Genomic DNA, 54,460 nt, shown 5'->3' with positions numbered 1-54,460 from the left:
GCACTCTGCTACCAGGTGGCACGGCTGCTGGACCAGGACCCGTTCGTCCTGCTGCTGATGCGCGGGCGCGCCGAGGCCACCGTGCTGGACGACCTCCAGACACGGGGCGGCTCCACGTCCGGTGCCGGGCTCGCGGGGCCTTCGGGGGTGGACGCGGCGGAGGCGTACGCGGCCGGTGACATCCTGCCCCCGCTGCCGCCCCTGCCCGAGCTGCCCGACGAGCCGGGGGCGCCACCGTCCCTGGACACCGAGACGCCGCCCGCTCCCGGCGTCGACCCGGACGCGCTGGAGTTCCTCGCGGCGCGGACCGCCGTACGGGCTCACACACTGCTCACGAGGGCGCTCAGGGGCGGCTTCGAGGCGGAGCTGACGCTGCCGCAGGACGCGGCGCGGCTGGCCGCGGGCTCTCCGGGACGGGAGATGCGGGACCGGCTCGCCGACGGATCGGGACGCGGCCGAGAGGGGCTCGCGGCGGCGGTCCGTGCTTGGCGGCACGGCGAGGCGGCCGCGCTGTCCGTCCTCGACGAGGAGTGGCGGGTGGAGGGCGACGCGCTCGCACGCGCGCGTGCCGCCCTGGACTCGGCCTGGGAGACGGACGACCGGCCGGAGCTGCGGGCGCGCGGCAACCGCTGGACGGTCGTCGGGGCACCGGCCCAGCTGCGTCTCGGCCGGGACGGCCGCTGGTGGCCCTACCGCAAGGAACGTGGACGCTGGCTGCCCGCCGGAGGCGCCGCACAGGACCCGGCGACGGCCCTGGCCGCAGCGGTGGCCCCGGCTTCGGCGGAACTCGCTCCTGGGAGCCACGCCCCAGGAGGTCCGGAGGAGGCCCCCTCCGGCGCCGGACGGTAGGAGCCCGGACCCTGCCGGAGGGCGGCAGGTGTCAGGGCAGTGGTTCGCCCCTGTCCAGGGAGGGCAGGAGCGATGCGACGCCGCTCGGCAGATCGCCGGGCAGATCGCTCGGCAGCCGGGTCGGGAAGCCCGACGGCAGCCGCGTGGGCAGCTCACTGGGCAGCCTGGTGGGCAGCTCGGTCGGGATACCGAAGGAGGGAGTGGGAGTGCGGCCGCTGCTCCCGCCCTCCGGCTCGCCGTCCGGGGAGTCGTCCCGCCCCGAGGCCATCAGCACCACGAGGGACACGGCCACGGCGGCCACGAGGACGGCGAGCAGGACGAGCAGCGGATTGCGGCGCCGGGGAGGCCCGGGCGGATGCGGCGGTACGGGAGGCATGGCCATACCGACCAGAGTCGCCGCGCACCGCTCACCCCGGGAGAGGCGTGCGGAAGCTGGTACGCACCCAGGGCGTGGACCGCACGATTCCGGAGCATGTCGGGCCCGTCGGCCGGACGGATGGACGGCAGGAACGGCCGCCGACGGGCCCGCACGCGCGCGTGGTCTCAGCCACGCGCCCCCAGCAGGTGGTCCATCGCCAGCTGGTCCAGGTGCTCGAAGGCCATGCCGCGCGCGGCAGCCGCCTCCACGTCGAACGACTCGAACGCCGACCGGTCGGCGAGCAGTGCCTGGAGGCCGTCCTCGGCGGTGGGCTGGGCCAGCTCGTCCAGGCGGGCCGCGCGCAGGGCCTCCTGGACCTCCGGGTCGGCGCGGAAGGCGGCCGCGCGCTCCTTGAGGATGAGGTAGTTGCGCATGCAGCCGGCCGCCGAGGCCCACACGCCGTCGAGGTCCTCGGTCCGCGGCGGCTTGAAGTCGAAGTGGCGCGGACCGGTGTAGCCCGCCGACTCCAGCAGGTCGACCAGCCAGAAGGCGGCGCGCAGGTCACCGGCGCCGAAACGCAGGTCCTGGTCGTACTTGATGCCGGACTGGCCGTTGAGGTCGATGTGGAACAGCTTGCCCGCCCACAGCGCCTGCGCGATGCCGTGCGGGAAGTTCAGACCGGCCATCTGCTCGTGCCCGACCTCGGGGTTCACGCCGTACAGCTCGGGGCGCTCCAGGCGCTCGATGAACGCCAGGGCGTGGCCGACGGTCGGCAGCAGGATGTCGCCGCGCGGCTCGTTCGGCTTGGGCTCGATGGCGAAGCGCAGGTCGTAGCCCTGGGAGGTGACGTACTCGCCGAGCAGGTCGAAGGCCTCCTTCATCCGGTCCAGGGCGACGCGCACGTCCTTGGCGGCGCCGGACTCGGCCCCCTCGCGCCCGCCCCACGCGACGTACACCTCGGCGCCGAGCTCGACGGCGAGGTCGATGTTGCGGATGGTCTTGCGCAGGGCGTAGCGGCGCACGTCGCGGTCGTTGGCGGTGAACGCGCCGTCCTTGAAGACGGGGTGTGTGAAGAGGTTGGTGGTGGCCATCGGGACCTTCATGCCCGTGGCGTCCAGTGCCTGCCGGAAGCGCTTGATGTGCGCCTCGCGCTCGGTGTCGCCCGACCCGAACGGGATCAGGTCGTCGTCGTGGAAGGTCACACCGTGGGCGCCCAGCTCGGCCAGGCGCTGCACCGTCTCGACCGGGTCGAGGGCACGCCGCGTGGCGTCGCCGAAGGGGTCCCGTCCCTGCCAGCCGACGGTCCACAGGCCGAACGTGAACCTGTCCTCGGGGGTGGGCTGGTAGCTCATGCCGCGGCTCCTTGCTCGCTGAGGGTATTTCGTCATGCCGATTTACAAATTAGTATGCGAGCACCTCTCTGGGAAGAGACAAGGTGCCTCCGAACGGAGACACGTGCCGCGCGCAGTAGGGAGAAGCCCGATGTCAGCAGCCGAGGGTCCGCTCGTCGTCGGTGTGGATTCGTCCACCCAGTCCACCAAGGCGCTGGTGGTCGACGCGTCCACCGGCCGGGTGGTCGCGAGCGGCCAGGCGCCGCACACGGTCTCCTCGGGGGCCGGGCGCGAGAGCGACCCGCGTCAGTGGTGGGACGCGCTGTGCGAGGCCTTGCACCAGTGCGGTGAGGCGGCGCACGAGGCGGCCGCCGTGTCGGTCGGGGGCCAGCAGCACGGCCTGGTCACCCTGGACGGCCGGGGTGAGCCGGTACGGCCCGCCCTGCTGTGGAACGACGTGCGTTCGGCGCCGCAGGCCCGCCGGCTGACGGAGGAACTGGGCGGCGCGAAGGTCTGGGCCGAGCGCACCGGGAGCGTGCCCGCCGCCTCGTTCACGGTCACCAAATGGGCCTGGCTGGCCGAGCACGAGCCGGAGGCGGTCCGCGCCACGAAGGCCGTGCGGCTCCCCCACGACTACCTCACCGAGCGGCTCACCGGGCAGGGCACGACCGACCGCGGCGACGTCTCCGGGACGGGCTGGTGGGCGTCCGGGACGGAGGCCTACGACGAGGAGATCCTGGCGCGCGTGGGGCTCGACCCGGCCCTGCTGCCGCGTGTGGTCCGGCCCGGCGAGATCGCGGGCACGGTGCGCGACCATCACGATCTGCCGTTCTCCAAGGGCACTCTGGTCGCGCCCGGCACCGGCGACAACGCCGCAGCCGCGCTGGGTCTGGGAGTGCGCCCCGGGGTTCCGGTGATGAGCCTCGGCACCTCGGGCACGGTGTACGCGGTGTCGCAGCGGCGGCCCGCCGACCCGAGCGGCACGGTGGCGGGCTTCGCCGACGCCCGCGGCGACTGGCTGCCGCTGGCCTGCACCCTGAACTGCACGCTCGCCGTCGACCGCGTCGCGGCGCTGCTGGGTCTCGACCGCGAGGCCGTGGAACCCGGCACGGCCGTGACGCTGCTGCCCTACCTGGACGGCGAACGCACCCCGAACCTGCCGAACGCCTCCGGCCTGCTGCACGGCCTGCGTCACGACACGACCGCCGGCCAGCTGCTCCAGGCCGCCTACGACGGCGCCGTGCACTCCCTGCTCGGGGCGCTCGACCTGGTCCTCGACCAGGACGCGGACCCCTCGGAGCCGCTGCTCCTCATCGGCGGCGGTGCCCGCGGCACCGCCTGGCAGCAGACCGTACGGCGGCTGTCGGGACGGCCCGTGCAGGTGCCGGAGGCCAAGGAGCTGGTCGCGCTGGGGGCTGCCGCGCAGGCGGCCGGGCTGCTGACCGGGGAGGACCCGGCGGCGGTCGCGCGACGCTGGGACACCGCGGCCGGGCCCGTGCTGGACGCCGTCGAGCGGGACCAGGAGACGCTGGCCAGGATCGCCGGGGTACTCTCCGACGCGGCTCCGCTGCTGGAGCGGCCCACCGACACCCACTGAGGACTGGCGTCAGGCATGACCGCACCGCTGCACGAGGCACGTCACGCCGGGCCGGGACGCGTCCTGCCCGACACCCAGCAGGGCATGCGCCGCCGCAACCTCGCCCGCGTCCTGCACACGGTCCGCGACGAGGGGCAGCTGTCCCGGGCCGCCGTCGCCTCGCGGATCGGTCTGACCCGCGCGGCGGTCTCAACCCTCGTCGACGAACTCGTCCGCTCGGGACTTCTCGAGGAACTGGGGCCCGAGCGCCCCGGCCGGGTGGGCCGCCCCGGCTCCGCGCTCGCCGTCAGCGCACGCGGCCCGGCCGGCATCGGAGCGGAGGTCGGCGTCGACCATCTCGCGGTCTGCGCCGTGGACCTGCGCGGCACGACCCGGTCACGGGCGATACGGCAGGGAGCGAACCGCGGCCGCTCCCCTCGACCCGTGCTCGCGGAACTCACCGAGCTGATCCGGCAGGTCGTCGCCGAGGCGGAGGGCGAGGGCCTGTGGCCGGCCGGACTCGCCGTGGCGGTGCCGGGCCTGGTCGCGCGTGACGCCCGGACCGTCGTGCGCGCCCCGAACCTCGGCTGGCACGACACGGACCTCGCCGAGCTGCTCCCGGCGGACCTCCCGCTGACCGTGGACAACGAGGCCAACTTCGGCGCTCTCGCCGAACTCTGGCTGGGCGACGGCACGCCCCAGGACTTCCTGCACGTCTCGGCGGAGATCGGCATCGGCGGGGCGGTCGTGGTGGACGGCGGGCTGCTGCGCGGAACCCGCGGTTTCGCGGGTGAACTGGGGCACGTCCCGGTCCGGCCGGACGGGCCGGAGTGCGCCTGCGGCGGGCGGGGCTGCCTGGAGCAGTACGCCGGCGAGGAGGCCGTGCTGCGCGCGGCCGGACTGCAACCCGACGAGGACCGGGTCGGGCTGCTCGCGGGGCGCGCCGCGGAGGGCGACGAGAACGTACGCCGTGCCCTGCGCGAGGCCGGTACGGCGCTCGGTGTGGCCCTGACCGGGGCGGTCAACCTGCTCGACCCGCGAAGCGTGGTCCTGGGCGGTGAACTCTCCGGGCTGGCGCCGTGGCTGCTGCCCTCGCTGCGGGACGAGCTGGCCCGTCGCACGGCGGGCCCGGTCTGCCCCGTGTCCGTGTCCGCGCTGGGTCCCCAGGGGCCGCTGCTGGGGGCCGCGCACTCGGTGGTGCGGGCGGTGCTCGACGACCCGGCGTCCGTCGCCGGGCAGGCCTGAAAAGAGTCACCGGACACAGTCACCAGATCGTCTCTCGCCTCGCCAATCACCCGGCCGGGTGAGGGAGTTGTCCACATCCGCAGGTCCGTCCACCGCGACGCACCGCCTCCCCGCACGCCGCCGGCAGGAGCCGTAACTTGATCACCGCGGGCCGCGACCACGACGCCGCCGCTCCGCTCAGTCGATCAGGACACACCCTCCCGTCGAGCCCGGAAGAGGCACACACCCATGGAACGCACCACCTCCTTCCCCAGTCGGCGCGGCATCCTCGCGGGCGCCGCCCTCACCGCCGTCCCCTCCGTCCTGCTCACCGGCGGCCGGGCCGGTGCCCGGCCCCAGGCCGTCGATCACCCCGGAGCGGCGTGGCACCCGGCGAGCCGCGGCAACTACACGCCGTCGAACCGCCCGCGCGCCCATCCGCTGCGCTACGTGGTCATCCACGTGGCGCAGACGACCTTCTCCGGCACCCTGTCCGTGTTCCGGGACCCCGGGAAGAAGGTGTCCGCGCACTACGTGGTGCGCTCCTCCGACGGGCGCGTGGCGCAGTGTGTGCGCGAGTCCGACATCGCGTGGCACGCGGGGAACTGGGACTACAACACCCGCAGCATCGGCATCGAGCACGAAGGCTGGGTGGACCGGCCCGGGTACTTCACCGACGCCATGTACGAGCGGTCCGCCCGGCTCACCGCGGCGATCTGCGCGCGGTACGGCATCCCGAGGAACCGCGCCCACATCATCGGCCACCACGAGGTGCCGGGCAGCGACCACACCGACCCCGGCCGGCACTGGGACTGGAAGCGCTACCTGAGACTCGTCACCTCCGCCTGAACGCCCGCTCGGCGCGGGGCGGTTCACCTCACGTCCCGGTTACGAATCGCTCAACTGCTGGTTGCGGACCGGTGAGCAGGCGACGATGGGGCCATGACTTGGGCCCAGCGCGCCATGGAGCGCCTGCAGGCCTGGCCCGACCTCATGGCGGGCCCGGCGAGTTGCGGTACCGGAAGGGCGCTCCGTTCCGCCCGTGACGAGATCGTCCACTTCCACTCCTCGCGGGACGTGGACCTCCACCTCACCCGCCGGGCCATCCAGCGCTTCCACTACGACCTCGCCGGTTCGAGCGCGATCCACCTGCTGCCCGGCTCGTGCTGGGTGACGGTCCACCTCGACTGCGAGGCGGACGTCGATCTGCTGCTGAGCCTGGTGAGCATCGCCCTCAAGGCCCACCAGAACCGGCCCGCGGACGCGGCGGAACCGGGGCGCACGGGGTGCAACTTCCACCGGGTCACGGTGCTGCCGAGGGACGCCGTCGCGGGCGGCTGAACCTCACCGCTCGTAGGCCGGGTCCGCCGATCGACCGTGCGCCCGCGCGCCCGCGCACGTCACGCCGTTCGACACCGGAACGGGTGACGGCTGAGCACCCAGAGGGGTGCGTTTTTTCAGCCGTTCCCGCGGAGACGGCGCTCAGCCACCCTGCCGGGCCCCGTGGTCTGGTGCACTGCCCCGAGGAGTCCGGACGGTTGACGAGGCATCAGGGGGCACGGTGACAGGTCGGCACAGGCGCGGCGGAGCGGGCAGAGCGGTACTGGCGTTCGTCACGGCCTTCGGCGCGCTGACCGGCGCGGCCCTGGCGGGGGCGGCTCCGGCCGGCGCCGTCCAGAAGGGCGGGCGGGTCGCGCCGGGCGTGACGTACGAGGAGTTCGACATCGAGGCGGCCAAGGGGGTGACGCACGCACATCTGCTGAAGGTCGACCTGAGCAATCCTCAGGTGCGGGTGGATCTGCTGTACCCGGGGGCGGTGGCCTCGCGCGCACAGGTCTCGGCGATGGCGGACACCCAGGGGGCCGTCGCCGGTGTCAACGGTGACTTCTTCAACATCACCGAGACCCAGCATCCGGGCGTCGAGGCGACCGGGGCGAGTGTGGGACCGGCGATCGCCGCCGGGCGGACGCTCAAGGCGGCCGTGCCGAACGGCCAGCGCTTCGGACCGGCCCTGCCACCCGGTACGACCACCGAGGACGTGTTCGGCGTGGACGGCGACGGGCGGGCACGACTGGACCGGCTGAAGCTCTCCGGGGTGGTCCGCACGGCCGAGGCGCAGCTGCCTCTGGGCGGGCTCAACCAGTACGCGCTGCCGGTGGGTTCGGTCGGCGCGTTCACCTCCGACTGGGGCAGCGTCTCCCGGGTCCGCGCCACGTGCGGCACGGACACCGACCGCGCCGCTCCGTGCAGCACGGACACCTACGAGGTGACGGTCCGCGACGGCAAGGTCGTCTCGGCCGCCGACACCCCGGGCAGCGGTGCCATCGCCGCGGGCACCACGGTGCTGGTCGGCCGGGAGGCGGGCGCCCAGCAGTTGCGCAAGTTCTCCACCGGGGAGCCGGTCGAGGTCGAACACGGTCTGGTGGCGGCCTCGGACGGCGCCGCGTACCGGGTCGCCCTCGGTGGCTACCCGGTCCTCACGGGCGGGCAGCCGCTGCCGGGGCTCGACACCACGACGTCGGCCGTCCGTACGGCCGTGGGGATCGCCGACGGGGGGCGGCGCGTGCTGCTGTTCGCGCTGGACGGTGCCGCCGCCTACCGCAGCGGGCTGACGATCGCCGAAGTCGCCGCCACGCTGCGGGACCTGGGAGCCGAGGACGCCTTCAGCCTGGACGGCGGCGGATCGTCGACCCTGGTCGCCCGGAAGCAGGGCGCGAGCACGGTCTCGGTGCGCAACCACCCCAGTGGCGGCGCCGAGCGCCTCGTCCCGAACGGCATCGGCGTGTTCTCGGGGTGAGCTCAGGGCCGCAGACCGCTGACGATGTCCGCCGTCGCCGTGAGGCCGCTGTGGATGGTGGGGGCGATGCTGGTGCTGGCCAGGTAGAAGCCGAGCAGCAGACAGACCAGCGCATGGGAGACCTTCAGCCCGCCGTTGCGGAGGAAGATCACCGCAAGGATCAGCAGCAACAGCACCACAGAGATGGAAATGGCCATCGTCAACTCCTCCGCCACGCCGCCATGTCCGGTTCACGGCGTTCGGCCGCAAGTGTGGCGTAGTGGAGGGTTCGTCCGGGCGGCTGACCTGTCCGCCGAACGTGTGGTGTTCGTGTGGTGTTCTTCCTGCCCTATGCCACCCGCCGGGCGTCGAGGAACGCCTCCAGTCCGGCGAGGTCGTCGGTGTTGAGGTGATCGACGCCGGCCGCGAGCAGTTCGCCCCACAGCGCGTCGCGGGCGGGTCCGGCCAGGTCCGGGGTGGCCCAGAACCGCACCCTGCGCCCACGCCGGTGGGCGGCCCTCACGATGCTCCGCAGCTTCTCCCGCTCGGCGTGCGGGAACGGTCCCACGCCCTGCCAGGTGAAGTTGAGCGACCAGTTGTCGCTGATCAGCGGGACGAAGGAGGCCGGGGCCTGGCTGCCGAGGTCGGCGAGGCGGCCGTCGTAGAAGGCGCGCCGGACGGTCTGGGCCTCCATGGGCGCGCGGGCCGCGCGGTCGCCGGAGATCACCACGGTGACCGGGCCGCGGTGGACGCGGCCGTGGGCGTACGTGGTGAACAGGTGCCGGTGGCGCCGGAGGTGGCGGTCGAGTTCGAGGTAGGTCGACGCGCCCTCGGTCTTGATGTCGACGAGCAGTTGGAGCGAGCCGCGGTACCCGCGGTACACCGAGCCGTGGTGGGACCGGACGCGGGCCCCGAGCGGGTCGAGGTAGAGGGACTCGAGGGTGCGGGAGGGGTCGAGGTCGTCCGGGTCGTGGCCGACGAGGAGCCGGTCGCCCACGAGGTGGATGTCGGCCTCGACACTGCCGAAGCGGTGGTCGAGGGCGTCGGACAGGGGGCGCTGGTGCTCGTAGTCGTTGTGGGCGTGGGCGCGCCACAACGGGCGTCGCCGGTCGTTGCGCTCACCGGCCGACGCGGGTGCGGCCGGGAGGGCGATCGAGCCCGTGAGGGCTGCGCCGAGGGCGGTGAGGGCTCGGCGACGGGTGGTGAGGGCCATGCTCTGCCTCCCTGGAGGTGCCGTACGGGAACCCTGCGAGTATGGGGTCCCGGTCGGACCAAGGAGCAGGCCTGTGCGGGGAGTTGGCCGGACTGCCGCCACGCGTTCACTTCGGTGGAGCGGGGTGCGCCAAGGCCCGCCCCTGGTGGGACGGGCCTCTTGGTTTCCCGGGTCTCGCGGGGGTGCCCCCGCGTCGGCCGGATGTGCGTCAGGGGGCCTGGAGGTCGACCAGTGCGGCCAGGGCCTCCCGGTGGGCGCCGGCGGTGCCGTAGGCGAGGGAGTCGGCCTTCGCGCGCTTGAGGTACAGGTGCGCGGGGTGCTCCCACGTCATGCCGATGCCGCCGTGCAGTTGCAGGGCCTCCTCGGCGGCGTGCACGGCCACGGGTGCCGCGTAGGCCTGGGCGACGGTGACGGCCACGTCGACGTCCTCGCCGGTGGTCAGGGCGTCGGCGGCGCTGCGGGCGGCCGCGCGGGTGTTGACGACCTCCAGCCACAGCTGGGCGAGCCGGTGCTTGAGCGCCTGGAAGCCGCCGACGGGCCGGTTGAACTGCTTGCGGTCCTTCAGGTAGCGGACGGTCTCCGTCAGCGTCCACTCGGCCAGCCCGTACTGCTCGGAGGCGAGCAGCCCGGCCCCGGCGCGCAGCGCACGGCGCACGGCCGGTTCGGCGTCGCCCAGCAGCCGGCCCGGTGCTCCGTCGAGGGTGACGGTCGCGAGCGGCCGGGTCAGGTCCAGGGAGGTCCGGGGTGTGACCGTCGCGGCCGAGGCGTCGACCGCGTAGAGGCCGCCGTCGTCGGCGGGCACGAGCAGGACGTCCGCGACGGCCGCGTCGGCGATGCCGGTCAACTCCCCGTGCAGGGCGCCGCCGTCGTGCCGGACGGTCCGGTAGGCGGTCCCCGGTGCGATGTGGAGGGCGACCGCGAGGATGCCGATCGTCGTCCCGGTCGCGAGGTCGCGGAGCAGGTCGTCGGTGCCGCAGGCCAGCAGGGCCTCGGTGGCGACGACCGCGCTGGTCAGGTACGGCACGGGCGCGACCGCGCGTCCCAGTTCCTCCAGCACCACGGCGGCTTCGCGGTGCGTGGCGCCCTGGCCGTCGAGTTCCTCGGGCACCAGCAGGCCGGCGAGGCCCATGCCGTCGGTCAGGGCCTTCCACAGCGCCCGGTGGTGCGGGGTGTCCGACTCGGTGCGGGCGATGACGCCGGGCGCGTCGCAGTGGTCGGTGAGCAGGTCGCGGACGGCGGCGCGCAGCGCCTCTTCCTCTTCCGAGTACAACAGGTCGCGCTCGTTCTTCACCGGGCCAGGTCCTTCCAGGCGACGTCCTTGTCGGTGCGCGGCTCGGCGGGCAGGCCGAGGACGCGCTCGGCGACGATGTTCAGCAGGACCTCGCTGGTCCCGCCCTCGATGCTGTTGCCCTTGGAGCGCAGATAGCGGTAGCCGGCGTCGCGGCCGGTGAAATCGACCAGCTCCGGGCGCCGCATGGTCCAGTCGTCGTACAGCAGTCCTTCCTCACCGAGGAGTTCCACCTCCAGGCCGCTGATCTCCTGGTTGAGGCGGGCGAAGGCCAGCTTCATGCCGGCGCCCTCGGGGCCGGGCTGGCCCACGACGAGCTGCTGGCGCAGCCGCTCCGCGGTGAGGCGGGAGACCTCGGCCTCCACCCACAGCTTCAGCAGCCGCTGGTGCAGATCGTGGGTGCGCAGTTCGGGCCGCTCACGCCAGGTCTTCGAGACCGGGCCGATCATGCCGCCCTCGCGGGGCAGCCGCATGCCGCCGATCGCCACGCGCTCGTTGTTCAGCGTGGTCTGGGCGACCTTCCAGCCGTCGCCGACCGCTCCGAGGCGCCGCGCGTCGGGGATGCGGACGTCGGTGAGGAACACCTCGTTGAACTCGGCCTCGCCGGTGATCTGCCGCAGCGGCCGCACCTCGACACCGGGGTCGGTCATGTCACAGACGAAGTAGGTGATGCCCCGGTGCTTGGGAACGTCCGGGTCGGTGCGGGCGATGAGGATCGCCCAGCGGGCCACATGGGCGCTGGACGTCCAGACCTTCTGCCCGTTGACGACCCAGTCTCCCCCGTCCTCACGCACGGCCCGGGTGCCCAGCGCGGCCAGGTCGGATCCGGCACCGGGCTCGCTGAACAGCTGGCACCAGACCTCCTCGCCGGTCCACAGCGGCCTGAGGAAACGCCGCTTCTGTTCCTCGGTCCCGAACTGGAGGATGGTCGGCGCGGCCATGCCCAGACCGATGCCGATGCGCCGCGGGTCGTTGTCGGGCGCCCCGGCGGCCTCCAGCTCGGCGTCCACGACGGCCTGGAGAGACCGGGGAGCACCGAGTCCGCCGAGGCCCTCCGGGTAGTGCACCCAGGCCAGTCCGGCGTCGAAGCGGGCCCGGAGGAAGTCGAGGCGGTCGGTGGAGGCCGGCGGGTGGGCGGCCAGGAACTCTTGGGTGCGGCGGCGCAGTTCCTCGGTGCCGGTCATGCTGCCTCCTCCATGACGATCGCGACCCGGCCGGTGGTCAGACCGTCCGCCACCTGCTGCACGGCGGTCGCCGCCGAGCCGAGCGGTACGCGTTCGCTGACCAGCGGCTTGATCGCGCCCCGGGCGGCCAGCTCGGTGAGCCGCTCGTGACAGTGCCGGACCAGCTTGGGGTTCTTGGTGTTGTACAGGCCCCAGTGCAGGCCGAGGATCGAGTAGTTCTTCACCAGGGCGTGGTTCAGGCCCGGGCTGGGAATCGTGCCGCTGGCGAAGCCGACGACGACGATCCGCCCCTCGAAGGCGACGGCCTTGGCGGACTGCGTGTAGGCCTCGCCGCCGACCGGGTCGTAGATCACGTCGGCGCCCCGGCCGCCGGTGGCCTCCTTGACGGCGGCGACGACGTCCTCGGAGTGCCGGTCGATCACGACGTCGCAGCCCAGCTCGCGGGCGACGGCCGCTTTCCCGGGGCCGCCGACGACACCGATGACGGTGGCGCCGGCGGCCTTCCCGAGCTGCACGGCCGCGCTGCCGACCCCTCCAGCGGCAGCGTGGACGAGCAGGGTCTCGCCGGCCTCCAGACCGGCCCGGCGGTGCAGACCGAACCACCCGGTCTGGTAGCCGATGTGCAGGGCCGCGGCCTCGGCGTCGTCCAGGGCGTCCGGCGCGGGCAGCAGGGCGGCGGCGTCCGCGACGGCGTACTCGGCGAAGCCGCCGTGGGGCAGCGCCGGGTTGGCGATCACCCGGCGGCCGTCCCCGGTCTCGCCGCAGATCTCCACGCCCGGGGTGAACGGCAGCGGCGGCCTGACCTGGTACTGGCCGCGGCACAGCAGGGCGTCCGGGAAGTTGACGTTGGCCGCCCGTACCTTCAGCAGGACCTGGCCGTCACCGGGCGTGGGCGGCTCCACGTCCTCGAGCTTCATCACCTCGCCCGGCTCGCCGTTCTCGTGCACTTGCCATGCCTGCATGCGGGGCCTCCACGGGGGACTGCTTCGTCTGACCGGGGTCGGTTCGCATACTAAGCGGTCGCTTGCTGATCAGGGAACAGTCTCCGGGAAAGTCCCGCGCGGAGGTCCGCCGTACGTCACGCGCCCTTCGGCCGTGCCCGCACGTGCATCCGCTCGCCCTGGGGTCCGAACAGGCTGAGGAACTCCACGGGCCCCTCCCCCGTCGACCCGAACCAGTGCGGCACCCGGGTGTCGAACTCGGCGGCCTCCCCCGCGGTGAGCACCACGTCGTGCTCGCCCAGCACCAGGCGCAGCTTCCCGGACAGCACGTACAGCCACTCGTAGCCCTCGTGCGTCCGCGGGTCCGGCTCCTGCCGGCGCCGGGGTTCCAGGACCTTGTAGGCCTGAAGGCCGCCGGGCTGGCGGGTGAGCGGCCAGTGGGTGCGGCCGCCCATCACGATCGGCTTGGCGCGCACGCGCGGATCACCGGCCGGCGGGGCGCCGACCAGCTCGTCCAGCGCCACCTGGTGGGCGCGCGCGATCGGCAGCAGCAGTTCCAGACTGGGTTTGCGCAGGCCGGACTCCAGCCGCGAGAGGGTGCTGACGGAGATGCCGGTGGTCTCGGACAGCGCCGCCAGGGTCACCTCCCGCTCCTTGCGCATCTGCCGCAGCCTGGGGCCCACGCCCGCGAGTACCTCGTCCGTCGTCATGGTGGTATTGCAGGTTCGGCAAAGTCGTTTGTCAATCCCGCAGGGCTCGGGCGACGCTCGGCAGCGGAGGTGGTCACATGACCGACACATACACGGTGGTCGTCGTCGGCGGGGGCGCGGCGGGTCTGTCCGCCGCGCTGGTGCTGGGGCGCGCCCGGCAGCGCACGCTGGTGGTCGACGCGGGCGAGCCGCGCAACGCGCCCGCCGCCCACATGCAGGGTTACCTGTCCCGGGACGGCATGCCGCCCGCCGAGTTCCTGACCCTCGGCCGGGAGGAGATCGCGCGCTACGGCGTGGACCTGGTGCGGGACCGGGTGGTGGACGTGGAGAAGGGTGAGGATTTCACCGTGGTGCTGGCCGGCGGCCGGACCGTACGTGCCCGGCGGCTGATCGTCGCCACGGGGCTGAAGGACGAGCTGCCCGAGGTCGACGGACTCGCGGAGCGGTTCGGGCGGGACGTGCTGCACTGCCCCTTCTGCCACGGCTGGGAGGTGCGCGACCAGCCGTTCGGCGTGCTGGCCACGACCGCGGCGAGTGTGCACCAGGCGCTGATGGTGTCCCAGTGGTCCAAGGACGTGCGGTTCTTCCTGCACACGGTCGCCGAGGAGGAGCTGTCCGACGTGGACCTGCGCCGGCTCGCCGCGGCCGGGGTGGAGGTGGTGCCCGGGGAGGTCGCGGGACTGGTGGTCGAGGACGACCGCCTCACCGGCGTGCGGCTCGCGGACGGCACGACCCACGCCCGGTCGGTGCTGTTCACCGCCCCGCGGGCGGTTCCGCAGACCGGCCTGCTCCAGCGGCTGGGTGCTCAGCTGCACGAGACGCCGTTCGGCGCGTACCCGGTGATCGACGCGACCGGCCTGACGACGGTGAAGGGCGTGTGGGCCGCGGGCAACGCGATCGGCTTCGCCGAGCAGGTCGTGCACGCGGCGAGCGGCGGATACCGGGCGGCGTCGGCGATCGTCGGGGACCTGCTGATGACCGACCTCGACGCGGCCGCGCAGGTGTAGAGGCACCGTCCGCGGTGCACCATGACTGCATGCTGCTGCACCGGCTGGCCCGAGTGTCCCAGGAGGTCGCCGCCACCTCGGCGCGGTCCCGCAAGACGGCCCTGCTCGCGGAGCTCTTCCGGGACGCCGAGCCCGAGGACGTGCCGATCGTCATCCCGTACCTGGCGGGACGGCTGCCGCAGGGGCGGATCGGCGTCGGCTGGAAGGTGCTGAGCCGCCCCGTCGGTCCGGCGACCGAGCCGGGCCTGACCGTGCGGGAGGTGGACGCCCGGCTGTCCGAGCTGGCCAAGGTGTCCGGGCCCGGCTCCCAGGCGGAACGGACCCGCCTGGTGGGCGAGTTGATGGGCGCGGCCACCGAGGACGAGCAGCGGTTCCTGCTCGGGCTGCTCACCGGAGAGGTCCGGCAGGGCGCGCTGGACGCGGTGGCGGTCGAGGGGCTGGCCCAGGCGACCGGGGCACCGTCGGCGGACGTACGCCGGGCCGTGATGCTCGCGGGTTCCCTCCAGGCGGTGGCGCAAGCGCTGCTCGCGGAGGGGCCGGGCTCCCTCGACCGCTTCCGCCTCACCGTCGGCCGCCCGGTGCTGCCGATGCTGGCGCACAGCGCCTCCTCGGTGGCCGAGGCGGTGGACAAGCTGGGCACCTGCGCGGTGGAGGAGAAGCTGGACGGCATCCGCGTCCAGGTGCACCGTGACGGCGACACCGTGCGGCTCTACACCCGCACCCTCGACGACATCACCGACCGCCTGCCCGAAGTCACGGCCGCGGCCCTTGCATTGCTGGGTGAGCGGTTCATCCTGGACGGCGAGGTGATCTCCTTCGACGAGGGCGGACGCCCCCGCTCGTTCCAGGAGACCGCCGGACGTGTCGGCTCCCGCACGGACGTGGCCACGGCCGCCCGCGCGGTGCCGGTCTCCCCCGTCTTCTTCGACGCGCTGTCCGTCGACGGCCACGACCTGCTCGACCTGCCCTTCGCCGAGCGGCACGCCGAGCTGGCCCGTCTGGTGCCCGAGCCGATGCGGGTGCGGCGCGCGCTGGTGTCCGGCCCGGACGACACGCCCGGCGCGGAGGAGTTCCTCGCCGCAACGCTGGAGCGCGGCCACGAGGGCGTCGTCCTCAAGGCGCTCGACGCCCCCTACAGCGCGGGCCGGCGCGGCGCGTCCTGGCTGAAGGTGAAGCCCGTCCACACCCTCGACCTGGTCGTCCTGGCCGCCGAGTGGGGCCACGGCCGCCGCGCCGGCAAGCTCTCCAACCTCCACCTGGGCGCCCGCACCGCCGACGGCGGCCTCGCCATGCTCGGCAAGACCTTCAAGGGCATGACCGACGCGATGCTCACCTGGCAGACCGAACGCCTCCAGCAGCTCGCCGTCGAGACCGACGACTACGTGGTGAGGGTCCGCCCCGAACTCGTCGTCGAGATCGCCTACGACGGACTCCAGCGCTCCACCCGCTACCCGGCCGGTGTCACCCTCCGCTTCGCCCGCGTGGTCCGCTACCGGGAGGACAAGCGGCCCGAGGACGCCGACACGGTCGAGACGCTGCTCGCGGCGCATCCGGAGGTGAAGCCGTGAAGCGCAGTGCCGGCCTGCTGCTCTTCCACCGCACCGACGAGCGCCTCGAGGTGCTGCTCGGCCACATGGGCGGGCCGTTCTTCGCCCGGCGCGACGCCGGGGCGTGGACCGTGATCAAGGGCGAGTACGACCCGGACGAGTCCGCCTGGGACGCCGCCCGCCGCGAGTTCCAGGAGGAACTGGGGCTGCCCCCGCCCGACGGTGAGGCCCTCGACCTGGGCGAGGTCCGGCAGACCAACGGCAAGATCGTCACGGCCTGGGCGGTCGAGGCGGACCTCGACCCGGCGACGATCACACCGGGCACCTTCAGCATGGAGTGGCCGCCGAGATCGGGACGGTTCCAGGAGTTCCCGGAGCTGGACCGGGTGGCCTGGTTCGGCCTCGACCGGGCCCGCGCGGTGATCGTCACGGCGCAGGCGGCGTTTCTCGACCGCCTGGCGGAGCACTCGCCCTGAGGAGACGCTCCCGCGTTGCGGTCCCCTCCGCCGCGCGGGAAGGTCGAGACACAGCCCGCTCCGAGGGAGGTCAGCCATGCCCATCGCAACGGTGAACCCGGCGAACGGCGAGACGCTCAAGACGTACGAGGCCATGGACGAGCAGGAGATCGAGCGCCGGCTCCAGCTCGCCGAGGCCACGTTCCGCACCTACCGGACGACGAGCTTCGACGAGCGGGCCCGGCTGCTGCACCGGGCCGCCGACCTCCTCGAAGAGGACCAGCAGGACATCGCCCGCGTGATGACCACCGAGATGGGCAAGCCGATCCAGCAGGCCCGGGCCGAGGCGGCGAAGTGCGCCAAGGCGATGCGCTGGTACGCCGACCACGCCGAGGAGCTGCTCGCCGACGAGGAACCCGCCGACGCCGACGTCAAGGACTCCGGCGCCTCCCGCGTGCGGGTCCGCTACCGGCCGCTCGGCCCGGTGCTGGCGGTGATGCCGTGGAACTTCCCGCTGTGGCAGGTGATCCGCTTCGCCGCGCCCGCGCTGATGGCGGGCAACGTGGGCCTGCTCAAGCACTCCTCGAACGTCCCGCAGACCGCCCTGTACATCGAGGACCTCTTCCACCGGGCGGGCTTCACCGAAGGCACCTTCCAGACCCTGCTGATCGGCTCCGCCGCGGTCGACGAGATCCTGCGCGACGAGCGGGTCAAGGCGGCCACGCTCACCGGCAGCGAACCCGCGGGCCGCGCGGTCGCCTCCACCGCCGGAGAGATGATCAAGAAGACGGTGCTGGAGCTGGGCGGCAGCGACCCGTTCGTCGTCATGCCGTCCGCCGACATCGACCGGGCCGCGAAGGTCGCGGTGACCGCCCGGGTGCAGAACACCGGGCAGTCCTGCATCGCCGCGAAGCGGTTCATCGTGCACACGGACGTCTACGACGCCTTCGCCGAGCGGTTCGCCGCGGGCATGAGGGCGCTGAAGGTCGGCGACCCCCTGTCCGACGACACCGAGGTCGGGCCGCTCTCCAGCGAGCAGGGACTGCGTGACCTGGAGGAACTGGTCGACGACGCGGTGCGCAGCGGGGCCGAGGTGCTGTGCGGTGGCGAACGGCCGGACGGCCCGGGCTGGTACTACACGCCGACGATCCTCGCCGGCATCACCCGCGAGATGCGCATCCACCGGGAGGAGGCGTTCGGTCCGGTCGCGACGCTGTACCGGGCGGCCGACCTGGACGAGGCGGTGCTGATCGCGAACGACTCGCCCTTCGGACTGAGTTCGAACGTGTGGACACGCGACGACGAAGAGGTCGACCGGTTCACACGCGATCTGGAGGCCGGCGGAGTGTTCTTCAACGGCATGACGGCGTCCCACCCGGCGTTCCCGTTCGGCGGTGTGAAGCGGTCCGGGTACGGGCGTGAGCTGTCCGGGCACGGAATCCGCGAGTTCTGCAACATCACCACTGTTTGGCATGGTGCGTGAGTGTTGCGGGGCTACGATCGCGTCTGTGAACCGCGAAGTGACTCTGCCTCTGATCGTCGACGACCGCGGGACCTTGCAGGTGGCCGCGGCGGATGTGAGCAAGCTCTTGCGGACGGTGGGGGGTCGGTGGGTGCGGCTCGTGGAAGGCGGGGAGTCGGGGCTGGACGAGGACACGGTCGCCGAGCTGGCCATCGAGCTGGCGAAGCTGGCCGATCGCATCGATGTGGCCTGCATCGCGCACAGCAGTGGGACGGCCACGTAGGTGCCGCGCGTGCGGCGCGCCGTGCTGTGCGGCGCGGTTCCCCGCGCCCCTAGGCGGTCGGCTCCCCCAGCGTCGACCAGAACCTCGCCTCGTACGTCTGCAGCAGGCGGCCGTATGCGTGGGCTCGTGTCTCGTCGAGGCGGCCGGCGTCCAGCCCCGCCCGCACCGCCTCCGTCGCCAGCCGGTCGAGGTCCGGCGACGGCTCGGCGAAGAAGTCGAAGAAGGCGCAGGCCTCGTCCGTGAAGCCGTACCGCTCGCGCAGCGCGGTCGCGATGGTCGCGCAATAGCCGCCCCACGCGGAGAAGTTGGCCGTGAGGGCCAGGACCACGTCCGCCGGTGAGGCGTTCAGGGCCAGCCAGGCCACGTAGGCCGGGTAGGTCTGACAGCCGGGCAGCGGAACGTAGGACGCCTCCCTTGCCTGGTCCACGCCGCATGCCCGGGCGAAGGCGGTCAGCCGCTCCCCCGCCAGGACTTCGCCCTGGGCGAGCGCCGTGAAGAACGCCGCGGCCTGCGGGTCCGTCATCGCGGAACGCTCCGCCAGGTGCTCGAACGCGCGGCGGTCCGCGGGAATCACCCGGGTCTGCTCCAGGGCGAGGGCGGCGAGGACCGAGCGGGGCGCCGTGCCGTCGGCGATCCGCGGCACGAGGGGGTTGGACCGCGGATCGGGGGCGAGGCGGGCGGTGGTCTTCGTCAGCAGGTCCCGGGCCGGGTGCGTCATCGCGTCCTCCGTCATCCAAGTGTCGCAACGAGCCTTGCACGTCCTCCCCGGTACGGAGTAGCCCGGCGCGAAGTCGCGGTGCCGACGGGTGATCGTGGGGTGACCACCCCTAGGGCCTGTGGTTTGGATCAGGTCGGCCGGGAGTGACTGCGCCTCTCGGCCGACCCGAGCGGGGTGTGGTGCGTGCAGATGCAAGGCGGAGGAGGGCGTCAACGCGGAGCGTTGACAACCGACGACAACGCGGCAGATGCGCGTGCCACGCCCCGCGACGCCGGCATGATCCAAACGACAGGCCCTAGTGGTGAACCACCTTCTGGCCGGGGGGCGAGCGCCTTCCGGAAGGCGAAAGCAGGCATGGTTCATGGCGACTTTGTGCAGACCCGCGGTGTCCGTCCCGGAGTACGTGATCACGATGGAGGAGACGCTGGAGCTGGCGCGCCGGCGCCACGCCGACCACCCGCAACTGCCGCTCGCCCTCCGGCTGATCGAGAACACCGGTGTGCGCACGCGACACATCGTGCAGCCCATCGAGGAAACGCTGAAGCACCCCGGGTTCGAGGACCGCAACAAGCTCTACGAGGCCGAGGCCAAGGCCCGCGTGCCCGCGGTCGTGCAGCGGGCACTCGACGACGCCGAGCTGCTCACCACCGAGGTGGACCTGATCATCTACGTGTCGTGCACGGGCTTCATGATGCCCTCGCTCACGGCCTGGCTGATCAACGAGATGGGTTTCGAACCGACCACCCGTCAGCTGCCGGTGGCCCAGCTGGGATGCGCGGCCGGCGGTGCGGCGATCAACCGGGCCCACGACTTCTGCACGGCGTATCCCGAGGCCAACGTGCTGATCGTGGCGTGCGAGTTCTGCTCGCTGTGCTACCAGCCCACCGACATCGGTGTCGGCTCGCTGCTGTCGAACGGGCTGTTCGGTGACGGCATCGCCGCAGCCGTGGTCCGCGGCCGGGGCGGTGAAGGAGTCCTCCTGGAGCGCAACGGCTCGTACCTGATCCCCAAGACCGAGGAGTGGATCATGTACGACGTGCGGGCGACCGGCTTCCACTTCCTGCTGGACAAGCGGGTGCCGGGCACGATGGAGCCGCTCGCCCCGGTGCTGAAGGACTTGGCCGGTGACCACGGCTGGGACGCCACCGACCTGGACTTCTACATCGTCCACGCGGGCGGGCCGCGCATCCTGGACGACCTCAGCACCTTCCTGCACGTCGACCCGCACGCCTTCCGCTTCAGCCGGGCCACGCTCACCGAGTACGGCAACATCGCCAGCGCCGTGGTCCTGGACGCCCTGCGCCGGCTGTTCGACGAGGGCCGCCCCGAGGACCGGGCGCGCGGACTGCTCGCCGGGTTCGGACCCGGCATCACCGCCGAGATGGCCCTGGGCCGCTGGCGCAGCGCGGACGAGACGATGTGACATGAGCGAAGAGACGATCAGCGGGAACCGTCCCCCGGCCCGGGAGCGGCCGGCGTCCGCCCCGCCCGGCGCGGACGTCGGCCCGCTGTGCGAGCCGGGGGACGCGGGCCCGCCCACTCGCGTTGGGCTGCCCGACGGCGACGGCTGGGCATGGCTGGTCACCCGGCACGACGATGTGCGGGCGGTGGCCGACGACCCGCGCTTCAGCCGCGTGGCCGTCACCGGCCGACGGGCCGGCCGGCCGGCCCCGCACCCTGTAGGGGCAGGTGGCGCGGCGGGCTTCCCGGACACGCCGGACCACATCCGTCTGCGGCGCGGGGTGGCCGCCGTGTTCAGTGCGAGCGGGGTGGAGCGCAGGCGTGAGCGGTGCGGCCGCATGCTGGGCGAGCTGGTGGAGGAGATGCTCCAGGACGGCCCGCCGGCCGATCTGACGGAGGCCGTGCTGGGCCCGTTCCCCGTCGCGGTGATCTGCGAGCTGATGGGTGTCCCGCCGGCCGACCGGCAGGGCATGCACGCCTGGACGCGGCAGATCCTGTCCTCCTCGCACGGCGCCGACGCGGGCGAGCGGGCCAGGAAGGAGATGGCCGCCTACTTCTCCGATCTGATCGGTCTGCGGGAGGGCAGCACCGGCGAGGACGTCGCCTCCCTGCTGGGCGCCGCCCTCGGCCGCGCGGAGCTCACCCTGGACGAGGCGACCGGATGCGCGGTGGGCCTCCAGGTCGGCGGCGAGGCGGTCACCCACATGAGCAGTCGGCTGTTCCGCCTGCTGCTGAGCCGCCCCGAGCTGGCCGAACGCCTGCGCGCCGAGCCGGGGATCCGTCCCCGGGCCGTCGACGAACTGCTGCGCCGGATCTGCCGGGACGACCCGAACGGGCCGAGACGGATCGCCCTGGAGGACGTGGAGATCGGCGGTGTCCGCGTCCGAGCCGGCGAGGTGGTCCAGGTGTCGTACGCGGCCGCGAACCACGACCCGGTCGTCTTCCCGGACCCGGAGGCGCTCGACGTCGATCGCGCCCCGAACCCGCACCTCACCTTCGGCTCCGGCCCGCACCACTGCCCCGGCGGCGCGTTGGCCCGGATGGAGCTGGAGCTCCTGGCCGACGCGCTCCTCGACGGGGTGCCGGGCCTGCGGCTCGCGGTCCCGGCCGAGGCGGTGTCCCCCGGGAGGAACACTCCGGTCGGCGGGCCCGAGGCCCTGCCCGTGACGTGGTGAGCGGGCGATGACGGCGACCGACGGGTTGTTCGTCCCGCCGGGCCACGGCCGGGTGATGGCGGCCCCCGCCCACCACGTCACCTTCAAGGTGACCGGCGCGCACTCCCGGACGGCGTCCACCTTCGAGGTGGTGGTGCCGCCGGGCTTCGACGTCGGCGCCCATGTGCACACCCGCAGCGAGGAGTTGTTCTACGTCCTCGAGGGCGAGCTGGACGTCCTCGCCTTCGAGCCGCGGGTGCGCACTCCCGACCACTGGCAGCGGTGGGAGTCCCGGTCGGGGGACCGCGTGGTGCGGGCGACACCGGGCACGGTGATCGCCGTGCCGCCGGGTTGTCCGCACGCGTTCGCCAACCCGACGGACGAGCCCGCGAAGATGTTCTTCCAGGCGAGCCCGCCGCCGGACCACGAGCGGTACTTCGAGGAGCTGCTGGAGATCCTCGGCGGCGGGGGCCCGCCGGACCACGCCGCGATCGAGGAACTGCGGGCGCGGTACGACATCGAGCAGCTGACGCCGCTCAGGCACCGTTAGCGGATCGGCACACCGGCCAGGGTGCGGGCGATGACCAGGCGCTGGATCTCGCTCGTGCCCTCGAAGATGGTGTAGATGGCCGCGTCCCTGTGCATCCGCTCGACCGGGTACTCGCGGGTGTAGCCGTTGCCGCCGAGGATCTGTATCGCCTGGGCCGTGACCTTCTTGGCCGTCTCGCTCGCGAACAGCTTGGACATCGAGCCCTCGGCCGCGGTGAACGGCTTGCCGTTGATGGCCATCCAGGAGGCGCGCCAGACCAGCAGCCGGGCCGCGTCGATCGAGGTGCGCATGTCCGCGAGCTGGAACGCCACGCCCTGGTTGTCGATGATCGGCCGTCCGAACTGCTGCCGGGTCGTGGCGTAGTCGAGGGCGACCTCGTAGGCGGCGCGGGCGGTGCCGACCGCCATGGCGCCGACGGCCGGGCGGGAGGCCTCGAAGGTGGCCATGGCGGCGTTCTTCACGCGCTCCCCGCCCTGCCTGGCCTTCTCCCGCGCGCGGGCCAGGCGTTCGTCCAGCTTCTCCTTGCCGCCGAGCAGGCAGGAGCCGGGGACGCGCACGTTGTCGAGGACGACCTCGGCGGTGTGGGAGGCGCGGATGCCGTGCTTCTTGAACTTCTGGCCCTGGGACAGTCCCTCGGTGCCCGGCGGCACGATGAAGGAGGCGTGGCCCTTGGAGCCCAGCTCGGGGTCGACGACCGCGACGACGACGTGGACGTTGGCGATGCCGCCGTTGGTCGCCCAGGTCTTGGTGCCGTTGAGCACCCATTCGTCCTTGGCCTCGTCGTAGACGGCCCGGGTGCGCATGGAGGCCACGTCGGAGCCGGCGTCGGGCTCGGAGGAGCAGAAGGCCGCGACCTTGACATCGTTGGCGTCGCCGTACATCTGCGGGATCCAGGTGCCGATCTGCTCCTCGGTGCCGTTGGCGAGGACGCCCACGGCGGCGAGGCCGGTGCCGACGATCGACAGGGCGATGCCCGCGTCGCCCCAGAAGAGCTCCTCCATCGCCATGGGGATGCCGAGGCCGGTGGAGTCGAAGTACTGCTGGGCGTAGAAGTCCAGAGAGTAGATGCCGACCTTGGCGGCCTCCTGGATGACCGGCCAGGGAGTCTCCTCACGCTCGTCCCATTCGGCGGCCGCGGGCCGGATCACGTCGGCGGCGAAGCCGTGGAGCCAGTCGCGGACCTCCTTCTGTTCGTCGTTGAGCTCCATGGTGAACTCGGCCATGTCGTCCCCTCCAGCGGCGCACGTGCATGTTACTTGCGGTAACACCAGTCTGTTACCGGCGGGTAGGAGAAGTCAACTCCTACCGACCGGTCGGCACCCGTTCGGTGTCCTGAGCATGCTTCAGTGTTAGTTTGCGCAGGCGTCAGCGAAACACCACGGGTGGGGAGAGCACATGGACACCACACAGCGGACCGATCAGCAAAGGTCCGCCGACCGCCGTCGGCGTGAGCTGCTGGAAGCCGCCGACCGAGTGGTGCTGCGTGACGGCCCGCAGGCCTCCATGAACGCGATCGCGGCGGAGGCCGGCATCACCAAGCCGATCCTCTACCGGCACTTCGGCGACAAGGGCGGACTTTACGCGGCCCTTGCCAAACGGCACACGGACGCGCTGCTGGATTCGCTGCGGGCGGCACTGGACGCACCGGCGGACCGGCGGGAACGGGTCGAGGCGACGCTGGGGACGTACCTCGCGGCGATCGAGGCGCGGCCCCAGGTGTACCGGTTCCTGATGCACCCGGCGGAGGGGAGCCAGCCGGGGGATCAGGGATTCGACGTCGGCAAGCACAGTGCGCCATTGCTGCGGCGGATGGGCGAGGAACTGGCGCAGGTCATCGAGGAGCGGCTGGACCTCGGTCCGGGCGGGCAGCAGCTGGCGCGGGTGTGGGGGCACGGGATCGTCGGCATGATGCATGCCGCCGGGGACTGGTGGTTGGGGGAACGGCCGTGTTCTCGGGTGGAGTTGGTGCGGAGTTTGGCCGACCTGTTGTGGGGGCGGCTTGCGGCTGCGGGGGATCGGGTGGGGGGCCCGGGGTTCTGACCGTTGCGGTCCGACTGACCGCCGGTGGGGGTTGTTCGCGCAGTTCCCCGCGCCCCTGAGGAGTCACCCCACCGGGCGCCATGAGGCCCTGGCCACTTGCCGCATCAGTCTGCGGTGGCGCCAGCCGCTCAGGTGGTCCGCGTAGATGCGGCCCTCCACGTGGTCGCATTCGTGTTGCAGGCAGCGGGCGAAGAAGCCCGTGCCGTGGACGGTGACGGGTTCTCCCGTCATCGTGAAACCCTCCACCACCGCGTGGTCGTACCGCTCCGTGCCCGCTTCCAGGCCCGGCAGGGACAGGCAGCCCTCCGGGCCCCGGATCACCACGCCGTCCTTTTCGGTCAGCCGGGGGTTGATCACATGCCCCACGTGGCGGACGTCCTCGTCGTCCGGGCAGTCGTAGACGAAGACCCGCAGCGGCTCGCCGACCTGGTTCGCGGCCAGCCCGACGCCCCGGGCGGCGTACATGGTGGCGAACAAGTCCTCGACGAGCCGGGCCAGTTCGGGGCCAAAGTCGGTGACCTCGGCACAGGGTGCGTGCAGGAGCGGGTCGCCGTGCAGAGTGAGGGGTCTCACGCGGCCGTGGGCGCCGGGGATGGAGCTGTGTCGCATGGCGGCAAGAGTAAGGTCCTGTCGGTCCGCGCCTTCCACACGAGTTCGCCACAGTGCCGCGGTTCGGGAGTGCGAATGGATCTCGATAGGCTGAGGTCCACACCACGTGGCCGTCAGGCTTCAAGGCGCGGCGCGTACGCAAGGAGGATCGAGAACTGATGGCAGGCAACTCGGACCCGCTCTCGCCGCGGGCCAAGCTGGCCGTGACCGCGGGCAAGGCGGTCGCGGCGGCATCGCGCGCCGCAGGGCGCGGCAGCGGATCGGTGATCGGCGGCCGGGTCGCGCTCAAACTCGACCCCGACCTCCTGGCCCGGCTCGCGCAGAACCTGGACGTGACCCTGGTCTCCGCGACGAACGGCAAGACCACCACCACCCGGCTCATCGCCGAGGCCCTGCGCGCGGCGGGGCCGGTCGTCTCCAACGCGCTCGGCGCCAACATGCCGGCCGGCATCACCTCGGCCCTCGCGGGCAGCTCGGACGCCCGCTACGGCGTCATCGAGGTCGACGAGAAGTACCTCGCGGGCGTGGCCCGGGACACCGCCCCGAAGTGCATCGCCCTGCTCAACCTCTCGCGCGACCAGCTCGACCGTGCCGCCGAGACCCGCATGCTCGCCGAGAACTGGCGGGAGGGGCTCGCGGGCTCCAAGGCCGTGGTCGTGGCCAACTGCGACGACCCGCTGGTGGTGTGGGCGGCGTCGTCCTCCCCCAATGTGATCTGGGTCGCGGCCGGGCAGATGTGGAAGGACGACGCCTGGTCCTGCCCGTCCTGCGGCGGCGTGATGCAGCGCCCCGGCGACGACTGGTTCTGCGGCGAGTGCGGCTTCCGCCGTCCCACGCCCAGTTGGGCCCTCTCGGGCGACCACGTCCTCGACCCGCACGGCTCGGCCTGGCCGATCCACCTCCAGCTGCCCGGCCGTGCCAACAAGGCCAACGCCGCCTCCTCGGCCGCCGTGGCCGCCGTGTTCGGGGTGCCGCCGCAGGTCGCGCTGGAGCGCATGTACCAGGTGCAGGCGGTGGCCGGACGCTACGACGTCGTCCAGTTCCAGGGCCGCGACCTCAGGCTGCTGCTCGCGAAGAACCCGGCCGGCTGGCTGGAGACGTTCTCGCTCATCGACCCGCCGCCCACCCCGGTCATCCTCTCCGTGAACGCCCGCGGAGCCGACGGCACCGACACCTCCTGGCTGTGGGACGTCGACTACACGCGCCTGACCGGCCACCCGATCTGCGTGGTGGGCGACCGCCGGCTGGACCTGGCGGTGCGCCTGGAGGTCGCCGACCAGCACTTCCAGGTCTACGAGAACCTCGACCAGGCCGTGGCCGCGTGCCCGCCCGGCCGCATCGAGGTCATCGCCAACTACACGGCGTTCCAGGACCTGCGCCGCCGCGTCGGCAACTGAGCACGAGACGTCAGGGGACTTTTGTGAGCGACAACCAACTGCGCATCGTCTGGATCTATCCCGACCTGCTCAGCACCTACGGCGACCAGGGCAACGTGCTCGTCGTGGAGCGCCGCGCCCGGCAGCGCCGCCTGGACGTGGCCCGGCTGGACGTGCGCAGCGACCAGCCGATCCCGACCTCCGGCGACATCTACCTGATCGGCGGCGGTGAGGACCGGCCGCAGCGGCTCGCCGCCGAGCGGCTGCGCCGGGACGGCGGACTGACCCGGGCCGTGGAGAACGGCGCGATCGTGTTCTCCGTGTGCGCCGGCTACCAGATCCTCGGCCACGAGTTCATCAACGACCTCGGCCAGCGCGAGCCCGGCCTCGGGCTGCTGGACGTGGTGTCGACGCGCGGCGAGGGTGCCCGCTGTGTCGGTGACGTGCTGGGCGACGTCGACGCGCGGCTCGGCCTGCCCCCGCTGACCGGCTTCGAGAACCACCAGGGCGTCACCCACCTCGGCCCCACCGCCCGCCCGCTCGCCCGGGTGCGCTTCGGCAACGGCAACGGCACGGGCGACGGCACGGAGGGCGCGTACAACGACACCGTCTTCGGCACGTACATGCACGGACCGGTGCTCGCCCGCAACCCGCTGATCGCGGACCTGATGCTGAAGCTGGCCCTCGACGTCAACGCGCTGCCGCCGACCGACGACCGCTGGTACGAGGCCCTGCGCAACGAACGCATCGCCGCTGCTCAGCAGCCTGCGTGAGCGCAGCGCCGCAGCATGTGCGCGGCACGCGTCAACCTGCTGGTCAACAGCCCGTCTGACGGCACATCCGCACAGGTGAGCGGGGTCGTCCAGCAGGCGGACGCGTGCTTCGGTCCGGCCCCTCGGTGCCGCTAGGGTGGCGGGGATTCCAGCCGGACAAGGTGGTCCGGCCCCCGGCCCACGTGGAGAAGGTATTCGGGCTATGCGCATTGGTGTCCTCACGTCCGGCGGCGACTGCCCCGGCCTGAACGCCGTCATCCGGTCCGTCGTGCACCGCGCCGTCGTCGACCACGGCGACGAGGTCATCGGCTTCCGGGACGGCTGGAAGGGCCTCCTGGAGTGCGACTACCTCAAGCTCGACCTCGACGCGGTGGGCGGCATCCTCGCCCGCGGCGGCACGATCCTCGGGTCCTCCCGGGTCCAGCCCTCCCATCTGCGGGACGGTGTGGAGCGGGCCAGGGGCCATGTCGAGGAGCTCGGCCTCGACGCGATCATCCCGATCGGCGGCGAGGGCACGCTCAAGGCGGCGCGGCTGATGTCGGACAGCGGCCTGCCCGTCGTGGGCGTGCCGAAGACCATCGACAACGACATCGCGGTCACGGACGTGACCTTCGGCTTCGACACGGCCGTCGGGGTGGCGACCGAGGCGCTGGACCGTCTGAAGACCACGGCCGAGTCCCACCAGCGGGTCCTGGTGGTCGAGGTCATGGGCCGGCACACCGGCTGGATCGCGCTGCACTCCGGGATGGCGGCCGGTGCGCACGCCATCGTCGTGCCCGAGCGGCCCTTCGACATAGAGGAGCTGACCCGCCGGGTCGGTGAGCGGTTCGCGGCGGGCAAGCGCTTCGCGATCGTCGTGGCGGCCGAGGGGGCGAAGCCCAAGGCCGGGACCATGGAGTTCGACGAGGGCGGCAAGGACATCTACGGGCACGAGCGGTTCGCCGGGATCGCCCGGCAGCTGTCCGTGGAGCTGGAGGGGCGGCTCGGGAAGGAAGCCCGGCCGGTGATCCTCGGACATGTGCAGCGGGGCGGGACGCCGACCGCCTACGACCGGGTGCTGGCGACGCGCTTCGGGTGGCACGCGGTGGAGGCGGTGCACCGGGGGGAGTTCGGGCAGATGACGGCACTGCGCGGCACGGACATCGTGATGGTGCCGTTGGCTGAGGCCGTGGAGACGCTGAAGACGGTGCCGGATGAGCGATACGCCGAGGCGGAGACCGTTCTCTGAGGTTGCGTCGCCGTAGTCGGCCGGGTGCGGGAGATGTGCGGCCGTTCACGCCCACGCGGCACAGCCGCAGATCAAACACAGCCCCGCGCCCCTGAAGTTCGCCCCCGGTCACTTGTGCGGCCGGGGGCGGTTCTACTCTTGTGGGCGGACAGATGGCTGCACACCCCCACGAAACAGGAGCCGGCGGAATGGATCACAGCGGGCACGGCATGACCATGGATCTGCCGGCGTTCACGCTGGGACGAGGTCTTCAGTGGTCGGCGGACCCGTTCTTCCTCGTCGCCTGCCTGGTGGGGCTGGCCCTGTACGGGTGGGGTGTCGTGCGGCTCGTCCGGCGCGGGGACAAGTGGCCCGTGGGGCGGACGGTCGCCTACGTCCTGGGTGTGCTGAGCGTCATGCTCATGATGTGCACCCAGCTGAACGACTACGGCATGGTCATGTTCAGTGTGCACATGGTGCAGCACATGGTCATCAGCATGGTGTCGCCCATCCTCGTCCTGCTCGGGGCGCCGATCACGCTGGCGCTCCGGGCGCTGCCGACCGCCGGGCGGGGCCGCAAGGGTCCCCGGGAGCTGCTGCTGATGTTCCTGCACAGCCGCTACATGCGGGTCATCACGCACCCGGCGTTCACGATCCCGCTGTTCATCGCGAGCCTGTACGGGCTGTACTTCACCCCGATCTTCGACACCCTGATGGGGTCCAAGGCGGGCCACATCGCGATGATGGTGCACTTCCTCGCCGTCGGCCTGGTGTTCTTCTGGCCGATCATGGGCGTGGACCCGGGGCCGCACCGCCCGGGCTATCTGATGCGGATGCTGGAGCTGTTCGCGGGCATGCCGTTCCACGCGTTCTTCGGGATCGCCTTGATGATGGCGTCCGAGCCGATGGTCGAGACGTTCAAGAACCCGCCCGGCTCGCTCGGCATCGAGGCGCTGTCGGATCAGAACGCGGCGGGCGGCATCGCCTGGGCGTTCAGCGAGATCCCCTCCGTGCTGGTGCTGGTCGCCCTGCTGTTCCAGTGGTACGCCTCCGACCAGCGCCAGGCCAGGCGTGAGGACCGGGCCGCCGACCGCGACGGGGACAAGGAACTCGAGGCGTACAACGCCTATCTGGCCTCACTGAACACGCAGGGGCGCTGAACACCGCCCGGGTACGGGCCGTGCGCGCCGGGCGTCCGCCGGGCACCATGGAGGGACCGAACCATGAGGAGGGTGTTGCGATGCCCGGTTCCACGAACGGTTCCAACTCGACGAAGACCATGGGAGTGCTCACCGTGGGCGGGCTGGTCGCGGTGACGGCCTACACGGTGGCGCTCGGCAGCAACGGCTGGCTGTGGTTCGGCTGGGTCGTGCTGGGTCTGATCACGCTGGGACTGGTGGTCACCACGCGCAGCACCTGAGGGCTCACTCCCGGGGCAGCCGGCCCGCCGAGTGCACACCCGGCTGGTACTTCGGGAGCCTCACGGTGATCTTCATGCCCGCGCCCGCGGCCGTCTCGATGACGAGGCCGTGGTCGTCGCCGTAGACCTGGCGCAGCCGGTCGTCGACGTTGGACAGGCCGATGCCGCCCGAGGGGCTGACCTCGCGGGCGAGGATGCGGCGCAGCAGTCCGGGGTCCATGCCGGCGCCGTCGTCCTCGATGACGACGAGCGCCTCGGCGCCCGTGTCCTGGGCGGTGATCTGGATGTGGCACTTGCCGGAGGGCACGGCCTTGCCCTCCAGGCCGTGCTTGACGGCGTTCTCGACGAGCGGCTGAAGGCACAGGAAGGGCAGGGTCACCGGCAGCACCTCCGGCGCTATCTGGAGGGTCACGGACAGGCGGTCGCCGAAGCGTGCCCGCACCAGGGCCAGGTAGTGGTCGATGGCGTGCAGTTCCTCGGCGAGCGTGGTGAAGTCGCCGTGCCGGCGGAACGAGTAGCGGGTGAAGTCGGCGAACTCCAGCAGCAGCTCGCGGGCGCGCTCGGGGTCGGTGCGGACGAACGAGGCGATCACCGCGAGCGAGTTGAAGATGAAGTGCGGGGAGATCTGCGCACGCAGGGCCTTGATCTCGGCCTCGATCAGCCGGGTGCGGGACTGGTCGAGATCGGCCAGTTCCAGCTGGACGGAGACCCAGCGGGCGACCTCGCCGGCGGCCCGGACGAGGACGGCCGACTCGCGGGGCGCGCAGGCGACGAGGGCGCCGTGCACCCGGTCGTCGACGGTGAGCGGTGCGACGACCGCCCAGCGCACGGAGCAGTCGAGGCTGTCGCAGGTGAGCCGGAAGGCCTCGCCGCGGCCGGTCTCCAGGGAGCCGGCGAGGCGCTCCATGATCTCGGTGCGGTGGTGGGCGCCGTCGCCGTCCCAGACGAGCACCTGCTCGCGGTCGGTGAGGCAGAGGGCGTCCGTGCCGAGCAGCGAGCGCAGCTTGCGGGCCGATTTGCGGGCGGTCTCCTCGGTCAGGCCGGCCCGCAGCGGGGGCGCGGCCAGGGAGGCGGTGTGCAGGGTCTCGAAGGTGGCGTGCTCGACGGGGGTGCCCAGTCCGGCGAGGCTCTTGGCGCGGGCGGTGCGGCGGCCGATCCAGACCCCCAGGGCCAGCACCGGGAGCACGGCGACGCACAGGCCCGCCAGGAAGCCGCTCATGCCGTCACCTCCGTGCGCAGTTCCTCGGGCAGGTGGAAGCGGGCCAGGACGGCGGCGGTGCCGGGCGGGACCCGGCCCGGGGTGGCCAGGGAGACCAGGATCATGGTCAGGAAGCCCAGCGGCACCGACCACAGGGCGGGCCAGGCGAGCAGGGCGTGCGCGGCGGCGCCTTCGCCGGGGTAGCCCGCCATGGTGGCGGCCACGGCGAGCAGGGCCGAGCCGCCGCCGACCAGCATCCCGGCGGCGGCTCCGGGTGGGGTGAGGCGGCGCCACCAGATGCCGAGGACGAGCAGCGGGCAGAACGAGGACGCCGAGACGGCGAAGGCGAGCCCGACGGCGTCGGCGACCGGGAGCCCGCCGACCAGGACGCTCGCCGCGAGTGGCACGGCCATGGCGAGAACCGTCCCGAGCCGGAAGTGCCGTACGCCCCGGGAGGGCAGGACGTCCTGGGTGAGGACGCCCGCGACCGCCATGGTCAGGCCCGAGGCCGTGGACAGGAACGCGGCGAAGGCGCCCCCGGCGACCAGGGCGCCCAGCAGGTCGCCGCCCACTCCCCCGATCATCCGGTCGGGCAGCAGCAGCACGGCGGCGTCCGGGTCGCCGGTGAGGGTGAGCTCGGGGGCGTAGAGGCGGCCGAGCGCGCCGTAGAGGGGCGGCAGGAGGTAGAAGGCGCCGATCAGGCCGAGGACCGCGACGGTGGTGCGGCGGGCGGCCACGCCGTGCGGGCTGGTGTAGAAGCGGACCACGACGTGCGGCAGGCCCATGGTGCCGAGGAACGTGGCGAGGATCAGCCCGTACGTGGCGTACAGCGGGCGCTCCTCACGGCTCTCGGCCTGGGACGGGGACAGGTCGCCGCCGCCGCTGCGCTCGGCCCCGGGGACGGGGGCGCCCGCGGCGAAGGTGAGACGGGTGCCGCCTTCGATGTGGTGGGTGCCGGCCGGGAGGTGGAGACGGGTGCCGGTGTGCGTCCGGCCGTCGACGGTGCCGGTCACGGTGACCGTCAGGGGCCGGTCCAGCTTCAGGTCGATGCCGTCGTCCACGTGGACGGCGCGCTGCTCGCGGAAGGTGGCCGGTTCGTCGAAGGCGTGCCGCGGGGCGCCGTCGCCCTGCCAGGTGAGGACCAGGAAGAGGGCGGGGACGAGCAGGGCGGTGAGCTTGAGCCAGTACTGGAAGGCCTGCACGAAGGTGATGCTGCGCATGCCTCCGGCGGCGACGATGGCGGTGACGACGACGGCGACGATCACCCCGCCGAGCCAGTCGGGTGCCCCGGTCAGCACGGTCAGGGTCAGTCCGGCGCCCTGGAGCTGGGGCAGCAGGTACAGCCAGCCGACCCCGACGACGAAGGCGCCGGCCAGTCGCCGCACGGCCGCGGAGGCGAGGCGGGCCTCGGCGAAGTCGGGGAGGGTGTAGGCGCCGGAGCGGCGCAGCGGGGCGGCGACGAACAGCAGCAGGACCAGGTAGCCGGCGGTGTAACCGACCGGGTACCAGAGCATGTCGGGGCCCTGGACCAGGACGAGGCCCGCTATGCCGAGGAAGGAGGCGGCGGAGAGGTACTCCCCGCTGATGGCGGCGGCGTTCAGGCGCGGGCCGACGGTGCGGGAGGCGACGTAGAAGTCGGAGGTGGTGCGGGAGATGCGCAGGCCGAAGGCGCCGACGAGGATCGTCGCGACGACGACCAGGGCGACGGCGGGGATGGCGTAGCCGGAGTTCATGGGCGCGGTTTCAGCGGTCTTCCACGAGGCGTACGAAGTCGCGTTCGTTGCGCTCGGCGCGGCGGACGTACCAGCGGGCGAGCAGGACCAGGGGGGCGTAGAGGCCGAAGCCGAGGACGGCCCACTCCAGGCGGCGGGCGTCGGGCATCGCCGCGAACAGCAGCGGGAGCGGGCCGACCAGCAGGCCGAGGACGGCGAACACGGTGAGGGCGGCGCGCAGTTGGGTGCGCATCAGGGAGCGGACATAGGTGTGGCCGAGGGTGGTCTGCTCGTCGATCTCGGTGCGCGGACGGTAGTGGCCGGAGGCCTGGGGGTACCTCCCGCGCGAGCGGAGCCGAGTGTGGGGGACGGTGCGGCGGGGCGGGCCGGTGACGACGACGCGGCGTTCGGTGTGGTCCTGGGGCACCGTCAGGGCCTCCTCATGAGCAGGTCGCGCAGTTCGCGCGTGTGGCGCCGGCTGACCTGGAGTTCCTCGGAGCCGACGAGGACGCTGACGGTGCCCGCGTCGAGGCGGAGTTCGCCGATGTGGCGCAGGGCGACGAGGTGGCGGCGGTGGATGCGGACGAAGCCGCGGATGCGCCAGCGCTCCTCCAGGGTGGACAGCGGGATGCGCACCAGGTGGCTGCCCTTGTCGGTGTGCAGGCGGGCGTAGTCGCCCTGGGCCTCGACGTGGGTGATGTCGTCGACGGCGACGAAACGGGTCACGCCGCCGAGCTCGACGGGTATGTGGTCCGGGTCCGGTTCGTGCACGGGGATGCGCGGGGCGGCGCCGCGCAGTTCGGCGGCCCGGCGTACGGCCTCGGCCAGGCGCTCCTTGCGGACGGGCTTGAGGACGTAGTCGACGGCCTTGAGGTCGAAGGCCTGCACGGCGAAGTCCTCGTGGGCGGTGACGAACACGATGAGCGGCGGCCGGGCGAAGCCGGTGAGCAGCCGGGCGAGGTCGAGGCCGTCGAGGCCGGGCATCTGGATGTCGAGGAAGACGACGTCGATGGTCTCGGGCCCGTCCGGGCCGGACTCCAGGGCGCGGTTCATGCGGCGCAGCGCCTCGGTGGCGTCGCCGGCGCCCTCGGCGCTGGCGATGCGGGGGTCGGCGTGCAGGAGGTAGAGCAGCTCCTCCAGGGAGGGGCGTTCGTCGTCGACAGCCAGGGCGCGCAGCATGAACGTGGAGTGTAGGGGCGATCCCCGCCGTGCGGACACGTGGATACAGTGCCCGCATGAACAGCAGGTCGTCCACGCCGTCCGACGAACTCGACCGGAAGATCATCACCGCGCTGATGGCGAACGCGAGGACGTCGTTCGCGGAGATCGGCACGGCGATCGGGCTGTCGGCCACGGCGGTCAAGCGGCGGGTCGACCGGCTGCGTGAGACGGGTGTGATCACCGGGTTCTCCGCGACGGTGAAGCCGTCGGCGCTGGGCTGGCGCACGGAGGCCTATGTCGAGGTGTACTGCGAGGGCGCCGCCCCGCCGCGGCGGCTGGCTGAGGTCGTGCGCGACTACCCGGAGATCACCGCCGGGATGACGGTGACCGGTGGCGCGGACGCGCTGCTGCATGTGCGGGCCCGGGACGTGGAGCACTTCGAGGAGGTGCTGGAGCGGATCCGGCAGGAGCCGTTCATCCGGAAGACGATCAGCGTGATGGTGCTGTCGCATCTGCTTCCGGAGAGTCCGGAGGCCGGGGCGAGCCATCCGGCTCCCGAGGGCGCGCCGAGCGGCGCAGCACACGTGCGCTGAGCGGCCGCAAGACGCAGCGTTCCTGCGCGGACGCGCAATCTTTGTTCCTTGTCGGGCACCACCGTTAGTTCCTACCGTTGTGTCAACATCCCGTCACACACCGTGAGGAAGCGGAGGGACCCCTCTGTGCCCGACTCCCGTGTGCCGCGCCGGCGGCGCTACCTCGTCTGCGAACCCAGACACTTCGCCGTGCAGTACGCGATCAACCCGTGGATGCGTCCCGGCGAGCCCGTCGACGTGATCCGCGCCCTGGACCAGTGGCAGGCGCTGGTCGACGCCTACCGTGTCCACGGCCATACCGTGGACAGTGTGAAACCCGTTCCCGGTCTGCCCGACATGGTCTTCGCCGCGAACGCGGCGGTCGTCGTCGACGGCCGCGTCTTCGGCTCCCTCTTCCACGCGCCCGAGCGCCGTCCCGAGTCCGTGCCGTACGAGGCGTGGTTCAAGACGGAGGGCTACGAGGTGTACCACCCCGAGTCGGTGTGCGAGGGCGAGGGCGATCTCGTGCCGGCCGGGCGCTGGATCCTGGCCGGGACGGGCTTTCGTACGACCCGGGCGGCCCACAGCGAGGCGCAGGAGTACTTCGGGACGCCGGTGATCGGCCTGACGCTGGTGGATCCGTACTTCTACCACCTGGACACGGCGTTGTTCGTCCTCGACGACGAGCGCGACGGGAACATCGCCTACTACCCCGAGGCGTTCTCGCCGGGCAGCCGCGAGGTGCTGGCCCGGCTGTACCCGGACGCGGTGCTCGCCACCCGCGAGGACGCGATGGCGTTCGGGCTCAACTCCGTCTCCGACGGGCGTCATGTCTTCATCTCGCCGGGGGCGACGGGCCTGGCCGGGCAACTGGCCGGCCGGGGGTACGTCCCCGTCCCCGTCGACCTGTCCGAGTTCCACAAGGCCGGTGGCGGCATCAAGTGCTGCACCCAGGAGATCCGGGAGATCCGCTCATGACCGCACCCGTCCGCACCGACGACTCGCCAAGCGCCCGTGAGGGGCGGGAGAGCCGTGGCTCGCAGGAGCTGATCCGCGCGGAGGAGCCGGTCCTCGCGCACAACTACCACCCGCTGCCGGTGGTCGTGGCCCGGGCCGAGGGCACCTGGGTGGAGGACGTGGAGGGGCGGCGCTACCTCGACATGCTGGCCGGCTACTCGGCCCTCAACTTCGGCCACCGGCATCCCGCGCTGATCGAGGCGGCCCATCGTCAGCTGGACCGGCTGACCCTGACCTCGCGCGCGTTCCACAACGACCGGCTCGCCGGGTTCGCGGAGCGGCTGGCCGCGCTCACCGGCATGGACATGGTGCTGCCCATGAACACCGGCGCGGAGGCGGTGGAGAGCGGGGTGAAGGTGGCCCGCAAGTGGGCCTACGACGTCAAGGGCGTACCGGAGGGCCGGGCGACGATCGTGGTCGCGGCGGACAACTTCCACGGCCGTACGACGACGATCGTGAGTTTCTCCACGGACGAGACGGCACGGGCGGGCTTCGGGCCCTTCACCCCGGGATTCCGGGTGGTGCCCTACAACGACCTGGCCGCGCTGGAGGCGGCGGTCGACGAGACGACGGCGGCGGTGCTGATCGAGCCGATCCAGGGCGAGGCGGGGGTGATCATCCCCGACGACGGCTATCTGGCCGGTGTGCGGGAGCTGACCCGCCGCGAGGGCTGTCTGTTCATCGCCGACGAGATCCAGTCCGGGCTCGGCCGCACGGGCCGCACCCTGGCGGTGGAGCACGAGCCGGTGGTGCCGGACGTGCTGCTGCTGGGCAAGGCGCTGGGCGGGGGCATCGTGCCGGTGTCGGCGGTGGTCGGGCGGCGGGAGGTGCTCGGGGTGCTGCACCCCGGCGAGCACGGCTCCACGTTCGGCGGCAATCCGCTGGCGGCCGCGGTCGGCACGGCGGTGGTGGAGCTGCTGGAGACGGGCGAGTTCCAGCGTCGGGCGGCCGAGCTGGGCGTGATCCTGCGTGACGGTCTGACCGGCCTGGTCGGCAAGGGCGTCGTCGGCTTCCGCTCACGCGGCCTGTGGGCGGGCGTGGACGTCGACCCGGCGCTCGGCACGGGCCGTGAGATCAGCGAGCGGCTCATGCGGGAGGGCGTCCTGGCGAAGGACACCCACGGCTCGACGATCCGCCTGGCCCCGCCGCTGACCATCACGGGCGAAGAGCTGCGGGAGGCGCTCGCGGCGCTGGAGAAGGCGCTGGGGTAGGCACTCCGCCGGCCCACCGGGCTGGCGATCGGTGCCCCTCGGCACCCGGGCGGGTCCGGCCGGGCGGAACCGGCGCCGGCGACGCCGGTTCCGCGGCCGGGGCCGCGGGCGGAGTGCCGGTCGCCACCACGCGCGGCCCCGCCCGGGCCGCCTCCCGGCGCCGGAAGGGTGAAGATTGGGGCAAGAGGTGGTAGACCACTCTCAGCGACAGAGAGGTCGGCCGTGGGCGCAGACGAGGAGTACGGCGTTGCCCGGCAGCGGTTCGATGTGGCCGACGCGGCGCCCCTGTTGCTCGATCCACAGGGCGTGGTGACGGGCTGGACCAGCGCTGCCCGGCGGCTGCTGGCGTACCCGGCCGCCGAGGCGGTCGGCAGGAAGCTGGCCGACCTGCTGGCCGCCGAGGACGCGCAGAGGGTACCCGACCTGGTCGAGCGGTGCCGCAGGGACGGCGGCTGGACGGGGCTGCTGACGGCCCGCCGCAGGGACGGGCAGCCGGTGAGGGTCGCGGCCCGGATCGCCTCGGCCGAGGAGGCGCACGGCGGGTCGCGCTGGCTGATGCTGCTGTCGGAGCTGGCCGACGCGCCCGGCTGGGACATGAGCCGTACGGTCCTGGAACAGATGGCGGCGGCCGCCCCGGTCGGCATCGCGATCGTGGACACGGACCTGCGCTTCGTGTGGTCGAACGCCGCCCTGGAACAGTTCGGCGGCGGTCCGGCGGCGCGACGGCTCGGGCTGCGCTTCGCGGACGTCCAGCCGGGCATGGACGCCCAGGCGGTCGAGGCGCAGATGCGGCACGTGCTGGAGACCGGCGAACCGGTGGTCGGCTACGAGCACGTGGGCCATGTGCGCTCGGCCCCGCTGCGCGAGACGGCCCACATGCTGTCGTTCACCCGGCTGGAGGACGACCGGGGCCATCCGATCGGCGTGTACTACACGGTCGTGGACATGACCGAGCGGCACCGGGCGCGGCAGCGGCTGGCGCTGCTGGACCGGGCCGGTCAGAGCATCGGCCGCAGTCTGGACCTCACCCGCACGGCGCAGGAGCTGGCGGACGTGGTCGCGCCGGGCCTGGCCGATTTCGTCACGGTGGACCTGCTGGAGTCGGTGCTGCGGGGCGGCGAACCGGCTCCCGGGCCGCTGGAGGACTCCGAGGAGCCGGTGGAACTGCGCCGGGCCGGTTACCGGTCCGCGCAGGACGACCTGACGGAAGCCGTCATCGCGATCGGTGAGGCGGTCGCCTTCCGCCCCGGGACGCCCCCCTTCCGCTGTCTGGCCACCGGGCGGTCCTGGCGCCGGGAGCGGCTCGACCCGCTGACCCGGGACTGGACGACGGACACCCCGAGCGGCCGCCGGGCCACGTTCCGGGAGCTGGGCCTGCACAGCGTGATGGCCGTGCCGATCCGCTCGCGCGGCACCACGCTGGGCATCACGACCTTCTACCGCCGCGACGGCCGGGAGCCGTTCGACGAGGAGGACCTGCGGCTGGCCGAGGACGTCGTCGCCCGCGCGGCCGTCTGCGTGGACAACGCCCGCCGCTACACCCGGGAACGGGACGCCGCGCTCGTCCTCCAGCGCAGTCTGCTCCCCCACCGGCTGCCCGAGCAGGACGCCGTCGAGGTCGCCGCGTGCTACCGGCCGGCCGACGAGCTGACCGGCCTGGGCGGCGACTGGTACGACCTCATCCCGCTGTCCGGGGCGCGGGTCGCGCTGGTCGTGGGCGAGGTGCCCGGGCACGGCATCGACGCCGCGGCGGCCATGGGGCAGCTGCGGACGGCCGTACGGACGCTGGCGGCTCTGGATCTGCCGCCCGAGGAGGTGCTGGCGCATCTGGACGACCTCGTGGCGCGCTCGGCACGGGAGGAGGGCGCCGAGCCCGGCACCGTGGGGTCCGCGGGCACGCAGGGGGTGGGCTCCGGGTGCCTGTACGTCGTCTACGACCCGGTCGACGGTGGCTGTGCGATGGCCGCGGCGGGGCATCCCGCCCCGGCGGTGGTGCTGCCCGACCGTTCTGTCGTCTTCGTCGATCTGCCGCAGGGCCCGCCGCTCGGCGTGGGCGGCCCGCCCTTCGAGGCGGTCGAACTGACCCTGGCGGAGGGCAGCACGCTCGCGCTGCACACCGACGGACTGCTGGCCCGCGGCGAGACCTGGGCCGTCGACGCGAGCCGGGAGCGGCTGCGCCGGGTGCTGGAGCGGACTGGTCCGCTCGACTCCTACTGCCGGGCCGTGGTCGACGCGCTGGTCCCGGCCCGCCCGTACGACGACGTGGCCCTGCTGCTGGCCCGGACGAAACGTCTCGGCACCGAGCAGGTCGCGGCCTGGGACCTGCCCTCGGATCCGGTGGTGGTCGCCGACGCCCGGCGCACCGCCACCGCGCAGCTGGCGCACTGGGGCCTGGAGGAGCTCGCCTTCACCACGGAGCTGGTGGTGAGCGAGCTGGTCACCAACGCCATCCGGTACGCCACCGGGTCCATCCGGCTCCGGCTGATCCGGGAGCGCGCCCTGGTCTGCGAGGTCCTCGACGGCGGCGCCACCGCGCCCCACCTGCGCCATCCCCGTACGACGGACGAGGGCGGACGCGGGCTGCTGCTGGTCTCCCAGCTCACGCAGCGCTGGGGCACGCGGTTCGTCCCCGAGGGGAAGATCATCTGGGCCGAGCAGTCGCTGACCGACCTCTCGGAATGAGGCCGGTCGAGGTTCGCCCGTACCGTGCGAAACTGGTGTGATCCCGGCAGCGGTGAGGCGGCAGCCATGGCGGATTCGGCGATCGACTACAGGGCGGTCTTCCAGGCCCTGCCCGGCATGGTGGCCCTCCTGACACCCGAGCTGGTCTACGCCGACGTGAACGAGGAGTTCGTCCGCGTCTCGGGCCGCACGCGCGAGCAGCTGGTGGGCAAGTACCTCTTCGACGTCTTCCCGGACAACCCGCACGACCCGGCCGCCTCGGGCATGCGCAATCTGGAGGCCTCGCTGTACCGCGTCCTGGCCACCGGGGAGCGCGACACCATGGCCCTGCAACGCTACGACGTCGAGGACCCCGAGCGGCCTGGCGAATGGCACAAGCGCTACTGGAGCCCGGTGAACGCCCCGCTGCTCGGCCCGGACGGCAAGGTCGTGCTGGTCGTGCACCGCGTGGAGGAGGTCACGGAGCTGATCAGGGCCCGGGGCGGCTCCGAGGGGAACCGGGGCGGCCGGGCCCGGGTGCTGGAGGCGGAGCTGTACACCCGCGCCCGTGAGCTTCAGGAGCTCAACGAGCGGCTGCGCCAGGCGCACTCCCGGGAGCGGGAGGTGGCGCTGGCGTTGCAGGAGGCGATGCTGCCCGCGCCCCGGCAGGTCGGTCTCCACCGGGCCGCCGTGCGGTACCGGCCCGCCGTGGGCGCGCTCAACGTGTGCGGGGACTGGTACGACCTGGTCGATCTGGTGGGCGGTGACCGCATCGGCGTGTCGGTGGGCGACGTGGTCGGGCACGGGCTGGAGGCCGCCGGCGTGATGGGGCAGCTGCGCAGCGCGCTCAGCGCGGCCTCCCGGGTCGCCGCGGGCCCGGCCCAGGCGCTGGACGTGCTGGGGCGGTACGCCCACGTGATCGACGGGGCCGAGTCGGCGACCGCGGTGACGACCTTCATCGACTGCGACCGCCACGTCATCACCTACAGCAGCGCCGGCCATCTCCCGCCCGTGCTGGTGCACGCCGACGGCCGCACGGAGTTCCTCGACCAGGCCACGGACACACCGCTCGACGCCCGCCCGGACCCGATCCGCAGGCCCCAGGCCGCGACCACGTTCTCGCCCGGGGCCACGCTCGTGCTCTACACCGACGGCCTGATCGAACGGCGGCGCGAGGACATCGACACGGGTCTGGACCGGCTCGCCGCCGCCCTGCGCGACCATCGGGACCAGGACCCCGAGGATCTGGCCGACACGGTTCTGGCGCAGTTGCTGCCGCCCGGCGGCGCCACCGACGACACGGCGCTGATCATCGTGCGTCTGTGAATGCGGTGCCCGGCAGCGTGTGTCCGTGATCTACAGACGGGTCTTGCCGTGGTCGAGCAGCCGGACCCGGTCGACGTTCTGCCGGTCCTCGGTGTCCGTGCTGGGCTCGCCGGCGAACCACGCGTCCAGGATCTCCGTCAGCAGCGGCTCCGACGTCAGCCGCAGGCTGAGCGCGAGCACGTTGGCGTCGTTCCAGCGGCGCGCCCCGTCGGCCGTATAGGCGTCCGTGCACAGGGCGGCGCGCACGCCGGGCACCTTGTTCGCCGCGATCGAGGCGCCCGTGCCGGTCCAGCAGCACACCACCGCCTGGTCGGCCGTACCGTCGGCGACCTCGCGGGCCGCCGCCTCGGAGCACACCGCCCACTGCGGGTCGTCCCCCGGGCGCAGTGCGCCGTGCGGGCGCACCTCGTGCCCCCGCTCGCGCAGGGCGGCCACGAGGGACCGGGCCACGGGTTCGTCCATGTCCGAGGAAACAGAGATCCGCATGTCCGGCAGATTACTCGCCCCCGCGGCACCCGCCACCGGCCCACGACCGCCGCCGGCCGTCAAGGACCACCGGCCCGCCACGCACCCTCACCATCGCGCCGGACCACCCGTTCGGCCTGGCGGTCACCCGGGCGGCGCAGCACACTGGTCCCGCGGTTCTCCCCGGCCGCATGAGCACCATCGGACACCCACCGCCTGACTGACCATCAGTCAATTGGCGGAGGAACTGTGCGGTCCGCCCGCACGAGGTGCCCGGTGCCCGCCCCTGCACCTACACTGGCACCCCACGACATGCCGGTTGACCTGCTGGAACGCGGCGGTTGAGTACACCGCGAGAGTCGAGGAGCGCCCGCTTTGTTCTACTACCTGCTGAAATACGTCCTGCTGGGTCCGCTGCTGCGACTGGTCTTCCGGCCCCGAATAGAAGGCCTGGAGCACGTTCCCGCGGAGGGCGCCGCCATCATCGCCGGCAACCACCTGTCGTTCTCGGACCACTTCCTGATGCCGGCGATCCTCAAGCGGCGCATCACCTTCCTCGCGAAGGCCGAGTACTTCACCGGCCCGGACCTCAAGGGCCGCCTGACCGCCTTCTTCTTCCGCAGCGCGGGCCAGATCCCGGTCGACCGCTCCGGCAAGGACGCGGGACAGGCCGCGATCCGCGAGGGCCTCGGCGTGCTGAGCAAGGACGAGCTGCTCGGCATCTACCCCGAGGGCACCCGCTCCCACGACGGCCGCCTCTACAAGGGCAAGGTCGGGGTCGCGGTGATGGCCCTGAAGGCCGGCGTCCCGGTGATCCCCTGCGCGATGATCGGCACCTTCGAGGCGCAGCCCCCCGGCAAGGTCATCCCGAACCTCCACCCCGTCGTGATCCGCTTCGGCGAGCCCCTCGACTTCTCCCGCTACGAGGGCATGGAGAACGAGAAGGCGATCCTGCGCGCCATCACCGACGAGATCATGTACGCGATCCTCTCCCTGTCCGAGCAGGAGTACGTCGACCGCTACGCGGCCGTGGTGAAGGCCGAGGAAGCCGCCACCAAGGAGCGCAAGTTCCGGCGGATGCCGCTCGGTTGAGCTCTGCTGTCGGCAGAGGCCCGTTCCCCCCGCGCTCCGGGCGATCTACGGTCGCGGCATGAGACGAGCTGTGGTGATCGGGGCGGGCGGGCAGATCGGGAAGCCCGCGGTGGAGGCCCTGGCCAGGGACGGCTGGGAGGTGACGGCCCTCTCGCGCGGCGGCGGCCGGCACCCGGACTGGCCCGGTGAGGTGCGCACGCGGCGGCTGGACCGCGAGGACGACGCGGCGCTGGGCGCGCTGATCGGCGACGGCTGCGACCTCGTGGTCGACCTCGTCGCCTACGGGGCCCGCCACGCGCGGCAGTTGACCGGCCTGGCCGACCGGATCGGCTCGGCCGTGGTGGTGTCGAGCGTGTCGGTGTACGAGGACGGCCAAGGCCGCGGCTTCGACACCATGGCCGCTCCGGACGGTCTGCCGCGCTACCCCGTGCCGATCCGGGAGGACCAGGCCACCGTCCCGCCCGGAGAGGCCACGTACAGCACGCGCAAGGCGGCCCTGGAACACGAACTCCTGGCGGCGGGCGACCGGTTGCCGACCACCGTGCTGCGTCCCGGGGCGATCCACGGACCGGGCAGCCCACTCCCCCGGGAGCTGTACTTCGTCAAGCGGAACCTCGACGGCCGGCGCAGGCGGGTGCTCGCCTTCCGGGGCGAGAGCGTCTTCCACGCCTCGGCCGCGCGCAACATCGCCGAACTCGTCCGACTGGCGGCGGCACGGCCGGGCTCCCGGGTGCTCAACGCCTGCGATCCGCTGCCACCGACCGTGTCGGAGATCGGCTCCGCCGTGGACGCGGTCATGGGGGTGGAGACGGAGACCGTCCTGCTGGACGGGCCGGCGCATGGGTCCGTGGGCAGCTCCCCCTGGTCGGTGGAACTGCCGCTGGTGTGCGACATGTCCGCCGCTGAGCGGGAGCTCGGGTACCGGCCGGTGGTGTCCTGTCCACAAGCCCTCCCGGAGACGGTCGAATGGCTCGTGCGCCGGCTGTCCGAGGAGGACTGGCGGGAGGCGTTCCCCACCCTCGCCCGCGCCTACCCGGACCTCTTCGACTACGCGGCGGAGGACGCCTGGTTCGGGGCCCGGCCGGCATGAGGAAGGGGCGGCCGGTGTCCCGGCCGCCCCTCACCGCCGTACGGACGACGGTTACGGCTTCGGCGTGGCGTGCGGCGCGCAGGTTACGTCGGCGCCGTCCAGCTTGCCGGTGAGCAGGTAGCTGTCGACCCGGGGGTTGATGCACGGGTTGACCAGGCCGGTGACTCCGTGGGAGCCCGCGTCCTTCTCCGTGATCAGACGGGAGCCCTTGAACCGCTTGTGCAGCTCCACGGCGCCCTCGTACGGGGTGGCGGCGTCCCGCTCGGACTGGACGATGAGCACGCCGGGCAGGCCCTTGCCGGTCTTGACGTTCACCGGCGTCTGCTGCTTGGCCGGCCAGGTGGCGCACGGCAGGTTCATCCAGGCGTTGGCCCAGGTCATGAACGGGTGGTCCTTGTGGAGCCGCGTGTTGTCGCGGTCCCACCGCTGCCAGCTGGTGGGCCACTTGGCGTCGGCGCACTCCACGGCCGTGTAGACGGCGTTGCCGTTCTCGGAGGACGCGTTGCCGGCCGTGTCGGACAGGTCCGGGGCGGCGGCGTCGACGAGCGCCTGGGTGTCCCCGGCGACGTACTTGCCGAAGACCGAGGCGGTCGGCGCCCAGGCGGAGTCGTAGTACGGGGCGCTCTGGAAGAAGGAGATCAGCTCGGCCGGGCCGACGACCCCGCCGATCGGGTTCTTCTTCGCGGTGGCGCGCAGCTTCAGCCACTGCTCCTGGACCTCGGCGCGGGTGTCACCGAGGTGGTAGGTCGCGTCGTTCTTCGCGACCCAGTCCTGCCAGTCCTTCCAGCGGCCCTCGAACGCGACGTCCTGGTCCAGGTTGGCCTGGTACCAGACCTTCTCGCGGGACGGGTTGACGACGCTGTCGACGACCATCCGGCGCACGTGGCCCGGGAAGAGGGTGCCGTAGACGGCGCCCAGGTAGGTGCCGTAGGAGACGCCGAGGAAGTTGAGCTTCTTCTCGCCGAGGGCGGCGCGGATGACGTCGAGGTCGCGCGCGGTGTTCGGCGTGGTCATGTGCGGCAGCATCCAGCCGCTGCGCTCCTGGCAGCCTTCGGCGTACTCGCGGGCCAGCTTGCGCTGGGCGCGCTTGTCGGCCTCGGAGTCGGGCACCGGGTCGGCCTTGGGCGCCTTGACGAACTCCTGCGGGTCGACACAGGAGATGGGCGTGGACCTGCCGACACCGCGCGGGTCGAAGCCCACGAAGTCATAGGCCTTGGCCGCGTTGGCCCAGACGGGGTTCTTGTTGGTGACCCGGGTCGGGAAGCGCAGTCCGGAGCCTCCGGGGCCGCCGGGGTTGTACAGGAGCGCGCCCTGCCGCTCGGCCTTGGTGCCGGTGTTGCCGATGCGGTCGACGGCGAGCTTGATCTGCTTGCCGTGGGGCTTGGCGTAGTCGAGCGGCACGGTGACGTACCCGCACTGGATCGGCTTGGCCAGGTTCCAGTCGGCGGGGCAGTCCTGCCAGTCGATGCCGGTCTTCGCGGCCCGGGCGGCGGCGATCGCGGTGCCGCGGGCCTCCCGGTCCTGTCCGTGGCCGCCGCCCGCGCTCGCGCTCGCGGTGGGCGCCACGACGGCGCCGGCCATCAGCGTGGCCGTGACGAGCGCGCCGGCCGAACCGAGCACCGTCACCCGGCTCTTCGGTATCGAACCCCTCAAGGGGGACCTCCCCGTACCTCGTTGCGATCAGTACGGGGATCCTCCCGGTTGTGAGGTCCCTGACAACAGGGGCGGGCGCCCTTCTTTGCCAATCCGATAAACGGAGAGCCGATTCTGTTCTACGGACGGCTACGGTCGTGGCGTCAGGGACGACAGGCTCGCGTCGAGCACTCGCCGCAGCCGCAGGCCGTCCGGCGCCACGGCGGTCACCAGCGCGGCGGGCCCGGCGAGCGGCACCACCGACGCCCCCTCCCCCAGCACTGCGGCGGTCACCGGCTCGGCCGCGAACTCGGGGCGCACGACGACCAGTTGTCCGACCGCCCGGTGTCCCGCCAGCACCGCGGGCCCGTCCCAGCCGCCCGGCGCGCCCGGTCCGCAGGACAGTTCCTGGTCGAGCACGGCCTGTCCGGCGACCCGCACGGTCAGACGGCTCGTGAGCCGCCCGGGTTGCTCACCGGCCCGCCCGAGCACCTGCTCCTCGCGCAGCACGAGCCGGGCCGTGCCGGCGAGTTCGACGCGGGTGGTGACGTACAGGTCGCTGCCCTGGGCGCAGATCAACTGCTCGGGCAGCCATCGCAGTTCCGCCTGCTCGGCGACCTCGATCCGGACGTCGTAGCGGGCCTCGCCCTTGGCCTGTCCGGGCAGCGCGATGGTGGCGGCGGCGGAACCGACGGACAGCCGCGCCCCCTCCTCCACCCGGGCCCGCACCGTGAAGTGGTCCCCGCCGAGCGGTCCGCTCATCGCACCGACCAGCATGACCCGCGCCTCGGCACCGGCGGCACGGGTGCGCCGCAGTGCCAGGGGGCCGTCGCTCTCCAGCACGGGCAGCGAGGTCCCGCCCCGTCCGTCGTCACGGGCGACGATCCGGGCGAGGGACCGCACCCCGGCGCCGGGGCCGCTCACGCCGTCCACGCGGCGAGCTGGGCACGCACCCACGCGGCGACGTCCGCCACTGCGGCCTCGCTGCGCAGCGACTGGAAGACCACCGGCAGTTCGGCGCGCTGCGCCTTGGCGTCGGCGGCCATCCGGGCCAGGTCGGAGCCGACGTACGGGGCGAGGTCGGTCTTGTTGACGACGAGCAGGTCGGCGGTGGTCACGCCCGGGCCGCCCTTGCGCGGGATGTCGTCGCCCCCGGCCACGTCGATCACGAAGATCTGCGCGTCGACGAGCCCCTTGGAGAAGGTCGCGGTGAGGTTGTCCCCGCCGGACTCCACGAGCACCAGGTCCAGCGGCCCGACCGCGTCCTCCAGGTCCTCCACCGCCTCCAGGTTCGCGGAGATGTCGTCCCGGATCGCGGTGTGCGGGCAGGCCCCCGTCTCCACGGCGGTGATCCGCTCGGGCGGCAGCACCGCCTCACGCAGCAGGAACTCGGCGTCCTCACGCGTGTAGATGTCGTTGGTGACGACGGCGAGCGACAGTTCGTCCCTGAGCGCCCGGCAGAGCGCGGCGACGGTGGCGGTCTTCCCGGATCCCACGGGGCCGCCGAGCCCGATGCGGAGTGCTCTGCGGGTGCCGTCGGGGCGGTGGGCGTCCGCACCGAGGGCGGTGGGGGTGTCGTGGTGGTGGTCGAGGTGCATGTACGGCTCCTGAGGCTCGTGGTCGGATGCGGTGGATGACGGCCGGGGGCGTTCAGACGGCCAGGCCGCACGACGGGCACAGCCCCGGGCCCCCGGGTGGGCTGCTGAGCGCCCTTAAGAGGCGAACAGGCGTACCGGCCACGCGGCATGCACCTCCGCCCCGATCTCCAGCAGCGGCGCCGACCCCGCCGGCAGGGCGTCGACCCCCTCGTCGACCACCTTCCGGGCCGCCTCCACGGCCCGGTCCACGACCCGGTCGACCTCCGGCGCCAGCCGGGCCAGCACCCGCGTCGCGTCGAACGGGTCCAGGCTCAGCAGCCGTACCGTCGCCGACGCGGGCCCGCTCACACTCTCGTACGCCGCGCAGTAGGCCGCGTCCACCGGGCCCAGCCCGGCCGCCCGGGCCGCCAGCCCGAGCACCACCGGCTGGTGCGCACCCCTGGGGAACTCCCTCCCGAGCGCGTCCAGCTCGGCGGAGGGCCAGGTCGCCCGAGCGGCCCTCATCAGTTGCCGCCCCAGTTTGCGCCCGGCCGCCCGCAGGGCGGGCGACGGTGTGCGCGCGTCGGCGGCGCGGTCCAGCGCCACGGGATCGATCCCGAGGGCCGCGGCCGCGCACAGCCCCGCCGCCGTCAGCCCCGCGGTGTGCAGCCGGCCCCGGCAGAACTCGCCCAGGCTCGCCGCCCCGCTGATCCGGCCGGCCTTGACCGCCGCCTCGGCTCCGCCGGAGTGCGCGTGTCCCCCGGCCGGGAACCGTCCGTCGGCCAGGACGAGAAGCGCCGCACGCGACATCAGACCACCCTCAGAACAGGAAGTACCGCTGGGCCATGGGGAGTTCGGCCGCGGGCGTCGCCTCGACCAGTTCCCCGTCGATGTGCACGGCGAAGCTGTCGGGATCGACCCGGACCTCGGGCCGTGCGTCGTTCTCACGCATGTCGGCCTTGGTGACGGCGCGTGTCGACTCGATCGCCACGAACCGCTTCCCGAGCCCCAGCCGCTCCGGCAGCCCGGCCTCGACGGCCAGGGGCGCCACGAAGTTGAGGGAGTTGGCGGCCGGCGCCCGCCCGATCGCCCCGTACATCGGGCGCGGCAGGATCGGCTGCGGTGTGGGGATGGAGGCGTTCGCGTCGCCCATCTGCGCGTACGCGATCTGGCCGCCCTTGATGACGAGTTGCGGCTTCACGCCGAAGAACGCCGGCTCCCACAGCACCAGGTCGGCCAGCTTGCCGCTCTCCACCGAGCCGATCTCCCGGGCCAGGCCCTGGGCGAGCGCGGGGTTGATCGTGTACTTGGCGACATAGCGACGTACCCGGTGGTTGTCGGCCCGGCCGTCACCGGGCAGGGCGCCCCGCCGCCGCTTCATCACGTGGGCGGTCTGCCAGGTGCGCATGACGACCTCGCCGACACGTCCCATGGCCTGGGAGTCGGAGGAGATGATCGAGATGGCGCCGAGGTCGTGCAGTACGTCCTCCGCCCCGATCGTGGACGGCCGGATCCGGGACTCGGCGAAGGCCAGGTCCTCCGGCACGGCCGGGTTGAGGTGGTGGCACACCATCAGCATGTCGAGGTGTTCCTCGGCGGTGTTGACGGTGAACGGCCGGGTGGGGTTCGTGGAGCTGGGCAGCACGTACGACTCGGAGACCACGGTCATGATGTCCGGCGCGTGCCCGCCGCCCGCGCCCTCGGTGTGGTAGGCGTGGATGCCCCGTCCGGCGATGGCGGCGAGGGTGTCACCGACGAACCCGGCCTCGTTGAGGGTGTCGGTGTGGATGGCGACCTGGATGCCGGTGCGGTCGGCGACGCTCAGCGCGGCGTCGATGACGGCGGGGGTCGAGCCCCAGTCCTCGTGCAGTTTCAGGCCGAGCGCGCCGCCGCGGATCTGCGACAGCATCGCCTCGTGGGAGACGGTGTTGCCCTTGCCGAGCAGCCCGATGTTGAGGGGGTGGGCCTCCATCGCCTCCAGCATCCGCGCGAGGTGCCAGGGTCCGGGGGTCACGGTGGTGGCCTTGGAGCCCTCGGCCGGTCCCGTGCCGCCGCCGACGAGGGTCGTGATGCCCGAGGAGAGCGCCTCGTCGGCGATCTGGGGGCAGATGAAGTGCACGTGGGCGTCGATCGCGCCCGCCGTGAGGATCCGCCCGTTGCCGGCGATGATCTCGGTCTCCGGGCCGATCACCAGGTCCGGGTGGACGCCGTCCATGGTGTCGGGGTTGCCGGCCTTGCCGATGCCGGTGATCCGGCCGTCGCGGATGCCGACGTCGGCCTTGACGACGCCCCAGTGGTCGATGATCACCGCGCCGGTGATGACGGTGTCGGGGGTTCCTTCCGCGCGTGTGGCGCGTGACTGGCCCATGGACTCGCGGATGACCTTGCCGCCGCCGAACACCGCCTCGTCACCGGCGAGCCCGGGGCCGCCGGAGCGGTCCTCCTCGATCTCGACCAGCAGGTCGGTGTCGGCGAGGCGGATCCGGTCGCCGGTCGTGGGGCCGAACAGGTCGGCGTACGCGGCTCGTGAGATCTCAGGCATCGAGGGCACCTCCGGTCTCCCCGCGCAGACCGGGCACCACCCGGGCCCCGGACAGCGCGACGAGTTCGACGTCGACGGGGATCCCGGGCTCGAAGCGCACGGCCGTGCCGGCGGCGACGTTCAGCCGCTTGCCGCGCGCGGCGGAGCGGTCGAACTCCAGGCCGGGGTTGGCCTCGGCGAAGTGGTAGTGGGAGCCGACCTGCACGGGCCGGTCGGCGGCGTTGAGGACGGTGAGGCGGGTGACCTCGCGTCCCTGGTTGTAGACGATCGGGTCCTCGGCGAACAGGATCTCTCCGGGAATCACGGCGCCTCCCCCTCAGACGATCGGCTCATGGACGGTGACGAGCTTGGTGCCGTCCGGGAAGGTCGCCTCGACCTGCACGTCGTGGATCATCTCCGGGATGCCCTCCATGACGTCGTCCCTGGTCAGGAGGGTGCGTCCGGAGGCCATGAGTTCCGCGACGGTCCGGCCGTCGCGTGCGCCCTCGAGGATGTGCGAGGTGATGAGCGCGACCGCCTCGGGGTGATTGAGCTTCAGCCCGCGGGCCCGGCGCCTCTCGGCCACGTCGGCCGCCACGTGGATCAGCAGTCGTTCTTGCTCGTGCGGGGTCAGTTGCACGTCCCACCTCACAGTCCTCGCTCCGGGCCGTGCGGGGCCCGGCTGCCGCGGCCACCGGGCAAAGTGCCAGGTGGCGTGGATCGGCAGGCTAGTTGGACCGCGTTTCGGGCACGTTAACCGAGCTGTGATCTCTCAGGCCGGAGCGGGCGCCTCACCCGGCATGCTCATCAGCGCCCGCAGTCCGTCGCGGAGCACCTCGACCGGGGCGGGCCCGAAGAGGGACTGCTGTGCGATGAACCCGAGCACGGCCGCGATCATCGTGCGGGCGACATGGTCCGGCGCCACGTCCGTCCGCATCATCCCGGCCTCCTGGTAGCTCTCGACGATCGTCGCCCAGGCCGCGCGCACCGAACCGTAGCCCTCTCGCAGGAGGGCCGCCAGCTCCTCGTTGCGCAGCGTCTCCGTCCACACCTGGATCACGAGCCGCGGGAAGGCCGGCCGTCCGTCGACGACCAGGGACTCGCGAGCGCTGTGCGTCCTGCCGAGGACGGAGGTGACGAGTTCGTCCGGCGGCGGGGGCGGAGTCTGCCGCGCCGCCTCCTCGAAGGCATTGCGCACCGAGCCGAGCACCTCGGCCACGATCGCGCCGATCAGCTCCTCCTTGCCGCTGAAGTAGCGGTACACGGCGCCCGCCGAGAGGTCCACCTCCTTCAGCACGTCCTGCATGGACGTGGCGTGGAAGCCGTTGCGGGCGAAGCAGAGCGCGGCGCCGTCCAGGATCTGGCGGCGGCGGGCGTCGAGATGTTCCTGAGAAACGCGAGCCATGATCCCCAACGTAAAACGAATATTCATTCTTGACAAGAGGTGACGAGCTGGAGCACGGTGAGAGCAGAGCAAAACGAACGATCCTTCTTTTTGCAGCGGCCGGCCTGCTCCGGCCCTTCCGGCTCACCTCAGGAGACCTCATGCCTTCCCGCAACCGCCAAGTGATCGCGGTCGTCGTCCTCGTGCCGGTCCTGGCGGCACTCGCCCTGTGGGCCTTCGCCTGGCCGGCCTCCCGCATCGCGCCGCGCGACCTGCCGCTGGGCGTGGCCGGACCGCCCTCCGCCGTGACCGAGGTCGAGCAGCGACTGGAGAGCCATGAGGGCGCCTTCGAGCTCCACCGCTACGCCGACGAGGCCGCCGCCCGGGACGCCGTCGAGGACCGGAGTGTGTACGGCGCGGTCGTGGTCACGCCGCAGGGCCCCGAACTGCTCACCGCGTCCGCGGCCGGGCCGGCCGTCGCGCAGTTCCTCCAGCAGGCCGTGGCCCGGCAGGCCGCCGCCGGGGGCGCACAGGTCAAGACGGTCGATGTCGTGCCCACCCCGGCCGCCGATCCGCGCGGAGGGGCGCTGAGCGCCGCGGTGCTGCCGCTCGCCCTGGCCGGGATCGCGGCGGGGGCGGTGGTCACCCTGCTGGGGCTGCGCGGCATCCGGGCCATGATCGCACTGCTCGGCGCGTCCGCCCTGGTGGGTGTGATCGCGGCCCTGATCGCGCACAGCTGGCTGGGGGTGCTCGGCGGCGACTGGTGGGCGGAGGCGTCGGTACTGGGCCTGTCCACGCTGGCCGTGGGCGGAGCCGTCGCCGGACTCGCCGCCCTGATCGGCCCCGCCGGGACGGGGATCGGCGCCGCCGTGGTGATGCTGCTCGGCAATCCCTTCTCCGGCGCCGCCTCGGCCCCGCAGATGCTGCCGGAACCGGTCGGCGCGATCGGCCAGTGGCTGCCGCCGGGCGCGGGCACGTCCCTGCTGCGCTCGGTGTCGTTCTTCGACGGCGCGGCCGGGACCGGGCCCGCCCTGACCCTGACCTGGTGGGCGGCGCTGGGCCTGGGGGCCGTCCTGCTCGGCAACACGCTCCGGACGCGGAAAGCGGGCGGCGAGTCCGCGGACGACCGACGGGAGCTGTCGGCCGTCGCCTGACCACCACCCCGGAATCGACCGTGCGTCCCCAACCGTGCCGGGCGGGGGCGCACGGTCCTGTGCCGGGCGGGGGCGCACGGTCCTGTGCCCGGCCGCGGCCAGCCTGTCCGCACAGTCCCTCCGTCCGCCCGGAGGCAGCGGGGACTCCGCGAACACGGCTCAAGCGCGGCCGGCTCCGCGGTGTTCCGCCGCGATGCCGAACCGCTGGGGTTCTCCAGGGGCGGACGCGACCTCGCGGACCGTGGAGACCGCGCTGAAGACCGACTCCTCGGCGGACTCCGGGTGCTCCTGGAGCTCGTCGAGTCGCGCAGGTCATCGGCCGAGACGAGAGCGACGAGGGGCTTGCCGTGCCGGGTGACGACGACGCGTTCGCCGTTCCACGCGATGGCGGCCGTCTACGACACGATGCGGTACGTCTCCTGCGACGTGGAGACGATCTGCCTGGGCCGGGCCGGCGCCGTCTCCTCGGTGCTGCTGGCGGGAGGAACCCCCGGCAAGCGATTCGCGTTGCCCGACGCCCGTGTGGTGATCCGTCAGCCCGCCCTGCCCGAGCCGGTCCGGGGGCAGGCGAGCGATCTGGCGATCCAGGCCGACGAGTTGACGCGCATCCGGCTCCGCATGGAGGAGATGCTCGCGCGGCACACGGGCCGCAGCCGGGAGCAGGTGAGCAGGGACATCGAACGGGAGGAGACCCTCACCGCCCAGGAAGCGGTGGAGTACGGCCTGGTGGACGGGATCATCCCCAGCCGCAAGGCCGCCCCCATCCCGCCGGCCGGACGGTGACGTCCCGGTGCTCCCGCCCGAACTGCCGCCGCTGCCCGCCCTGACACGCGCCGAGGCGGAACTGATCGACCGTTACCTCGATGTCGTCGACCTGCTGGGCCGCATCAACCCCGCACAGGACGGCGACACCTACCGCGGCCTGCGCGCCGCCCAGCCCTGGTCGGCAAGGCCACCGCCCTGCGCGACGCGCTGGCCCTGATGCACCAGCGGGGCGAGAGGGAGCTGCACGCCCGCACACTGGCCCGGGCCCTGCGGGTGCTGGACGGCGAGCGGCGCACGGCACGGCTCAGCCTCCCGCCGGAGTCCGCCAGTTGATGCGAAACCGTCGATCCCGGACGCCCGACCCGGCCGAGGGGCGTCCGGAGCTGAGTCGAAACGGACCAGATGACGTACCCCTGTTCGGAGTAGACGGAAGACCGATTTCGGGACCGCCCCAGTTGCGCAACGCGCCTGGCCACGTGACGGAATGGGGCATTCCATCGCTGGTCCGGCGCTCCACGAACCCGTGGACAGTGGCCCGAACGCACACGTGTCCACCCGAACGGGTGAGTGGTGAGTAACAACACAAAACCGTGGTTCCGTTGGGAAATCCGGACAGGCATGAGCCAAGATCCCTGTCTGACGACAAGCCCCCGCCGCTGTGGCGGGGCGATCCGGGCGGACGCCGAGTCCTGCCGCCGCCCGGATGACCGGTCGACAGGAGTGGATCGGCAGGAGTGGAGGACCCAAGCACGACGGGTCGCCGGCACGGTCACGCCATGACCGGAGCCGAGCAGCCCTTGGGGTGAAGCCGCGTCAGCGGCCGGGCAACTTCGCCAGCCCGAATCCGACAGGTCATCCTTCACAGGCGGCTGACGAAGGGTTGCGCATGACTGCGCTCAATCGTGTCCCGTCGCTCATGGCCCGGGCCGGCACGGCCTCGGCGCTCACCATCGCCGCCGTCGGCGGTTCGATAGTGGCGCCCGGCTTCGCCTCCGACGCCGCGGCAGCCACGCCGGCGACCAAGGCACTCCAGATCGCGGCCTCGAAGAAGGGTGCACCTTACAAGTACGGGGCCACCGGTCCGCACCGGTTCGACTGCTCCGGGCTCACGCTCTACTCGTTCAAGAAGGCCGGCAAGAAGCTCCCCCGCACGGCTGCCCAGCAGTACAACAAGACCCGCCACATCTCCGCCAAGAACCGCAAGGCGGGAGACCTGGTGTTCTTCCACTCGGGCAGCAACGTGTACCACGTCGGTATCTACGCGGGTAAGAACAAGCTCTGGCACTCCCCGAAGAGCGGGGACGTGGTGCGGCTCCAGAAGATCTGGACCAAGAGCGTCTGGTACGGGCGCGTGAAGTGATCCGCCCGGCGTGCGGCGGCGCCCTGACGCGCCGCCGCACGCCGGCGCTTGACAGGGCCCGCGGGGATACCGGTCACTCCATGGCCGAGCACCCTCCTCGCAATGCACGCGAGACTCCGCCGCAACGCGCCGACCGCAACTTCGTCGAGCTGCTCCAGGAACTGCGTGTCACCCAAACGGGCGTGCAGATCCTCTTCGCCTTCCTGCTCTCGCTCGCCTTCACCTCGCGCTGGTGACGCGCTGGACCGTTCCGAGGTTCTCGAAGCGTCGCGGCGGGCGTCGCGACGTTCCTGGTCTGCGTCGGCCTGTGGGGGGTGCTGCCGCGGCTGGTGCGGCGGGCAGGACTGCGGACCGGGGCGGAGGGCACCGGGGAGACCGCCGGGCAGGAGCCGGAGCGCGAGGACGTCGGCGGGATCCCCGCACCGCTGCGGCACACCGTCAGGCAGCCGTCAGGGCTCCGGGGAGCCGCAGCGCACCGGGAGGCGTCGGCACGGCAGCGGTGACGGTCGCGCGGTCCGGGGCGCGCGCGGGGGGAGCTACGGCTCCTGCCGGACCGCCGTGGTCGCCGGCCGGACCGGGACGGCCCACGGGAGCTCGATCGAGATGGTCTTGCCGCCCTCGCGGGTGGGGCGGATGCGGAGCCGGCCGCCGCACTCCGCGGTCAGCCAGCGGATGATGACCAGTCCGCGGCCGTTGTCCTGCTGCACGGCGGCCGGCAGGCGTCTGGGGAAGCGCGGGTGGCTGTCCGTGACGCCGATGCGCAGCCGTTCGTCGCGCTCGAGTGCGACGTCCACGGTGAACGTGGGCGACTGGCCGAAGGTGTGCTGGACGGCGTTGGTGGCGAGTTCGGAGACGATGAGCCGGACGGTGTCGGACACTTCCGTGCCCGCCGGCAGGCCCCACTCCGCCAGCGTGTCCACGACGTAGGAACGCGCTGCGGAGACCGAGGCGGGATCGCTCGGCAGAGTGACGGATGCTTCCAAATGGTCTGCCATGGCGACGTCGTCCCTTTCCCACGGGACCGCGGTCCGACACGGAGCGGATGGTTCG

Annotated in this window: 54 protein-coding genes, 4 pseudogenes and 1 riboswitch (1 of these 59 only partly in view); of the genes and pseudogenes, 32 read left to right on the top strand and 26 right to left on the bottom strand. The window is 72.6% G+C overall.

Annotated features, from left to right (window positions below):
• On the top strand, nucleotides 1-849 hold the 3' portion of the coding sequence (locus AB0I06_RS22250; protein WP_363120564.1) for an SWF or SNF family helicase. Its footprint begins 462 nt before the window's first position; only the last 849 of its 1,311 coding nucleotides appear in the window; its start codon lies off the left edge, out of view; the stop codon is at nucleotides 847-849.
• A 31-nt stretch (nucleotides 850-880) separates the two neighbouring features.
• Here the strand turns inward: AB0I06_RS22250 and AB0I06_RS22245 are convergent, their stop codons facing one another.
• On the bottom strand, nucleotides 881-1,231 hold the full coding sequence (locus AB0I06_RS22245; RefSeq protein WP_363120563.1) for a hypothetical protein: 351 nt from the start codon (nucleotides 1,229-1,231) through the stop codon (nucleotides 881-883).
• A 161-nt stretch (nucleotides 1,232-1,392) separates the two neighbouring features.
• Nucleotides 1,393-2,559, bottom strand: coding sequence for a xylose isomerase (gene xylA / locus AB0I06_RS22240; RefSeq protein WP_363120562.1), 1,167 nt, complete (start codon nucleotides 2,557-2,559; stop codon nucleotides 1,393-1,395).
• A gap of 130 nt (nucleotides 2,560-2,689) precedes the next feature.
• On the opposite strand from xylA, the gene xylB reads away from it, so the two are divergent.
• The 5 genes from xylB to AB0I06_RS22215 all read left to right on the top strand — a co-directional run bounded on the left by xylB (nucleotide 2,690) and on the right by AB0I06_RS22215 (nucleotide 8,135).
• Nucleotides 2,690-4,135: a xylulokinase gene (xylB, locus tag AB0I06_RS22235; RefSeq protein ID WP_363120561.1), complete on the top strand. Its 1,446-nt coding sequence runs from the start codon at nucleotides 2,690-2,692 to the stop codon at nucleotides 4,133-4,135.
• 15 nt (nucleotides 4,136-4,150) lie between these two features.
• Nucleotides 4,151-5,359, top strand: a complete 1,209-nt coding sequence (locus tag AB0I06_RS22230) for an ROK family transcriptional regulator (RefSeq protein WP_363120560.1) — start codon at nucleotides 4,151-4,153, stop codon at nucleotides 5,357-5,359.
• A gap of 228 nt (nucleotides 5,360-5,587) precedes the next feature.
• Nucleotides 5,588-6,187: an N-acetylmuramoyl-L-alanine amidase gene (locus AB0I06_RS22225; RefSeq protein ID WP_363120559.1), complete on the top strand. Its 600-nt coding sequence runs from the start codon at nucleotides 5,588-5,590 to the stop codon at nucleotides 6,185-6,187.
• Between the two features lie 93 nt (nucleotides 6,188-6,280).
• Nucleotides 6,281-6,679, top strand: coding sequence for a luciferase family protein (locus tag AB0I06_RS22220; protein WP_363120558.1), 399 nt, complete (start codon nucleotides 6,281-6,283; stop codon nucleotides 6,677-6,679).
• A gap of 220 nt (nucleotides 6,680-6,899) precedes the next feature.
• Nucleotides 6,900-8,135, top strand: coding sequence for a phosphodiester glycosidase family protein (locus AB0I06_RS22215; protein WP_363120557.1), 1,236 nt, complete (start codon nucleotides 6,900-6,902; stop codon nucleotides 8,133-8,135).
• A 2-nt stretch (nucleotides 8,136-8,137) separates the two neighbouring features.
• Here AB0I06_RS22215 and AB0I06_RS22210 read toward each other — a convergent pair whose 3' ends face one another.
• From AB0I06_RS22210 to AB0I06_RS22185, 6 genes are all read right to left on the bottom strand, one after another.
• Nucleotides 8,138-8,332 (bottom strand): hypothetical protein, encoded by a 195-nt coding sequence (locus tag AB0I06_RS22210; protein WP_031107271.1) that lies wholly within the window; start codon nucleotides 8,330-8,332, stop codon nucleotides 8,138-8,140.
• Between the two features lie 131 nt (nucleotides 8,333-8,463).
• Nucleotides 8,464-9,327, bottom strand: coding sequence for a phosphatidylinositol-specific phospholipase C/glycerophosphodiester phosphodiesterase family protein (locus tag AB0I06_RS22205; protein ID WP_363120556.1), 864 nt, complete (start codon nucleotides 9,325-9,327; stop codon nucleotides 8,464-8,466).
• A gap of 208 nt (nucleotides 9,328-9,535) precedes the next feature.
• Complete coding sequence (locus AB0I06_RS22200; RefSeq protein WP_363120555.1) at nucleotides 9,536-10,618, bottom strand: acyl-CoA dehydrogenase family protein; 1,083 nt, start codon at nucleotides 10,616-10,618, stop codon at nucleotides 9,536-9,538.
• Complete coding sequence (locus tag AB0I06_RS22195; RefSeq protein WP_363120554.1) at nucleotides 10,615-11,799, bottom strand: acyl-CoA dehydrogenase family protein; 1,185 nt, start codon at nucleotides 11,797-11,799, stop codon at nucleotides 10,615-10,617. Before AB0I06_RS22195 ends, AB0I06_RS22200 begins: the two co-directional genes overlap by 4 nt.
• Complete coding sequence (locus AB0I06_RS22190; RefSeq protein ID WP_363120553.1) at nucleotides 11,796-12,761, bottom strand: NADPH:quinone oxidoreductase family protein; 966 nt, start codon at nucleotides 12,759-12,761, stop codon at nucleotides 11,796-11,798. Before AB0I06_RS22190 ends, AB0I06_RS22195 begins: the two co-directional genes overlap by 4 nt.
• A 116-nt stretch (nucleotides 12,762-12,877) precedes the next feature.
• A complete protein-coding gene (locus AB0I06_RS22185; RefSeq protein WP_363120552.1) occupies nucleotides 12,878-13,450 on the bottom strand; it encodes an XRE family transcriptional regulator in 573 nt (190 codons plus the stop codon).
• 77 nt (nucleotides 13,451-13,527) lie between these two features.
• Here AB0I06_RS22185 and AB0I06_RS22180 point away from each other — a divergent pair, with 77 nt between their 5' ends.
• The 5 genes from AB0I06_RS22180 to AB0I06_RS22160 all read left to right on the top strand — a co-directional run bounded on the left by AB0I06_RS22180 (nucleotide 13,528) and on the right by AB0I06_RS22160 (nucleotide 18,204).
• Nucleotides 13,528-14,457 carry an NAD(P)/FAD-dependent oxidoreductase gene (locus AB0I06_RS22180; protein WP_363120551.1) on the top strand — a complete coding sequence of 310 codons (930 nt, stop codon included), beginning with the start codon at nucleotides 13,528-13,530 and terminating at the stop codon, nucleotides 14,455-14,457.
• A gap of 29 nt (nucleotides 14,458-14,486) precedes the next feature.
• Entirely contained in the window at nucleotides 14,487-16,025 is a 1,539-nt protein-coding gene (locus AB0I06_RS22175) for an ATP-dependent DNA ligase (protein ID WP_363120550.1), read from the top strand.
• Complete coding sequence (locus tag AB0I06_RS22170) at nucleotides 16,022-16,480, top strand: NUDIX domain-containing protein (protein WP_363120549.1); 459 nt, start codon at nucleotides 16,022-16,024, stop codon at nucleotides 16,478-16,480. Before AB0I06_RS22175 ends, AB0I06_RS22170 begins: the two co-directional genes overlap by 4 nt.
• A 76-nt stretch (nucleotides 16,481-16,556) precedes the next feature.
• Nucleotides 16,557-17,942 carry an NADP-dependent succinic semialdehyde dehydrogenase gene (locus AB0I06_RS22165; RefSeq protein WP_363120548.1) on the top strand — a complete coding sequence of 462 codons (1,386 nt, stop codon included), beginning with the start codon at nucleotides 16,557-16,559 and terminating at the stop codon, nucleotides 17,940-17,942.
• Nucleotides 17,943-17,967: 25 nt separating this feature from the next.
• Nucleotides 17,968-18,204, top strand: a complete 237-nt coding sequence (locus AB0I06_RS22160; RefSeq protein WP_033307522.1) for a DUF6213 family protein — start codon at nucleotides 17,968-17,970, stop codon at nucleotides 18,202-18,204.
• A 49-nt stretch (nucleotides 18,205-18,253) separates the two neighbouring features.
• On the opposite strand, the gene AB0I06_RS22155 is transcribed toward AB0I06_RS22160, so the two are convergent.
• Complete coding sequence (locus AB0I06_RS22155) at nucleotides 18,254-18,937, bottom strand: transcriptional regulator (protein WP_363120547.1); 684 nt, start codon at nucleotides 18,935-18,937, stop codon at nucleotides 18,254-18,256.
• Nucleotides 18,938-19,283: 346 nt separating this feature from the next.
• Here AB0I06_RS22155 and AB0I06_RS22150 point away from each other — a divergent pair, with 346 nt between their 5' ends.
• The 3 genes from AB0I06_RS22150 to AB0I06_RS22140 are packed head-to-tail and all read left to right on the top strand — an operon-like array spanning nucleotide 19,284 to nucleotide 22,087.
• On the top strand, nucleotides 19,284-20,345 hold the full coding sequence (locus tag AB0I06_RS22150; protein WP_363120546.1) for a type III polyketide synthase: 1,062 nt from the start codon (nucleotides 19,284-19,286) through the stop codon (nucleotides 20,343-20,345).
• 1 nt (nucleotide 20,346) lies between these two features.
• Nucleotides 20,347-21,558, top strand: coding sequence for a cytochrome P450 (locus AB0I06_RS22145; protein WP_363120545.1), 1,212 nt, complete (start codon nucleotides 20,347-20,349; stop codon nucleotides 21,556-21,558).
• 7 nt (nucleotides 21,559-21,565) lie between these two features.
• Nucleotides 21,566-22,087 carry a cupin domain-containing protein gene (locus AB0I06_RS22140; RefSeq protein WP_363120544.1) on the top strand — a complete coding sequence of 174 codons (522 nt, stop codon included), beginning with the start codon at nucleotides 21,566-21,568 and terminating at the stop codon, nucleotides 22,085-22,087.
• On the opposite strand, the gene AB0I06_RS22135 is transcribed toward AB0I06_RS22140, so the two are convergent.
• Entirely contained in the window at nucleotides 22,084-23,310 is a 1,227-nt protein-coding gene (locus AB0I06_RS22135) for an acyl-CoA dehydrogenase family protein (RefSeq protein ID WP_363120543.1), read from the bottom strand. The genes AB0I06_RS22140 and AB0I06_RS22135 overlap by 4 nt on opposite strands.
• A gap of 172 nt (nucleotides 23,311-23,482) precedes the next feature.
• Between AB0I06_RS22135 and AB0I06_RS22130 the strand changes: the two genes are divergently transcribed.
• Complete coding sequence (locus tag AB0I06_RS22130) at nucleotides 23,483-24,127, top strand: TetR family transcriptional regulator (RefSeq protein WP_363120542.1); 645 nt, start codon at nucleotides 23,483-23,485, stop codon at nucleotides 24,125-24,127.
• A gap of 63 nt (nucleotides 24,128-24,190) precedes the next feature.
• Here the strand turns inward: AB0I06_RS22130 and def are convergent, their stop codons facing one another.
• On the bottom strand, nucleotides 24,191-24,736 hold the full coding sequence (gene def, locus AB0I06_RS22125) for a peptide deformylase (RefSeq protein ID WP_363120541.1): 546 nt from the start codon (nucleotides 24,734-24,736) through the stop codon (nucleotides 24,191-24,193).
• A gap of 158 nt (nucleotides 24,737-24,894) precedes the next feature.
• Between def and AB0I06_RS22120 the strand changes: the two genes are divergently transcribed.
• The 5 genes from AB0I06_RS22120 to AB0I06_RS22100 all read left to right on the top strand — a co-directional run bounded on the left by AB0I06_RS22120 (nucleotide 24,895) and on the right by AB0I06_RS22100 (nucleotide 29,512).
• A complete protein-coding gene (locus AB0I06_RS22120; protein WP_363120540.1) occupies nucleotides 24,895-26,133 on the top strand; it encodes a MurT ligase domain-containing protein in 1,239 nt (412 codons plus the stop codon).
• A gap of 23 nt (nucleotides 26,134-26,156) precedes the next feature.
• Entirely contained in the window at nucleotides 26,157-26,885 is a 729-nt protein-coding gene (locus tag AB0I06_RS22115) for a glutamine amidotransferase (RefSeq protein ID WP_363120539.1), read from the top strand.
• A gap of 202 nt (nucleotides 26,886-27,087) precedes the next feature.
• Nucleotides 27,088-28,113 (top strand): 6-phosphofructokinase, encoded by a 1,026-nt coding sequence (locus AB0I06_RS22110; protein ID WP_363120538.1) that lies wholly within the window; start codon nucleotides 27,088-27,090, stop codon nucleotides 28,111-28,113.
• A 188-nt stretch (nucleotides 28,114-28,301) separates the two neighbouring features.
• Entirely contained in the window at nucleotides 28,302-29,252 is a 951-nt protein-coding gene (locus AB0I06_RS22105) for a cytochrome c oxidase assembly protein (RefSeq protein WP_363120537.1), read from the top strand.
• 80 nt (nucleotides 29,253-29,332) lie between these two features.
• Nucleotides 29,333-29,512, top strand: coding sequence for a hypothetical protein (locus tag AB0I06_RS22100; RefSeq protein ID WP_363120536.1), 180 nt, complete (start codon nucleotides 29,333-29,335; stop codon nucleotides 29,510-29,512).
• A gap of 4 nt (nucleotides 29,513-29,516) precedes the next feature.
• Here AB0I06_RS22100 and AB0I06_RS22095 read toward each other — a convergent pair whose 3' ends face one another.
• The 4 genes from AB0I06_RS22095 to AB0I06_RS22080 are packed head-to-tail and all read right to left on the bottom strand — an operon-like array spanning nucleotide 29,517 to nucleotide 33,601.
• The gene (locus AB0I06_RS22095; protein WP_363120535.1) at nucleotides 29,517-30,731 is read right to left on the bottom strand and encodes a histidine kinase; all 1,215 of its coding nucleotides are present in this window, start codon (nucleotides 30,729-30,731) and stop codon (nucleotides 29,517-29,519) included.
• Nucleotides 30,728-32,443, bottom strand: a complete 1,716-nt coding sequence (locus AB0I06_RS22090) for a cation acetate symporter (protein ID WP_363120534.1) — start codon at nucleotides 32,441-32,443, stop codon at nucleotides 30,728-30,730. Before AB0I06_RS22090 ends, AB0I06_RS22095 begins: the two co-directional genes overlap by 4 nt.
• A gap of 10 nt (nucleotides 32,444-32,453) precedes the next feature.
• Complete coding sequence (locus tag AB0I06_RS22085; RefSeq protein ID WP_363120533.1) at nucleotides 32,454-32,849, bottom strand: hypothetical protein; 396 nt, start codon at nucleotides 32,847-32,849, stop codon at nucleotides 32,454-32,456.
• Between the two features lie 2 nt (nucleotides 32,850-32,851).
• On the bottom strand, nucleotides 32,852-33,601 hold the full coding sequence (locus tag AB0I06_RS22080; protein WP_363120532.1) for a LytTR family DNA-binding domain-containing protein: 750 nt from the start codon (nucleotides 33,599-33,601) through the stop codon (nucleotides 32,852-32,854).
• A 56-nt stretch (nucleotides 33,602-33,657) separates the two neighbouring features.
• Between AB0I06_RS22080 and AB0I06_RS22075 the strand changes: the two genes are divergently transcribed.
• From AB0I06_RS22075 to AB0I06_RS22055, 5 genes are all read left to right on the top strand, one after another.
• The gene (locus AB0I06_RS22075) at nucleotides 33,658-34,176 is read left to right on the top strand and encodes an Lrp/AsnC family transcriptional regulator (RefSeq protein WP_363120531.1); all 519 of its coding nucleotides are present in this window, start codon (nucleotides 33,658-33,660) and stop codon (nucleotides 34,174-34,176) included.
• A 126-nt stretch (nucleotides 34,177-34,302) separates the two neighbouring features.
• Nucleotides 34,303-35,133 carry a dimethylargininase gene (gene ddaH / locus AB0I06_RS22070; protein WP_363120530.1) on the top strand — a complete coding sequence of 277 codons (831 nt, stop codon included), beginning with the start codon at nucleotides 34,303-34,305 and terminating at the stop codon, nucleotides 35,131-35,133.
• Nucleotides 35,130-36,383, top strand: coding sequence for an ornithine--oxo-acid transaminase (gene rocD / locus AB0I06_RS22065; RefSeq protein ID WP_363120529.1), 1,254 nt, complete (start codon nucleotides 35,130-35,132; stop codon nucleotides 36,381-36,383). The genes ddaH and rocD overlap by 4 nt, the downstream gene beginning before the upstream one ends.
• 222 nt (nucleotides 36,384-36,605) lie before the next feature.
• Nucleotides 36,606-39,065 (top strand): SpoIIE family protein phosphatase, encoded by a 2,460-nt coding sequence (locus AB0I06_RS22060; RefSeq protein WP_363120528.1) that lies wholly within the window; start codon nucleotides 36,606-36,608, stop codon nucleotides 39,063-39,065.
• 66 nt (nucleotides 39,066-39,131) lie between these two features.
• Nucleotides 39,132-40,370 (top strand): SpoIIE family protein phosphatase, encoded by a 1,239-nt coding sequence (locus AB0I06_RS22055; RefSeq protein WP_363120527.1) that lies wholly within the window; start codon nucleotides 39,132-39,134, stop codon nucleotides 40,368-40,370.
• A 30-nt stretch (nucleotides 40,371-40,400) separates the two neighbouring features.
• On the opposite strand, the gene AB0I06_RS22050 is transcribed toward AB0I06_RS22055, so the two are convergent.
• The gene (locus AB0I06_RS22050) at nucleotides 40,401-40,856 is read right to left on the bottom strand and encodes an RpiB/LacA/LacB family sugar-phosphate isomerase (RefSeq protein ID WP_363120526.1); all 456 of its coding nucleotides are present in this window, start codon (nucleotides 40,854-40,856) and stop codon (nucleotides 40,401-40,403) included.
• Between the two features lie 354 nt (nucleotides 40,857-41,210).
• Between AB0I06_RS22050 and AB0I06_RS22045 the strand changes: the two genes are divergently transcribed.
• Together AB0I06_RS22045 and AB0I06_RS22040 are read left to right on the top strand one after the other, a co-directional pair.
• Nucleotides 41,211-41,927 carry a lysophospholipid acyltransferase family protein gene (locus AB0I06_RS22045; protein ID WP_363120525.1) on the top strand — a complete coding sequence of 239 codons (717 nt, stop codon included), beginning with the start codon at nucleotides 41,211-41,213 and terminating at the stop codon, nucleotides 41,925-41,927.
• 58 nt (nucleotides 41,928-41,985) lie between these two features.
• A complete protein-coding gene (locus tag AB0I06_RS22040) occupies nucleotides 41,986-43,017 on the top strand; it encodes an NAD(P)-dependent oxidoreductase (protein ID WP_363120524.1) in 1,032 nt (343 codons plus the stop codon).
• Between the two features lie 51 nt (nucleotides 43,018-43,068).
• Here AB0I06_RS22040 and AB0I06_RS22035 read toward each other — a convergent pair whose 3' ends face one another.
• The 8 genes from AB0I06_RS22035 to AB0I06_RS22000 form a co-directional block, all read right to left on the bottom strand.
• Nucleotides 43,069-44,670, bottom strand: coding sequence for an alpha/beta hydrolase (locus tag AB0I06_RS22035; RefSeq protein ID WP_363120523.1), 1,602 nt, complete (start codon nucleotides 44,668-44,670; stop codon nucleotides 43,069-43,071).
• A 129-nt stretch (nucleotides 44,671-44,799) separates the two neighbouring features.
• Nucleotides 44,800-45,582 (bottom strand): urease accessory protein UreD, encoded by a 783-nt coding sequence (locus AB0I06_RS22030; protein WP_363120522.1) that lies wholly within the window; start codon nucleotides 45,580-45,582, stop codon nucleotides 44,800-44,802.
• Nucleotides 45,570-46,247 (bottom strand): urease accessory protein UreG, encoded by a 678-nt coding sequence (gene ureG / locus AB0I06_RS22025; protein WP_363120521.1) that lies wholly within the window; start codon nucleotides 46,245-46,247, stop codon nucleotides 45,570-45,572. The genes AB0I06_RS22030 and ureG overlap by 13 nt, the downstream gene beginning before the upstream one ends.
• Before the next feature lie 114 nt (nucleotides 46,248-46,361).
• Nucleotides 46,362-47,036: an urease accessory UreF family protein gene (locus AB0I06_RS22020; protein WP_363120520.1), complete on the bottom strand. Its 675-nt coding sequence runs from the start codon at nucleotides 47,034-47,036 to the stop codon at nucleotides 46,362-46,364.
• Between the two features lie 10 nt (nucleotides 47,037-47,046).
• Nucleotides 47,047-48,768: an urease subunit alpha gene (locus AB0I06_RS22015; RefSeq protein ID WP_363120519.1), complete on the bottom strand. Its 1,722-nt coding sequence runs from the start codon at nucleotides 48,766-48,768 to the stop codon at nucleotides 47,047-47,049.
• Nucleotides 48,761-49,072 (bottom strand): urease subunit beta, encoded by a 312-nt coding sequence (locus tag AB0I06_RS22010; protein ID WP_363120518.1) that lies wholly within the window; start codon nucleotides 49,070-49,072, stop codon nucleotides 48,761-48,763. The genes AB0I06_RS22015 and AB0I06_RS22010 overlap by 8 nt, the downstream gene beginning before the upstream one ends.
• A 12-nt stretch (nucleotides 49,073-49,084) precedes the next feature.
• Nucleotides 49,085-49,387, bottom strand: a complete 303-nt coding sequence (locus AB0I06_RS22005) for an urease subunit gamma (RefSeq protein ID WP_363120517.1) — start codon at nucleotides 49,385-49,387, stop codon at nucleotides 49,085-49,087.
• Between the two features lie 132 nt (nucleotides 49,388-49,519).
• Entirely contained in the window at nucleotides 49,520-50,152 is a 633-nt protein-coding gene (locus tag AB0I06_RS22000) for a TetR/AcrR family transcriptional regulator (protein WP_363120516.1), read from the bottom strand.
• Nucleotides 50,153-50,292: 140 nt separating this feature from the next.
• On the opposite strand from AB0I06_RS22000, the gene AB0I06_RS21995 reads away from it, so the two are divergent.
• Nucleotides 50,293-51,285, top strand: a complete 993-nt coding sequence (locus tag AB0I06_RS21995; RefSeq protein ID WP_363120515.1) for an ABC transporter permease — start codon at nucleotides 50,293-50,295, stop codon at nucleotides 51,283-51,285.
• Nucleotides 51,286-51,444: 159 nt separating this feature from the next.
• Here the strand turns inward: AB0I06_RS21995 and AB0I06_RS21990 are convergent.
• A pseudogene (locus AB0I06_RS21990) lies at nucleotides 51,445-51,671 on the bottom strand (type II toxin-antitoxin system prevent-host-death family antitoxin).
• Between AB0I06_RS21990 and AB0I06_RS21985 the strand changes: the two are divergent.
• The 4 genes and pseudogenes from AB0I06_RS21985 to AB0I06_RS21970 all read left to right on the top strand — a co-directional run.
• Nucleotides 51,661-52,068 (top strand): annotated as a pseudogene (locus AB0I06_RS21985) (ATP-dependent Clp protease proteolytic subunit); the annotation flags it as partial. The pseudogenes AB0I06_RS21990 and AB0I06_RS21985 overlap by 11 nt on opposite strands.
• Before the next feature lie 7 nt (nucleotides 52,069-52,075).
• Nucleotides 52,076-52,383, top strand: a pseudogene (locus tag AB0I06_RS21980) (hypothetical protein).
• Nucleotides 52,384-52,720: 337 nt separating this feature from the next.
• Nucleotides 52,721-52,933, top strand: a riboswitch (cyclic di-AMP (ydaO/yuaA leader).
• Nucleotides 52,934-52,936: 3 nt separating this feature from the next.
• Complete coding sequence (locus AB0I06_RS21975; protein ID WP_362243388.1) at nucleotides 52,937-53,410, top strand: C40 family peptidase; 474 nt, start codon at nucleotides 52,937-52,939, stop codon at nucleotides 53,408-53,410.
• 80 nt (nucleotides 53,411-53,490) lie between these two features.
• Nucleotides 53,491-53,643 (top strand): annotated as a pseudogene (locus AB0I06_RS21970) (DUF6328 family protein); the annotation flags it as partial.
• Between the two features lie 303 nt (nucleotides 53,644-53,946).
• Here AB0I06_RS21970 and AB0I06_RS21965 read toward each other — a convergent pair.
• Nucleotides 53,947-54,405: an ATP-binding protein gene (locus AB0I06_RS21965; protein WP_363120514.1), complete on the bottom strand. Its 459-nt coding sequence runs from the start codon at nucleotides 54,403-54,405 to the stop codon at nucleotides 53,947-53,949.
• Between the last annotated feature and the right edge of the window lie 55 nt (nucleotides 54,406-54,460).

The organism is Streptomyces sp. NPDC050674 (assembly GCF_040654575.1).
Taxonomy (GTDB): domain Bacteria; phylum Actinomycetota; class Actinomycetes; order Streptomycetales; family Streptomycetaceae; genus Streptomyces.
This window is presented reverse-complemented; position numbering and strand designations above follow the sequence as displayed.

Bases quoted from the DNA above. Each gene is read 5' to 3' on its own strand.
- AB0I06_RS22245 (WP_363120563.1), bottom strand. From the start codon at position 1,231: ATGGCCATGCCTCCCGTACCGCCGCATCCGCCCGGGCCTCCCCGGCGC.
- xylA (WP_363120562.1), bottom strand. From the start codon at position 2,559: ATGAGCTACCAGCCCACCCCCGAGGACAGGTTCACGTTCGGCCTGTGG.
- xylB (WP_363120561.1), top strand. From the start codon at position 2,690: ATGTCAGCAGCCGAGGGTCCGCTCGTCGTCGGTGTGGATTCGTCCACC.
- AB0I06_RS22230 (WP_363120560.1), top strand. From the start codon at position 4,151: ATGACCGCACCGCTGCACGAGGCACGTCACGCCGGGCCGGGACGCGTC.
- AB0I06_RS22225 (WP_363120559.1), top strand. From the start codon at position 5,588: ATGGAACGCACCACCTCCTTCCCCAGTCGGCGCGGCATCCTCGCGGGC.
- AB0I06_RS22220 (WP_363120558.1), top strand. From the start codon at position 6,281: ATGACTTGGGCCCAGCGCGCCATGGAGCGCCTGCAGGCCTGGCCCGAC.
- AB0I06_RS22210 (WP_031107271.1), bottom strand. From the start codon at position 8,332: ATGGCCATTTCCATCTCTGTGGTGCTGTTGCTGCTGATCCTTGCGGTG.
- AB0I06_RS22205 (WP_363120556.1), bottom strand. From the start codon at position 9,327: ATGGCCCTCACCACCCGTCGCCGAGCCCTCACCGCCCTCGGCGCAGCC.
- AB0I06_RS22195 (WP_363120554.1), bottom strand. From the start codon at position 11,799: ATGACCGGCACCGAGGAACTGCGCCGCCGCACCCAAGAGTTCCTGGCC.
- AB0I06_RS22190 (WP_363120553.1), bottom strand. From the start codon at position 12,761: ATGCAGGCATGGCAAGTGCACGAGAACGGCGAGCCGGGCGAGGTGATG.
- AB0I06_RS22185 (WP_363120552.1), bottom strand. From the start codon at position 13,450: ATGACGACGGACGAGGTACTCGCGGGCGTGGGCCCCAGGCTGCGGCAG.
- AB0I06_RS22180 (WP_363120551.1), top strand. From the start codon at position 13,528: ATGACCGACACATACACGGTGGTCGTCGTCGGCGGGGGCGCGGCGGGT.
- AB0I06_RS22175 (WP_363120550.1), top strand. From the start codon at position 14,487: ATGCTGCTGCACCGGCTGGCCCGAGTGTCCCAGGAGGTCGCCGCCACC.
- AB0I06_RS22165 (WP_363120548.1), top strand. From the start codon at position 16,557: ATGCCCATCGCAACGGTGAACCCGGCGAACGGCGAGACGCTCAAGACG.
- AB0I06_RS22155 (WP_363120547.1), bottom strand. From the start codon at position 18,937: ATGACGGAGGACGCGATGACGCACCCGGCCCGGGACCTGCTGACGAAG.
- AB0I06_RS22150 (WP_363120546.1), top strand. From the start codon at position 19,284: ATGGCGACTTTGTGCAGACCCGCGGTGTCCGTCCCGGAGTACGTGATC.
- AB0I06_RS22145 (WP_363120545.1), top strand. From the start codon at position 20,347: ATGAGCGAAGAGACGATCAGCGGGAACCGTCCCCCGGCCCGGGAGCGG.
- AB0I06_RS22140 (WP_363120544.1), top strand. From the start codon at position 21,566: ATGACGGCGACCGACGGGTTGTTCGTCCCGCCGGGCCACGGCCGGGTG.
- AB0I06_RS22135 (WP_363120543.1), bottom strand. From the start codon at position 23,310: ATGGCCGAGTTCACCATGGAGCTCAACGACGAACAGAAGGAGGTCCGC.
- AB0I06_RS22130 (WP_363120542.1), top strand. From the start codon at position 23,483: ATGGACACCACACAGCGGACCGATCAGCAAAGGTCCGCCGACCGCCGT.
- def (WP_363120541.1), bottom strand. From the start codon at position 24,736: ATGCGACACAGCTCCATCCCCGGCGCCCACGGCCGCGTGAGACCCCTC.
- AB0I06_RS22120 (WP_363120540.1), top strand. From the start codon at position 24,895: ATGGCAGGCAACTCGGACCCGCTCTCGCCGCGGGCCAAGCTGGCCGTG.
- AB0I06_RS22110 (WP_363120538.1), top strand. From the start codon at position 27,088: ATGCGCATTGGTGTCCTCACGTCCGGCGGCGACTGCCCCGGCCTGAAC.
- AB0I06_RS22105 (WP_363120537.1), top strand. From the start codon at position 28,302: ATGGATCACAGCGGGCACGGCATGACCATGGATCTGCCGGCGTTCACG.
- AB0I06_RS22100 (WP_363120536.1), top strand. From the start codon at position 29,333: ATGCCCGGTTCCACGAACGGTTCCAACTCGACGAAGACCATGGGAGTG.
- AB0I06_RS22095 (WP_363120535.1), bottom strand. From the start codon at position 30,731: ATGAGCGGCTTCCTGGCGGGCCTGTGCGTCGCCGTGCTCCCGGTGCTG.
- AB0I06_RS22090 (WP_363120534.1), bottom strand. From the start codon at position 32,443: ATGAACTCCGGCTACGCCATCCCCGCCGTCGCCCTGGTCGTCGTCGCG.
- AB0I06_RS22080 (WP_363120532.1), bottom strand. From the start codon at position 33,601: ATGCTGCGCGCCCTGGCTGTCGACGACGAACGCCCCTCCCTGGAGGAG.
- AB0I06_RS22075 (WP_363120531.1), top strand. From the start codon at position 33,658: ATGAACAGCAGGTCGTCCACGCCGTCCGACGAACTCGACCGGAAGATC.
- rocD (WP_363120529.1), top strand. From the start codon at position 35,130: ATGACCGCACCCGTCCGCACCGACGACTCGCCAAGCGCCCGTGAGGGG.
- AB0I06_RS22055 (WP_363120527.1), top strand. From the start codon at position 39,132: ATGGCGGATTCGGCGATCGACTACAGGGCGGTCTTCCAGGCCCTGCCC.
- AB0I06_RS22050 (WP_363120526.1), bottom strand. From the start codon at position 40,856: ATGCGGATCTCTGTTTCCTCGGACATGGACGAACCCGTGGCCCGGTCC.
- AB0I06_RS22040 (WP_363120524.1), top strand. From the start codon at position 41,986: ATGAGACGAGCTGTGGTGATCGGGGCGGGCGGGCAGATCGGGAAGCCC.
- ureG (WP_363120521.1), bottom strand. From the start codon at position 46,247: ATGCACCTCGACCACCACCACGACACCCCCACCGCCCTCGGTGCGGAC.
- AB0I06_RS22020 (WP_363120520.1), bottom strand. From the start codon at position 47,036: ATGTCGCGTGCGGCGCTTCTCGTCCTGGCCGACGGACGGTTCCCGGCC.
- AB0I06_RS22015 (WP_363120519.1), bottom strand. From the start codon at position 48,768: ATGCCTGAGATCTCACGAGCCGCGTACGCCGACCTGTTCGGCCCCACG.
- AB0I06_RS22000 (WP_363120516.1), bottom strand. From the start codon at position 50,152: ATGGCTCGCGTTTCTCAGGAACATCTCGACGCCCGCCGCCGCCAGATC.
- AB0I06_RS21995 (WP_363120515.1), top strand. From the start codon at position 50,293: ATGCCTTCCCGCAACCGCCAAGTGATCGCGGTCGTCGTCCTCGTGCCG.
- AB0I06_RS21975 (WP_362243388.1), top strand. From the start codon at position 52,937: ATGACTGCGCTCAATCGTGTCCCGTCGCTCATGGCCCGGGCCGGCACG.
- AB0I06_RS21965 (WP_363120514.1), bottom strand. From the start codon at position 54,405: ATGGCAGACCATTTGGAAGCATCCGTCACTCTGCCGAGCGATCCCGCC.